The 55,766-nt window shown below is 65.1% G+C and carries 55 protein-coding genes and 3 tRNA genes (2 of these 58 running past the window's edge); 28 read left to right on the top strand and 30 right to left on the bottom strand.

Annotation, left to right across the window (positions count from 1 at the left end):
* The 5 genes in view from ribF to ispH are tightly spaced (at most 49 nt apart) and all read left to right on the top strand, a layout consistent with a single transcriptional unit that may run on beyond the window.
* Window positions 1-596 carry the 3' portion of a bifunctional riboflavin kinase/FAD synthetase gene (gene ribF, locus RTW82_RS13540; RefSeq protein ID WP_021219373.1) on the top strand. It extends 343 nt beyond the left edge of the window, so 596 of the gene's 939 nt are visible here — the last part of the coding sequence; the start codon falls outside the window, past its left edge; the stop codon is at window positions 594-596.
* A gap of 15 nt (window positions 597-611) precedes the next feature.
* A complete protein-coding gene (gene ileS / locus RTW82_RS13535; RefSeq protein ID WP_316925389.1) occupies window positions 612-3,443 on the top strand; it encodes an isoleucine--tRNA ligase in 2,832 nt (943 codons plus the stop codon).
* Window positions 3,436-3,942 (top strand): signal peptidase II, encoded by a 507-nt coding sequence (lspA, locus tag RTW82_RS13530; protein ID WP_316925388.1) that lies wholly within the window; start codon window positions 3,436-3,438, stop codon window positions 3,940-3,942. Before ileS ends, lspA begins: the two co-directional genes overlap by 8 nt.
* A complete protein-coding gene (locus RTW82_RS13525) occupies window positions 3,935-4,387 on the top strand; it encodes a peptidylprolyl isomerase (protein WP_316925387.1) in 453 nt (150 codons plus the stop codon). Before lspA ends, RTW82_RS13525 begins: the two co-directional genes overlap by 8 nt.
* Before the next feature lie 49 nt (window positions 4,388-4,436).
* Window positions 4,437-5,381 (top strand): 4-hydroxy-3-methylbut-2-enyl diphosphate reductase, encoded by a 945-nt coding sequence (gene ispH, locus RTW82_RS13520; RefSeq protein ID WP_184488598.1) that lies wholly within the window; start codon window positions 4,437-4,439, stop codon window positions 5,379-5,381.
* A 53-nt stretch (window positions 5,382-5,434) separates the two neighbouring features.
* Here the strand turns inward: ispH and RTW82_RS13515 are convergent, their stop codons facing one another.
* The 8 genes from RTW82_RS13515 to RTW82_RS13480 all read right to left on the bottom strand — a co-directional run bounded on the left by RTW82_RS13515 (window position 5,435) and on the right by RTW82_RS13480 (window position 13,613).
* Window positions 5,435-5,872, bottom strand: coding sequence for a type IV pilin protein (locus RTW82_RS13515; RefSeq protein WP_316925386.1), 438 nt, complete (start codon window positions 5,870-5,872; stop codon window positions 5,435-5,437).
* Window positions 5,872-10,176: a PilC/PilY family type IV pilus protein gene (locus RTW82_RS13510; RefSeq protein ID WP_316925385.1), complete on the bottom strand. Its 4,305-nt coding sequence runs from the start codon at window positions 10,174-10,176 to the stop codon at window positions 5,872-5,874. Before RTW82_RS13510 ends, RTW82_RS13515 begins: the two co-directional genes overlap by 1 nt.
* Before the next feature lie 15 nt (window positions 10,177-10,191).
* Complete coding sequence (locus RTW82_RS13505) at window positions 10,192-10,536, bottom strand: hypothetical protein (protein ID WP_265167686.1); 345 nt, start codon at window positions 10,534-10,536, stop codon at window positions 10,192-10,194.
* Between the two features lie 15 nt (window positions 10,537-10,551).
* Entirely contained in the window at window positions 10,552-11,094 is a 543-nt protein-coding gene (locus RTW82_RS13500) for a PilX N-terminal domain-containing pilus assembly protein (protein WP_184488602.1), read from the bottom strand.
* Between the two features lie 9 nt (window positions 11,095-11,103).
* A complete protein-coding gene (locus RTW82_RS13495) occupies window positions 11,104-11,913 on the bottom strand; it encodes a PilW family protein (RefSeq protein WP_316925384.1) in 810 nt (269 codons plus the stop codon).
* Window positions 11,910-12,485: a type IV pilus modification protein PilV gene (gene pilV / locus RTW82_RS13490; protein ID WP_316925383.1), complete on the bottom strand. Its 576-nt coding sequence runs from the start codon at window positions 12,483-12,485 to the stop codon at window positions 11,910-11,912. Before pilV ends, RTW82_RS13495 begins: the two co-directional genes overlap by 4 nt.
* Window positions 12,472-12,990 carry a GspH/FimT family pseudopilin gene (locus tag RTW82_RS13485; protein ID WP_043243741.1) on the bottom strand — a complete coding sequence of 173 codons (519 nt, stop codon included), beginning with the start codon at window positions 12,988-12,990 and terminating at the stop codon, window positions 12,472-12,474. Before RTW82_RS13485 ends, pilV begins: the two co-directional genes overlap by 14 nt.
* Before the next feature lie 113 nt (window positions 12,991-13,103).
* A complete protein-coding gene (locus RTW82_RS13480; protein ID WP_316925382.1) occupies window positions 13,104-13,613 on the bottom strand; it encodes a GspH/FimT family protein in 510 nt (169 codons plus the stop codon).
* A 39-nt stretch (window positions 13,614-13,652) separates the two neighbouring features.
* Between RTW82_RS13480 and thiO the strand changes: the two genes are divergently transcribed.
* On the top strand, window positions 13,653-14,753 hold the full coding sequence (gene thiO, locus RTW82_RS13475; RefSeq protein ID WP_316925381.1) for a glycine oxidase ThiO: 1,101 nt from the start codon (window positions 13,653-13,655) through the stop codon (window positions 14,751-14,753).
* Between the two features lie 12 nt (window positions 14,754-14,765).
* On the opposite strand, the gene RTW82_RS13470 is transcribed toward thiO, so the two are convergent.
* From RTW82_RS13470 to RTW82_RS13455, 4 genes are all read right to left on the bottom strand, one after another.
* Window positions 14,766-16,100, bottom strand: coding sequence for a sigma-54 dependent transcriptional regulator (locus RTW82_RS13470; RefSeq protein WP_316925380.1), 1,335 nt, complete (start codon window positions 16,098-16,100; stop codon window positions 14,766-14,768).
* A 2-nt stretch (window positions 16,101-16,102) separates the two neighbouring features.
* Window positions 16,103-17,695, bottom strand: coding sequence for a sensor histidine kinase (locus RTW82_RS13465; RefSeq protein ID WP_021219359.1), 1,593 nt, complete (start codon window positions 17,693-17,695; stop codon window positions 16,103-16,105).
* A complete protein-coding gene (locus RTW82_RS13460; RefSeq protein WP_021219358.1) occupies window positions 17,685-17,921 on the bottom strand; it encodes a PP0621 family protein in 237 nt (78 codons plus the stop codon). Before RTW82_RS13460 ends, RTW82_RS13465 begins: the two co-directional genes overlap by 11 nt.
* A 182-nt stretch (window positions 17,922-18,103) precedes the next feature.
* Complete coding sequence (locus RTW82_RS13455; RefSeq protein ID WP_316925379.1) at window positions 18,104-19,123, bottom strand: outer membrane protein assembly factor BamD; 1,020 nt, start codon at window positions 19,121-19,123, stop codon at window positions 18,104-18,106.
* 148 nt (window positions 19,124-19,271) lie between these two features.
* Between RTW82_RS13455 and rluD the strand changes: the two genes are divergently transcribed.
* The 3 genes from rluD to clpB all read left to right on the top strand — a co-directional run bounded on the left by rluD (window position 19,272) and on the right by clpB (window position 23,699).
* Window positions 19,272-20,243, top strand: a complete 972-nt coding sequence (gene rluD, locus RTW82_RS13450; protein WP_021219356.1) for a 23S rRNA pseudouridine(1911/1915/1917) synthase RluD — start codon at window positions 19,272-19,274, stop codon at window positions 20,241-20,243.
* Window positions 20,243-20,968 (top strand): peptidoglycan editing factor PgeF, encoded by a 726-nt coding sequence (gene pgeF, locus RTW82_RS13445; protein WP_316925378.1) that lies wholly within the window; start codon window positions 20,243-20,245, stop codon window positions 20,966-20,968. Before rluD ends, pgeF begins: the two co-directional genes overlap by 1 nt.
* Before the next feature lie 166 nt (window positions 20,969-21,134).
* Window positions 21,135-23,699 (top strand): ATP-dependent chaperone ClpB, encoded by a 2,565-nt coding sequence (gene clpB / locus RTW82_RS13440; protein ID WP_021219354.1) that lies wholly within the window; start codon window positions 21,135-21,137, stop codon window positions 23,697-23,699.
* 58 nt (window positions 23,700-23,757) lie between these two features.
* Here clpB and RTW82_RS13435 read toward each other — a convergent pair whose 3' ends face one another.
* Window positions 23,758-24,090, bottom strand: a complete 333-nt coding sequence (locus tag RTW82_RS13435; RefSeq protein ID WP_021219353.1) for a PilZ domain-containing protein — start codon at window positions 24,088-24,090, stop codon at window positions 23,758-23,760.
* A 9-nt stretch (window positions 24,091-24,099) separates the two neighbouring features.
* On the bottom strand, window positions 24,100-26,412 hold the full coding sequence (locus tag RTW82_RS13430) for a DUF1631 domain-containing protein (RefSeq protein ID WP_316925377.1): 2,313 nt from the start codon (window positions 26,410-26,412) through the stop codon (window positions 24,100-24,102).
* 204 nt (window positions 26,413-26,616) lie between these two features.
* Between RTW82_RS13430 and RTW82_RS13425 the strand changes: the two genes are divergently transcribed.
* From RTW82_RS13425 to RTW82_RS13360, 14 genes are all read left to right on the top strand, one after another.
* Window positions 26,617-26,692 (top strand) — tRNA-Asn (locus RTW82_RS13425).
* 9 nt (window positions 26,693-26,701) lie between these two features.
* A tRNA-Pro gene (locus RTW82_RS13420) sits at window positions 26,702-26,778 on the top strand.
* An 11-nt stretch (window positions 26,779-26,789) separates the two neighbouring features.
* A tRNA-Lys gene (locus RTW82_RS13415) sits at window positions 26,790-26,865 on the top strand.
* 585 nt (window positions 26,866-27,450) lie between these two features.
* On the top strand, window positions 27,451-28,776 hold the full coding sequence (locus RTW82_RS13410; RefSeq protein ID WP_316925376.1) for a 3-dehydroquinate synthase II: 1,326 nt from the start codon (window positions 27,451-27,453) through the stop codon (window positions 28,774-28,776).
* A 9-nt stretch (window positions 28,777-28,785) separates the two neighbouring features.
* Window positions 28,786-29,583, top strand: coding sequence for a class I fructose-bisphosphate aldolase (locus RTW82_RS13405; RefSeq protein ID WP_037022255.1), 798 nt, complete (start codon window positions 28,786-28,788; stop codon window positions 29,581-29,583).
* 55 nt (window positions 29,584-29,638) lie between these two features.
* On the top strand, window positions 29,639-32,086 hold the full coding sequence (locus RTW82_RS13400; protein ID WP_316925375.1) for an AMP-binding protein: 2,448 nt from the start codon (window positions 29,639-29,641) through the stop codon (window positions 32,084-32,086).
* A 35-nt stretch (window positions 32,087-32,121) separates the two neighbouring features.
* Window positions 32,122-32,835: a class I SAM-dependent methyltransferase gene (locus RTW82_RS13395; RefSeq protein ID WP_316925374.1), complete on the top strand. Its 714-nt coding sequence runs from the start codon at window positions 32,122-32,124 to the stop codon at window positions 32,833-32,835.
* Window positions 32,836-32,857: 22 nt separating this feature from the next.
* Window positions 32,858-34,588: an FAD-dependent monooxygenase gene (locus tag RTW82_RS13390; protein ID WP_316925373.1), complete on the top strand. Its 1,731-nt coding sequence runs from the start codon at window positions 32,858-32,860 to the stop codon at window positions 34,586-34,588.
* Between the two features lie 36 nt (window positions 34,589-34,624).
* Window positions 34,625-35,350 carry a cupin domain-containing protein gene (locus tag RTW82_RS13385; protein ID WP_021221812.1) on the top strand — a complete coding sequence of 242 codons (726 nt, stop codon included), beginning with the start codon at window positions 34,625-34,627 and terminating at the stop codon, window positions 35,348-35,350.
* A 35-nt stretch (window positions 35,351-35,385) separates the two neighbouring features.
* On the top strand, window positions 35,386-36,150 hold the full coding sequence (locus RTW82_RS13380; RefSeq protein ID WP_316925372.1) for an SDR family oxidoreductase: 765 nt from the start codon (window positions 35,386-35,388) through the stop codon (window positions 36,148-36,150).
* Between the two features lie 56 nt (window positions 36,151-36,206).
* Window positions 36,207-37,925 carry a GMC family oxidoreductase gene (locus tag RTW82_RS13375; protein ID WP_316925371.1) on the top strand — a complete coding sequence of 573 codons (1,719 nt, stop codon included), beginning with the start codon at window positions 36,207-36,209 and terminating at the stop codon, window positions 37,923-37,925.
* Between the two features lie 58 nt (window positions 37,926-37,983).
* Window positions 37,984-38,754 (top strand): aldolase, encoded by a 771-nt coding sequence (locus tag RTW82_RS13370; protein ID WP_316925370.1) that lies wholly within the window; start codon window positions 37,984-37,986, stop codon window positions 38,752-38,754.
* Window positions 38,755-38,783: 29 nt separating this feature from the next.
* A complete protein-coding gene (locus RTW82_RS13365) occupies window positions 38,784-39,530 on the top strand; it encodes an SDR family NAD(P)-dependent oxidoreductase (protein ID WP_021221816.1) in 747 nt (248 codons plus the stop codon).
* 25 nt (window positions 39,531-39,555) lie between these two features.
* Window positions 39,556-40,806, top strand: coding sequence for an acyltransferase (locus RTW82_RS13360; RefSeq protein WP_316925369.1), 1,251 nt, complete (start codon window positions 39,556-39,558; stop codon window positions 40,804-40,806).
* Window positions 40,807-41,012: 206 nt separating this feature from the next.
* Here the strand turns inward: RTW82_RS13360 and RTW82_RS13355 are convergent, their stop codons facing one another.
* From RTW82_RS13355 to RTW82_RS13310, 10 genes are all read right to left on the bottom strand, one after another.
* Window positions 41,013-41,294, bottom strand: a complete 282-nt coding sequence (locus RTW82_RS13355; RefSeq protein WP_021221818.1) for an Ada metal-binding domain-containing protein — start codon at window positions 41,292-41,294, stop codon at window positions 41,013-41,015.
* A 3-nt stretch (window positions 41,295-41,297) separates the two neighbouring features.
* On the bottom strand, window positions 41,298-41,912 hold the full coding sequence (locus tag RTW82_RS13350; RefSeq protein ID WP_316925368.1) for a 2OG-Fe(II) oxygenase: 615 nt from the start codon (window positions 41,910-41,912) through the stop codon (window positions 41,298-41,300).
* Window positions 41,909-43,042, bottom strand: a complete 1,134-nt coding sequence (ada, locus tag RTW82_RS13345; protein ID WP_021221820.1) for a bifunctional DNA-binding transcriptional regulator/O6-methylguanine-DNA methyltransferase Ada — start codon at window positions 43,040-43,042, stop codon at window positions 41,909-41,911. Before ada ends, RTW82_RS13350 begins: the two co-directional genes overlap by 4 nt.
* A 176-nt stretch (window positions 43,043-43,218) precedes the next feature.
* A complete protein-coding gene (locus tag RTW82_RS13340) occupies window positions 43,219-43,764 on the bottom strand; it encodes a methylated-DNA--[protein]-cysteine S-methyltransferase (RefSeq protein ID WP_184488617.1) in 546 nt (181 codons plus the stop codon).
* A gap of 10 nt (window positions 43,765-43,774) precedes the next feature.
* A complete protein-coding gene (locus tag RTW82_RS13335) occupies window positions 43,775-44,011 on the bottom strand; it encodes a hypothetical protein (RefSeq protein ID WP_271660073.1) in 237 nt (78 codons plus the stop codon).
* Between the two features lie 54 nt (window positions 44,012-44,065).
* Entirely contained in the window at window positions 44,066-44,779 is a 714-nt protein-coding gene (locus tag RTW82_RS13330; RefSeq protein WP_316925503.1) for a 2OG-Fe(II) oxygenase, read from the bottom strand.
* A 26-nt stretch (window positions 44,780-44,805) separates the two neighbouring features.
* A complete protein-coding gene (locus RTW82_RS13325) occupies window positions 44,806-45,816 on the bottom strand; it encodes a LysR family transcriptional regulator (RefSeq protein ID WP_271660074.1) in 1,011 nt (336 codons plus the stop codon).
* Window positions 45,817-46,127: 311 nt separating this feature from the next.
* Window positions 46,128-47,429, bottom strand: a complete 1,302-nt coding sequence (locus RTW82_RS13320; RefSeq protein ID WP_043244214.1) for an NAD(P)/FAD-dependent oxidoreductase — start codon at window positions 47,427-47,429, stop codon at window positions 46,128-46,130.
* A gap of 63 nt (window positions 47,430-47,492) precedes the next feature.
* A complete protein-coding gene (locus RTW82_RS13315) occupies window positions 47,493-47,666 on the bottom strand; it encodes a DUF3094 domain-containing protein (RefSeq protein WP_316925367.1) in 174 nt (57 codons plus the stop codon).
* An 86-nt stretch (window positions 47,667-47,752) separates the two neighbouring features.
* Entirely contained in the window at window positions 47,753-48,379 is a 627-nt protein-coding gene (locus RTW82_RS13310) for a DUF1780 domain-containing protein (protein WP_316925366.1), read from the bottom strand.
* A 112-nt stretch (window positions 48,380-48,491) separates the two neighbouring features.
* Here RTW82_RS13310 and RTW82_RS13305 point away from each other — a divergent pair, with 112 nt between their 5' ends.
* The 4 genes from RTW82_RS13305 (at window position 48,492) to RTW82_RS13290 (ending at window position 50,387) form a co-directional block, all read left to right on the top strand.
* On the top strand, window positions 48,492-48,917 hold the full coding sequence (locus RTW82_RS13305) for a GNAT family N-acetyltransferase (RefSeq protein WP_316925365.1): 426 nt from the start codon (window positions 48,492-48,494) through the stop codon (window positions 48,915-48,917).
* A complete protein-coding gene (locus RTW82_RS13300) occupies window positions 48,914-49,381 on the top strand; it encodes an FAD/FMN-containing dehydrogenase (RefSeq protein WP_316925364.1) in 468 nt (155 codons plus the stop codon). Before RTW82_RS13305 ends, RTW82_RS13300 begins: the two co-directional genes overlap by 4 nt.
* The gene (locus RTW82_RS13295; protein ID WP_316925363.1) at window positions 49,378-50,064 is read left to right on the top strand and encodes an energy-coupling factor ABC transporter permease; all 687 of its coding nucleotides are present in this window, start codon (window positions 49,378-49,380) and stop codon (window positions 50,062-50,064) included. Before RTW82_RS13300 ends, RTW82_RS13295 begins: the two co-directional genes overlap by 4 nt.
* A 107-nt stretch (window positions 50,065-50,171) precedes the next feature.
* Complete coding sequence (locus RTW82_RS13290; RefSeq protein ID WP_173173309.1) at window positions 50,172-50,387, top strand: hypothetical protein; 216 nt, start codon at window positions 50,172-50,174, stop codon at window positions 50,385-50,387.
* Window positions 50,388-50,390: 3 nt separating this feature from the next.
* On the opposite strand, the gene yacG is transcribed toward RTW82_RS13290, so the two are convergent.
* From yacG to RTW82_RS13260, 6 genes are all read right to left on the bottom strand, one after another.
* Complete coding sequence (gene yacG, locus RTW82_RS13285; protein ID WP_111263622.1) at window positions 50,391-50,591, bottom strand: DNA gyrase inhibitor YacG; 201 nt, start codon at window positions 50,589-50,591, stop codon at window positions 50,391-50,393.
* Window positions 50,588-51,199 (bottom strand): dephospho-CoA kinase, encoded by a 612-nt coding sequence (gene coaE, locus RTW82_RS13280; protein ID WP_173173307.1) that lies wholly within the window; start codon window positions 51,197-51,199, stop codon window positions 50,588-50,590. The genes yacG and coaE overlap by 4 nt, the downstream gene beginning before the upstream one ends.
* Entirely contained in the window at window positions 51,199-52,068 is an 870-nt protein-coding gene (locus tag RTW82_RS13275; RefSeq protein ID WP_316925362.1) for an A24 family peptidase, read from the bottom strand. The genes coaE and RTW82_RS13275 overlap by 1 nt, the downstream gene beginning before the upstream one ends.
* Entirely contained in the window at window positions 52,069-53,289 is a 1,221-nt protein-coding gene (locus tag RTW82_RS13270; protein ID WP_316925361.1) for a type II secretion system F family protein, read from the bottom strand.
* 3 nt (window positions 53,290-53,292) lie between these two features.
* Window positions 53,293-54,996 (bottom strand): type IV-A pilus assembly ATPase PilB, encoded by a 1,704-nt coding sequence (pilB, locus tag RTW82_RS13265; protein ID WP_316925360.1) that lies wholly within the window; start codon window positions 54,994-54,996, stop codon window positions 53,293-53,295.
* Between the two features lie 116 nt (window positions 54,997-55,112).
* Complete coding sequence (locus tag RTW82_RS13260; protein ID WP_316925359.1) at window positions 55,113-55,559, bottom strand: pilin; 447 nt, start codon at window positions 55,557-55,559, stop codon at window positions 55,113-55,115.
* Window positions 55,560-55,714: 155 nt separating this feature from the next.
* Between RTW82_RS13260 and RTW82_RS13255 the strand changes: the two genes are divergently transcribed.
* On the top strand, window positions 55,715-55,766 hold the beginning of the coding sequence (locus RTW82_RS13255; RefSeq protein ID WP_316925358.1) for a PglL family O-oligosaccharyltransferase. 1,676 nt of this gene lie beyond the right edge of the window; only the first 52 of its 1,728 coding nucleotides appear in the window; the start codon lies at window positions 55,715-55,717; the stop codon falls past the right edge of the window.

Here is a 55,766-nt window from a genome sequence, read left to right as displayed (position 1 = left end):
TTGGGGTCAAGCATCTGGAAGTGGGCGATGACTTCCGCTTCGGCTGTGATCGCGCCGGCGACTTCGCATTCCTGCAGATGGCCGGTGCGGCCGAAGGCTTCAGCGTGGAAGCTGCCGCCACCGTCGAGCTGGATGATGTACGGGTGAGCAGTACGCGCGTGCGCCAGGCCCTGGCCGCTGCCGACTTCGCCCTGGCCGAGCGCCTGCTGGGCCGGCCTTTTTCCATCACCGGGCGGGTGCTGCACGGGCAGAAGCTGGCGCGCCAGCTGGGTACGCCCACGGCCAACGTGCAGCTCAAGCGCCGGCGCGTTCCCCTTTCCGGGGTTTTTCTGGTCAGCGTCGAACTGGACGGTCAGCGCCGCCCCGGCGTTGCCAACATCGGCGTGCGTCCCACCGTGAAGGGGGATGGCAAGGCCCACCTGGAAGTGCATCTGCTGGATTACTCCGCCGATCTGTATGACCGGCGCATCAGCGTGACCTTCCACCACAAGCTGCGTGAAGAGCAGCGTTTCGCCTCCCTCGAGGCGTTGAAGTCGGCGATCGACGCGGACGTCGCCGCAGCCCGTGCCTACTGGCAAGGCATCCCAATTCAATGATGAGCCTGGACTGACATGACCGATTACAAAGCGACCCTCAACCTGCCGGAAACGGCATTTCCGATGAAGGCCGGTCTTCCCCAGCGTGAGCCGGAGACCCTGCAGCGCTGGGACTCCATTGGGCTCTATCAGAAGCTGCGCCAGATCGGTGAGGGCCGCCCGAAGTTCGTCCTGCACGATGGCCCGCCCTATGCCAACGGCAGCATCCACATCGGTCACGCGGTCAACAAGATCCTCAAGGACATCATCGTCCGCTCCAAGACCCTGGCGGGCTTCGATGCCCCGTACGTGCCGGGTTGGGACTGCCACGGCCTGCCGATCGAGCACAAGGTCGAGACCACCCACGGCAAGAACCTGCCCGCCGACAAGACCCGCGAACTCTGCCGCGCCTACGCCGCCGAGCAGATCGAGGGGCAGAAGGCCGACTTCATCCGCCTGGGCGTGCTGGGCGAATGGGACAACCCCTACAAGACCATGGCCTTCGCCAACGAGGCCGGTGAGATTCGCGCCCTGGCCGAGATGGTCAAGCAAGGCTTCGTGTTCAAGGGCCTGAAGCCGGTCAACTGGTGCTTCGATTGCGGTTCCGCCCTGGCCGAGGCTGAGGTGGAGTACCAGGACAAGAAGTCCGACGCCATCGATGTCGCCTTCCTGGTCGAAGACGCCGACAAGCTGGCCGCGGCATTCGGCCTGTCGAGCCTGGCCAAGCCGGCCGCCATCGTCATCTGGACCACCACCCCCTGGACCATCCCGGCCAACCAGGCGCTGAACGTCCACCCCGAATTCAACTACGCCCTGGTCGATACCGGCGCGCGCCTGCTGCTGCTGGCCGAAGAACTGGTGGAATCCTGCCTGGCACGCTTCGGCCTCGAAGGCCAGGTGATCGCCACCGCCAAGGGCGAAGCACTGGAAAACATCCGTTTCCGCCATCCGTTCTACGAGCGCCTGTCGCCGGTCTACCTGGCCGAGTACGTCGAGCTGGGTGCCGGCACCGGTGTGGTCCACTCCGCTCCGGCCTATGGCGAGGACGACTTCCGCTCCTGCAAGCACTACGGCATGAGCAACGACGACATCCTCAGCCCGGTGCAGAGCAATGGCGTCTACGTCCAGGACCTGCCCTTCTTCGGCGGCCAGTTCATCTGGAAGGCCAACCCGGCCATCGTCGCCAAGCTGGAAGAGGTTGGTGCGCTGCTCAAACACGAGAGCATCAACCACAGCTACATGCACTGCTGGCGCCACAAGACCCCGCTGATCTACCGCGCCACCGCGCAGTGGTTCGTCGGCATGGACAAGCAGCCCAACGAAGGCGCCACCCTGCGCGAGCGCGCGCTGGCCGGCATCGAGCAGACCGAGTTCGTACCCGCCTGGGGCCAGGCGCGCCTGCACAACATGATCGCCGGCCGCCCGGACTGGTGCATCTCGCGCCAGCGCAACTGGGGCGTGCCGATCCCGTTCTTCCTGCACAAGGCCACCGGTGAGCTGCACCCGCGCACCGTCGAGCTGATGGAAGAGGTGGCCAAGCGCGTCGAGCAGGAGGGCATCGAAGCCTGGTTCAAGCTGGACGCCGCCGAGCTGCTGGGCGACGAAGCCCCGCAATACGACAAGATCAGCGACACCCTGGACGTGTGGTTCGACTCCGGCACCACCCACTGGCACGTGCTGCGCGGCTCGCACCCGCTGGGCCACGCCAGCGGCCCGCGCGCCGACCTGTACCTGGAAGGCTCGGACCAGCACCGCGGCTGGTTCCATTCCTCCCTGCTGACCGGTTGCGCCATCGACAACCACCCGCCGTACCGTGCGCTGCTGACCCACGGCTTCACCGTCGACGAGTCCGGCCGCAAGATGTCCAAGTCCCTGGGCAACACCGTGGTGCCGCAGACCGTGATCGACACCCTGGGTGCCGACATCCTGCGCCTGTGGGTTGCGTCCACCGACTATTCCGGCGAGATCGCCGTTTCCCAGCAGATCCTGCAGCGCAGCGCCGATGCCTATCGCCGCATCCGCAACACCACGCGCTTCATGCTCTCCAACCTCTCGGGCTTCGACCCGGCGCAGCACCTGGTGCCGGTGGAGGACATGCTGGCGCTGGACCGCTGGGCCGTCGACCGTACCCTGCAGCTGCAACGCGAGCTGGAAGAAGCCTACGGCGAGTACCGCTTCTGGAACGTCTACTCCCGCGTGCACAACTTCTGCGTGCAGGAGCTGGGCGGCTTCTACCTCGACATCATCAAGGACCGCCAGTACACCACCCAGGCCGACAGCCTGGCGCGTCGCTCCTGCCAGTCCGCGCTGTTCCACATCGTCGAGGCGCTGGTGCGCTGGGTTGCGCCGATCCTGGCCTTCACCGCCGAGGAAGTCTGGCAGTTCATGCCGGGCGAGCGTGGTGAGTCGGTGATGCTCAATACCTGGTACCGGGGCCTGAGCGAGTTGCCGGAAGGCTTCGAGATGAGCAACGCCTTCTGGGAAGACGTGGTTGCGGTCAAGGCCTCGGTGAACAAGGAGCTGGAGAACCTGCGTACCGCCAAGGCCATCGGCGGCAGCCTGCAGGCCGAGGTCACGGTCTTCGCCGAGGAATCCCTGGCCACCAAGCTGGCCAAGCTGGGCAACGAACTGCGCTTCGTGCTGATCACCTCAACCGCCGACGTGCAGCCCCTGGCCGCCGCACCGGCCGATGCAGTGGAAACCGAGGTGCCGGGCCTGAAACTGAAGATCCTCAAGTCCGTCCACGCCAAGTGCGGTCGTTGCTGGCACCACCGCGCGGATGTCGGCGTGAACGCCGCGCACCCCGAGCTGTGTGGTCGTTGCGTCGAGAACATCGAAGGCGCTGGTGAGGTTCGCCACTATGCCTGAGGCCCGTTTTGGCCGTCTCGGCTGGCTGCTGCTGAGCGTGCTGGTGTTCCTGCTGGACCAGGGCTCCAAGTGGGTGGTGCTGGATGTGATTCCGTTCCGCGAACGGATCACCGTCATTCCTGGTTGGTTCGACTGGATTCATGTCTACAACACCGGTGCCGCCTTCAGCTTCCTCGCCGACAGCTCCGGCTGGCAGCGTTGGTTCTTCGCCCTGATCGCCCTGGTGGTCAGCGGCGTGCTCGTGGTCTGGCTCAAGCGCCTGAAGGCCGACGAAACCTGGCTGGCTATTGCGCTGGCCATGGTCCTTGGTGGCGCACTGGGCAACCTCTATGACCGCGTGGTGCTTGGCCACGTGGTCGACTTCATCCTGGTGCATTGGCAGGATCGCTGGTACTTCCCGGCATTCAACCTCGCCGACAGCGCCATCACCCTGGGCGCCATCATGCTGGCGCTGGATATGTTCAAGTCGAAGAAGTCCGGAGAACCCGCTCATGACTGAGTCTCTCGCCACTGAGTCGCGCATCGGTCCGGATGCCCGGGTCACCCTGCATTTCGCCATCAAGCTGGAGAACGGTGATGTCGTCGACAGCACCTTCGACCGCCAGCCGGCCACCTTCAAGGTTGGCGATGGCAACCTGCTGCCGGGTTTCGAGGGCGCGCTGTTCGGTCTCAAGGCCGGTGACAAGCGCGTGCTGCCGATCGAGCCGGAGCAGGGTTTCGGCCAGCCGAACTCGCAGAACGTGCAGGTGATGCCGCGCAGCCAGTTCCAGAACATGGAACTCTCCGAAGGCCTGCTGATCATCTTCAATGACGCTGCCAACACCGAGTTGCCTGGCGTGGTGAAGAGCTTCGACGACAGCCATGTGACCATCGACTTCAACCACCCGCTGTCCGGCAAGTCGCTGCGCTTCGAGGTGGAGATTCTGGCAGTCGAGCCGGCGTGATTTCAGCTCCCGCAGGGGAGGGCGGCCGCAAGGCCAAGAGGTAGACAGCATGCAAATCAAACTCGCCAACCCCCGCGGCTTCTGCGCCGGCGTCGATCGCGCCATCGAGATCGTCAACCGCGCGCTGGAAGTGTTCGGCCCGCCGATCTACGTGCGCCATGAAGTGGTGCACAACAAGTTCGTGGTCGAAGACCTGCGCGCCCGCGGCGCGGTATTCGTCGAGGAGCTGGACCAGGTCCCGGACAACGTCATCGTCATCTTCAGCGCCCACGGCGTCTCCCAGGCCGTGCGCCAGGAAGCCGACCGCCGTGGCCTGAAGGTCTTCGACGCCACCTGCCCGCTGGTGACCAAGGTGCACATGGAAGTCGCCCGCTACAGCCGTGACGGCCGCGAATGCGTGCTTATCGGCCATGCCGGGCACCCGGAAGTCGAAGGCACCATGGGCCAGTACGACGGCAGCAACGGCGGCGCCATCTACCTGGTGGAAAACGAAGCCGACGTCGAAAGCCTGGTGGTGCGCAACCCCGAGGCGCTGTCCTTCGTCACCCAGACCACCCTGTCCATGGACGACACCAGCCGCGTCATCGACGCCCTGCGCAGCAAGTTCCCCAGCATCGGCGGCCCGCGCAAGGACGACATCTGCTACGCCACCCAGAACCGCCAGGACGCGGTCAAGCAACTCGCCGACGAGAGTGAAGTGGTCCTGGTGGTCGGCAGCCCCAACAGCTCCAACTCCAACCGCCTGCGCGAACTTGCCGAACGCATCGGCACCCCGGCCTACCTGATCGACGGGGCCGAGGACATGAAGCAGGAGTGGTTCGAAGGCATCACCCGCGTCGGTATCACTGCCGGTGCCTCTGCGCCGGAAGTGCTGGTGCAGGGTGTGATCGAACAGCTGCGCGCCTGGGGCGCCGAGGTTGCGGTCGAGCTGGATGGGCGGCCGGAGAATGTCACCTTCTCGATGCCGAAGGAGTTGCGGCTGAAGGCGGTGTGATTCCTGCTGGAATGAAAAAGGGCCCTGATGGGCCCTTTTTTGTTTCTGTTGTCTTACCAGCAGCCTGTTGTCGCAGCGCCTTTGGTGCCGCGGCTATCCAGGGTCAGGTTGCCGCAGGAGTCTGCGGTTTGTGGTCCCTGGCGGGTAGCGGTGAGAATTACGCACTTGTCGATGGTAGTACCTGTGCAGGCGTTTGCGTTGATGCTGTAGCGGGCATTTTCCGAGATGACTGCACCGTTCGCTGCAATGGCGGTGCCTGCGGCATTGCGATAGGCAAGCCCGCCCGTGCCCAGGTTGGTCGTATAAGTCTGATTCTGCGAATAGTAGCGTTCCTGGGCTTGCATGATCTGCATCAGCCAGGTCTGTCCATCGCTGCGCCCGGTGCGCATCACGTAGTTCTGATAGCTGGGGTAGGCGATCCCGGCAAGAATGCCGATGATCGCTACGACTATAAGCAGCTCTACCAGGGTAAACCCCTTCTGTTTGACCATCAGTTTTCTCTCCAGTAGAGGTCGCGTATCGCTTTATTGGTTTCGCAGATCTGCGCGCCGTCCACGCACGTTGTATCAGGCGGTGTGCAGCCTTCTGCACCGCAGAGCAAGCCTACACGATTGTCGTCGCGCAGGATGGTCGCCGGTTTGGGCGGAATGCCGCCGTGGGCCAGGTCGAAGCTGCGCACCGGGGTTTTGGTGCCACTGACCGTCTGTGTGAACACTGCGCTGGCATCGATCAGGTTCAGTGCGTAGAAGCGGCCGCGCCCTACGTCCGGACCACAGGTGGTCGTTTGCTGGCCGCTGGGGCGGAACGTGGTGAAGAGTACGGACCCTGCGAAGCTGGTCGAGCTGGACAGGACTTTCTCGCCCGTGGGGAATCGGATGAACCAGCCGCTGCTGTTCGCCAACAGGGTCGGGTTGGGCGTGTAGCTATCACCCGGTGTCAGTTGCGCATACAGCGTGTTGATTTCCTGACGCTTGGTCGGAATACCGGCAACGGCTGCAGCCTGGGCCTTGCTGATCAGATAGTTGTAGGCATCGAACTGGGTGAGCGGTGGCGTTGGATCCTGCGCCGTGGCCTCTGCGAGTTGGGTTGCGTTCAGCAGGTTGCTGCTGGCGCTGTAAGCCTGGTTGGCCAGTGCCTGCAGCTCGGATTGCAGGGTCGATGCCTGGCCCGCCAAGGTCAGGCGTTCGCCCTCGAGGCTGGTCAGGAGATTGGCCTGGGTTACGAGCGGGGAGCTGATCGCCTCGAGGTTGGTCTGGTTCTGGGTTTCGGTACGAGCGATCAGATCACTGTTGGTGGTGCCGGCAGGAACCGCCGGGAGCCCACCGGGTAGGAGGCTCGTAAGCGATGTTTTGGCTGCGTCGAGCTGTGTCAGCTTGCTTGCGGCATCGCTATCTCCTGCAGGAGTACCCAGGTTGTAGGCGGCGATGATCTGCGCCTGCAGTGCTGCGATCTGAGTGATCTTGTCGTTGATGCCGTTCAGGTTGGTTAGTAGGGTCTGGCGAGTCTGATAGGCCGCTGAAGATTCGTAGGCCTCCGTCAGGGTGCTCAGGTCGCTTTCCTGGGCACTGGCGTCGCCCCCTGCTGCCTTGGTTGCCGTGATCTGGTTCTGCTTGGCGATGATGGCTGCATATTGGCTGGAAAGGTTGCTGTCGTTCAGTGCGGCGGTGATCCTGGCCTGAAGCGCGCCGACATCCGTTCCCTGGGCGTTGTCCAGTTCCGCAGCCTGGAAGCTGCTGGCGGCAGCGGTCGTCGGAGTCTGTGCATTGAGCTGGGCCAGAGCGCTCTGAGCGGATACCACCAGGCTGTGGGACTGCGTACGGCTGTCGGTTTCAGACGCATGATCTTTTACATAGGGATCGTTCCGCAGAATGGTATCGATCGCGCTTTGCTTCTGGTTGATCGTCGTATTGGTTTCCACCAGAGTGTTGAGCTTAGCGGTATAGCCAATACTGGTCTGGTAAGCGGTCAATGCATTGCGCGCGTTGGTTTCCGCTGCTGTGAGTGTGTCGATCTCCGCACGCTTGGTATTTATCTGGTTCTGGATGTCTTGGGCTTGCGCGCTGGTCAGGTTGACGCTGCTCACATCGACCAGATTGCTTTCGGTGATCGACGCGGTGCAGTTGGTGGTGACCGTTGTGGAGCAATAGGTGGGGGCCGAATAGACGTTCTTGTCTCGGATTACATAGAAACGATCCAGTGCAGCCTCGCTCAGCGGGTGACCGCGGTAACCGGAGCCGATGCTGATGGTGTAGTACGACTGGCCGCCGCGCTCCTTGATCAGCGCAACGTCGGGTTGGTTGTAGAAGCGGCGGTTGTTTGTCGCGTCGGTGCCGCCGATGTTGGCGATGCGGTTGCCGGTCGCGAAGTTGCTGGCGCTGGTGTTGCTCTGATTGATATCGAAACGGAAGATCTGCCCGCGGGTATCCGAGGTGAAAATGGTGTCGACCAGCCCGTCGCCGCCCAGGTCGACCAGTGCCGGGTCTGCCGGCATGCTGTTGGTCATGCTGGAAAGCGTGAGGTTGGCATCAGTATCGCCACTAGGGCCCGCCATCCACAGTTTTTGGCCCGTGTTTGCGTTCACCACATAGAGGGCGTTGCCATAGGAGTCGTTTTTCGGGTTGTCCGGCGTCGCATCGTTATCCTGGTTGGTATCGTAGCCGCCGGTGAATATCAGTACGTCGGTTACGTCGCCGTTCCACTTGACTTTGGCCACCTTGGGGGTCGACCAGGTCTGCCCGAGGCGCGAGAAACCGGTGCTGCCGCCCGAGCCGCCGCGAATGACCCAATTCAGCTTGGGTTGGATGGTTGCCGGATCGCCCGCAGTGGTCGGTGTCATATCCAGCGAATAGTAGTTGCGACCGCCACGCCCCATGCCTGCATATAGGGTGACGCCGCTGACGGCGCGAAGGTTGGTGGTGGGGTTGCGAGTGCCGTAGGCCACCTTGAGGTCGAACTGGCCATCGATCCCGTACTTCTTGTTGATGCTCCCCTGGGGATCGTCGTAATAGGACTTCAGGTTGCCTAGCAGTTCTTTAGGGATGAACGAAAAGAGTTCGTTGCCATTGGCGGGATTGATCGCGCCGATGAAGCCTTCGTTGGTGCCATAGAACAGGGCGAGCTTGTCCTGTGTCGTGCCAGCGGAGATACGCGCGATGTCTTCATCGCTGGTGTATGCAACGACCTTGGGAGCGTTGTGCAATACGTCCGCGATCTGCGCGCGAATGCTGCTATCTGCCGGGTTGGTGCCGCGTGCCCAGGTGAGGAGGTTGCCTTTGTAGGCGTCGGTCATGCTCGCATCACCCAGCATTGACTTGGTCAAGGCTGTATTGCTGTTGAGGAGCAGGTGTGCGGACCCGGTCAGGTTGACCGAAGTGGTACCGGCATTGGTGCGTGGCTCGAGGTTGCTGCCGGTATAGGTGTAGAGCTTGCGGTTGGCCGGGTCCGTCAAACGGCTGGCAGCGCCACCCAGGCCGGCATTCTTGCCGTCAGGCGAGGCGCTCCAGTAGCTCTGTGCGCTGTCCGCGAAGAAGCCGGTAGCGGAGTCGACCGCGTTGTTGCTGTTGGCATCCGTCACCACCAGGTTGCCACTGCTGTCCGACGTCGCCTTGTATTTCTTGATATTGCCCAACCACCGGGCGCCCTTTGCAGGGCGGAATAATGCGTAGTAGAGATCGTTGCGGTAGCCGAAGTTGCTATAGGCGCTCACCGAAACCGTTGGGGTCGTGAAGGTGGTGTTTTCGGCAAGAATGTCGACGATGATCGACTTCAGCGAGGTCACCAGGCCCGATGTGTCATTGGTGGTGAAGAACTTGCCTTGGCCCAAGGCCGCAGTATCGCTCAGCAGGCGGGTGTCACTGATGTTGCCGAAGCCGATGGTGTAGGTCGAAATGGTCTGCTTGCCATTGACCGAGGCGGGGCCGTTGTCGTTATTGGCCAGCCACTCGGCCAGGCCAGGCATCCAGCAGCCTGCATTGGCCTCCCCGTCAGTGGGGTAACCGCGGTTGCACGAGGTGTAATTGGTGTTGGCTGTGCCAGTGCGAGTCAGGCTCTGGATCGCTGAGTTGCTGCTGCTATCACCGTTTGGCAGGCCGTCAGTGAGCACGATGATGTTGGACTTCTGGCAGGAGTTCTGAATAGGCGAAAGGTAGCTGGAGCCCGAGTAAGAGGTAGATGCGCTGTTCCAGGGGTTCCGAGTACTTGCGTTCTTGCCGTCCTCGATTACGCCTCGAGAGCTGTTGCCATACACCAGGGCTGCACCGCGCATGTACTGCGCGGCTTCGTGATAGGTCTCCAGCAGCGGCGTGGAACCGCTGGCGTAGTAACTGTTCAGCTGGGTTTTGAAGGTGCTGGCGACGGTGCCGGCCTGCTGGACCGGTACGTTGACGAACCCCCCTTCGTTATCCGAGCTGAAGCGTACCAGTCCGATATTGGAGTCGTTGGAGAGAGCCAACTCATCAACCAGTTGGTTGACCACTTCCTTGACTACCTGGATACGGGTCAATTGGCCGTTGTTGGTGCGGTTGGTCCTGGCTTCGGTGCTGGTACACCAGTCTCGAGGAATACCGTCCGATGTTCTATCGATAGGGGTCAGGGAGTTGCAGTTGGTGCCAGGGACACCGCTCTGCATGGAGCCGGATGTATCGATCACGAACAGGATGTTGGGGCGTACACGCTGATCCGCAGGCAGTTCACGTGTCGTGTAGATTTCCGTGTCATCAGCCAGTGCAGTGCTTAGCGAAAGGCTCAGGTACGCGAAGGCCGAGGCGCCTATGGCGAGTTGTCTCTTGATGCTCATGATGGTCCCTCGGATTTAATTCAGGAAAAGTTCGGTGACGGTTGGCGGTGTGCCAGGTTCGTAGAACACCGAGCCTTGCCAGTCGATTTTCATGCCCAGCTCGGAAAAGCTGCTGGGTTTGCCTTGAAGATAAAGGGTGGTCTGCTTTGTCACTTGCATCTTCAGTGGTTCGCACCCGGTGCAAGGGGTGGCGAGGAGATAGCCCGAGGCTCCTTCATCAGCCTTGTTGGTCAGGTTGAGAATGATGATGGCGCTTTCGACATACTTGGGAGGCGCTTCTTGGGTTTCATCCGCCGAAGTCGATGCAGCGAAAGTGGCTGCCAATAAGGCAACGGCGCTCAGCTTTGTGTACAGGTTCATATCTGGCTCCGAAGCTTATTTGAGGTTGAAGAAGACCAGGCCCTGGGTCTGGTCGGAATAGGCGCCGCTGGTACCGATGGTCGCGACGTTTCTCACTTCATACTGGCGGCAGGTGTAGTTACCGAAGGAATAGCCCTGGCCGAAACTGGCGCAATCCAGATCACCCATGCTGCGTAGCTTGGGCGTTTGAGGTATCGCGCTCGTAGCGGTCCGCGTCGTCAGGGTCTGCAGCTCACGAAGATTGGGGAAGCGCGCGATGATGGTCGCGTTAGACTCGCCATTGGGCGCGCTGGAGGCACTGGTGACAGCGGTTGCCTCCATCGCGGACATCAAGGGTTGACGATTGGCTACGACGTTGAAGCGCAAAAGTTGGGCGCGGATTTCCGTCTGGCTTGCCTGGAAGGCCGTATTGCGGAACTGATTGCTGCTGGCCATGCGTTCATCGTTCGTGGCAAAGCGAACGGCCGTGATGCCGGCAGCGGTCAGTACTACCAGAAACACCAGCGCGACAATCAGGGTGGCGCCGGCCTGAGAGGCGAGCGGGGGGACTGCTTTCATCGTCAGGCCTCAGTAGTTGTTCTTGAACTGGATGGTGGTGGTGAACACTTGCCGCGCCCGCCCATCGTTGAATGAGAGCGGAGCCCCATCCAGCAGGTAGAAGTTGCGCTGCGGCGGTGCCGGATTCAGGACATCGACCGAGTTGGCTAGCAAGGCGATGCGAACGGCAATGACCTTGGTCCAGTTGGTTACGCGGTCCGAGGACACGAATTGATTGACGCTTTTGGAGTCCCCGGCGGTATCCACGCCGTACTGCACCTGCAGGGCATCGATGCCGTCGATGAGCCGTTGTTGCGGGCTGAGCACGGCATTGGTCGTTCTGTTGAACGACTTGCATGCCAGCGATGGCAGCGGGTTATTGGCGTCCGCTGCGAGAATGAAATAGGTGTTGGTAACCAAGTTGTTATCGGGGACGGTAGCGCCGGTGCAGTCGCGTTTTACCCCTTCGATGATCGGAGGTTCGAACGTGAAACTGACGACGTCGGAGTCGCTGGCGCTACCGTTCAGAGCGCAAGGGTTATTGCTGGAGTTACCGACGCCACAGCCCTCTTTCTCGATGGGCAGGGGGCGATCCAGCGACGCACCTGGAGACAGGTAGCCGCCCAGCCTGGCGCTCTGGCTGATGAACTCCAGCCCGAAGCGTCCATTCTCCTGAAGCTTGGACATGGCGTCGTTGGTGGCGAACGTCTGTTTACTGGCGATGAATACCTGGATCACACCAAGTAGCAGGATCAACCCAAGGGTCAGGCCGATCATCAGTTCGACCAGGCTCAGGCCAGCCTGGCGCTTGGACAGGTGGTAGGGGTACTTGTGATTCATCGTTGCACCTGCACGCTTCCGGACAGGTTCTGTCCGTTGGAGTTCTTCTCTGCCTTGCTCTGCCAGTTCGCCGTGATCGTGAGCTGAGTGCCAGAGGCGACGACGGCCAGGGGAGGAGTGCCGCTCGCGGCTAGAGCCATGAAGTCCCGGCTGTTGTAGCGGCCTTCACGAGCGGTGGCGTCAGCCAAGTAGGTGTTGTTGCCGCTGTAGGGACACTGGGCTTCCCAGCGGTCGAACGCCGCCATCTGTGCAGCTGTGCAGTTGGTCGCGTTGACCTTGGCACCACTGATGGGGTCGTAATAGTCAGCACAGCGCTGGGCCGGGAGGTTGCTGCAGTTGGGCGCGCTGGCGTAACTGGCCAGCGCTGCCTCTGGATTGGCACGAACGCGCTCCGCGAGCTCCTGTACTACCCAGGTCGCCTGGGTGCGCTGACTGCTATCGCCTGAGCTTTGCAGTGCATTGAGTTGCAAGGCCGCGAAGCCGAGCAGTCCGACCGCGAAGATCACCAGGGCGATCAATACCTCGATCAGTGAAGCGCCCAGTTGCTGGCGGGTGAAATTAGCAATCTGCATCGCGATTGACCTTCTTGATGGAGGCTTTGCCCATGGCGTTCACGTAGACGCAGCGTGCAGTGGCGTCGTCTGCCTTGAGTTTGCTGGAGGTGACCTTGAAGGCCTGGGCGCTGATGCCGGACAACAAGGTGCCGTCGCGGCGGAATGTCAGCCGGTTGGTGGCTTGCAGGTAGGGGGAGTTGATCTGGACGTCACTCGGTGACCCCTGGAAGTTACGGATCACGGCCGCGTCGCTGCAATCGTTGATGGCGGTGGTGCCGACACACCAGCCATTGGTCCACCCGTCTTCATTGTTAGCCGCTGGGAGGACGACCACATTGGCATTCAGTTTGGTGGCCTCCACGCGAGCGAATACTAGTGCGTTCATCAGCTCGCTGGCCTGCCCCCCGACGCGCTGGCGGATGACGAAGCCCGCAAGGTTAGGGAGTGCGATAGCGGCCACTATCCCCAGGATGATGACGGTCACCATCAATTCAATCAAACTGAACCCACGTGTACGTTCCATGAAAGCTCCTCTGCTCAGCCTGTAAGCTAGCGAGCCGGAGAGGCAACCTCAAACACCCGAGGATGGTCGGCATTGAGTTGGGCACGAGCGGTATTCCTGGCCGTTCATTCAGACTATTCTTCTGCTTCCTTGAGAAACGACCTGCCTTGACGATTGACAACGATTCGCCGGCTTGCGCCAGAAATCTTTGATTTCACGAGAAATGTGCCGTTGCTCACGAACGTATGTCCCTGAGCGTTGAAGTGAAGGGCGTGGCCGCCTCCCATTCCTCGCCAGGCGAGCTCCAGTCCATCGGGCAATTCAAGAACCCTTATGAGGTTGTGCTCGCTGCGGAGCAATCGCTCGCCTTCCCAGTCTTCGAAAATGCTCAAGATGCCGCTCCAGTCTCTGGAGCAGCGATTGTCGTCGTCCAGCGGGCACAGCGTGGTCCGCGCGTTGTGTGCCAATGCCTGATGCCGAGCAAGTTGGATGGAGTGGGAGAGTTCGCTGCTGAAAGATGAAAGCTTGTGCTGATCATGCATGTGCGTGATGGCGGGTGTTCCCAGGCCTAGCAGTATTGCTAGGCAGGCCAGGCCTATCAGCAGTTCGAGCAGGGTCAGGCCCTGATGCTTGTGTACGTCCATGTGTTGTTCTCCATTTCCCTGGAGTTCTAAGAGGAGGTTGTGGTGTCTGTCCTGATTGTTGGTGGGGGGGCGATAGGGTTACTGACTGCCCTTGAGCTTGCTGAAACAGAGCATGTCGTGCTTGTGGAGCGCCAGCGCGCTGGTCGAGAGTCCTCGTGGGCGGGCGGTGGAATTGTATCGCCGCTCTATCCATGGCGTTACAGCGATGCCGTGACGGCCCTGGCTCATTGGTCGCAGGACTTTTACCCGCCTCTCGGTCAGGAGTTGCTGCAGAAAACCGGAACCGATCCCGAGGTTCACGTAACGGGTCTGTATTGGCTCGATCTGGACGATGAGGCGCAGGCTTTGGCGTGGGCCGCAGAGCGCAATCGCCCGGTTTCTCGCGTGGCGATCAGCTCGGTCAAGGCTGCTGTTCCTACATTGGCCGAGGGCTACTCCACCGCCATCCACATGGCCGACGTCGCCAACGTCCGCAACCCGCGCCTGACTCGCGCCCTGCGCGAAGCCCTGCTTCAACTGCCTAATGTCACGCTTCGGGAAGATTGCGCCGTCGATGGCTTCATTCGCGAGGAAGGGCAGGTCGTTGGTGTTCGCACGGCGCAGGGCGATATCCGTGCCGATCGCGTTGTGCTCTGTGCGGGGGCCTGGAGCGGGGAGTTGCTGGCGACGCTGGGGCTTGATCTGCCGGTGGAGCCGGTGAAAGGGCAGATGATTCTCTTCAAGTGCGCCGAAGACTTCCTGCCAAGCATGGTGCTGGCCAAGGGGCGTTATGCGATTCCGCGGCGTGATGGCCACATCCTGGTGGGCAGCACCCTGGAGCACGAGGGATTCGACAAGACGCCGACCGAGTCGGCGCTGGAGAGCCTGAGGGCATCGGCGATCGAGATGCTGCCAGCCCTGGCGGATGCCGAGGTGGTGGGGCATTGGGCGGGGCTACGTCCGGGCTCGCCGGATGGCATTCCTTTTATCGGGCCGGTCCCGGGATTCGATGGGCTCTGGTTGAACTGCGGCCATTACCGCAACGGCCTGGTGTTGGCGCCTGCGTCATGTCGGCTGCTGACCGATCTGATGCTGGGGCGTGAGCCCATCGTCGACCCGGCGCCCTACGCGCCATCGGCGCGCTTGAGGCCGCTGGCCTGATCGGCCTGGGGATCAGTCGATCCCCAGTTTCTTCAGGCGGTAGCGCATCGAGCGGAAGGTCAGGCCCAGGCGCTGGGCGGCGGCGGTGCGGTTCCAGCGGGTTTCCTCGAGCGCCTGCATGATCAGCTTGCGCTCCACCTCTTCCAGGTAGTCCTCGAGATTGTCGATTTGCGCGAGGTCGGCTTCGCCGTTTTCGGAAGCCGCCGGTGCATCCGTCAGGCGCAGGTCCTCGGGCTGGATCTGGTCGTTCTCACACAGCGTGTAGGCCCGTTCCAGCATGTTCTCCAGTTCGCGGACGTTGCCGGGGAAGCGGTAGCTCTTGAGCTTCTCCATCGCATCGCGGGTGATGCTGGCCGCGGCGCTGCTGTCCGCCGCCAGGCGCTTGAGCATGACGTCGGCCAGTTGCGGGATGTCCTCGCGGCGCTCGCGCAGCGGAGGGACGCTGAGTTCGATGACGTTCAGGCGGTAATAAAGGTCCTGGCGGAAGCGTCCTGCAGCCACTTCTGCGGCCAGGTCCTTGTGGGTGGCGCTGAGGATGCGCACGTCCACCACCACTTCCTGCTGGCCGCCGATGGTGCGGACGGCTTTTTCCTGGATGGCGCGCAGCAGTTTCACCTGCATGGGCAGGGGCAGGTCGGCCACTTCATCGAGGAACAGGGTGCCACCGTGGGCAGCCTGGAACAGGCCGATCTTGTCTTCGATGGCGCCGGTGAAGCTGCCTTTCTTGTGGCCGAAGAACTCGCTTTCCATCAGCTCCGACGGGATGGCGCCGCAGTTGACCGGTACGAAGGGGTCTTCATGGCGCGGGCCCTGCTCGTGGATCATGCGGGCCACCAGCTCCTTGCCGCTGCCGGATTCGCCGCTGATGTACACGGGGGCCTGGCTGCGGGCGAGTTTCTGGATCTGGTTACGCAGCGACTTCATCGGCGGGGAATCGCCGAGCAGGCGGTTGTCCATCGGCGTTTCGCCGTTGCTGCTGGTGCGCAGGCGCAAGGCGGCGGCTACCAGTTCGCGGAGCCGGCCGAGGTCCACCGGCTTGGTAAGGAAGTCAAAGGCGCCGGCCTTCAGGGCGTTGACGGCCGTATCCAGGCTGCCGTACGCGGTGATCATGGCAACGGGCACCTGAGGGTGGCGTTGCTGGATGTGCTGAACGAGGTCGAGGCCGGTGCCGTCGGGCAGGCGCATGTCGGTGAGGCACAGGTCGAAGGGTTCGGAGGCCAGGAGCTCGCGGGCCTCTTTCACGTTGCGGGCGCTGCGGGTATCCAGCTTCATCCGGCCGAGGGTGATCTCCAGCAGCTCGCGGATATCGGGCTCGTCATCGACGATGAGTGCTTTCTGTCTGGTCATGGTCAGCTCAATTTGCGCGGGTGGGCAAAGGTTATGCGAAAGCAGCTGCCTCCGGTTTCGCGGGGCCTGTAGTCGAGACGGGCCTGGTTGCTCTCGCACAGCTCCCGTGAGATGTACAGGCCAAGCCCGGTGCCCTTGTTTTCGGTGGTGTAGAAGGGCTCAAAGATGTGCTGCACCTGCTCGGCGGGTACGCCGGCGCCGTCATCCATCACTTCCAGAACGGGCAGGTCGCTTTCCGGGTCGCGGAACAGCTTCAGCCAGACCTGTCCTACCTTGTTCTTCTGTGAACTGTAGCGCAGGCCGTTCTGTACCAGGTTGGTCAGTACCTGGGTGAGTTGGTGCGGGTCCATGCGGGTCTGGATGGTGCCGCTGTTGGTCTCGATGTGCAGCGTCTGGCCCGGGCCGGATGCGTTGCGGAATTCGCTGGCGAAGCGGTGCAGCCAGTACTTCAGGTCGAGCAATTGCGGCTCCGCTTGGCGGCGGCGGGAGAGCTGCAGGACGTTCTCGATCACCAGGTTCATACGCCGCGACTGGTCCTGGATGATCTGCGCCAGGCGCTGGTCGGGACCGGACAGCTCCTCGGACTCCTGCAGCAACTGCGCCGCGTGGCTGATGGCGCCCAGTGGGTTGCGTATCTCGTGGGCGATGCCGGCGGTCAGACGACCCAGGGAGGCGAGCTTGAGTTGCTGGGCCTGTTGGGCGATCTGCGAGATGTCGTCGAGGAAGATCAGGGTGTCCCGCTGCTCGCCCCGCTGCAGGGAGACGAAGCTCGGTTGCAGCACCGGGCCTTCGGCCACCGCCTGCAGGCTCTGGGGACGCAGCGTGGGGTTGTCCAGCCACTGCTGCAGGCGTTTCACCAGCTCCGGGCTTTGCGGGTCGAGGACCTTGCCGGCCAGGTCCTCGCGGCCCAGCAGCGTCAGCGCACCCTGGTTGGCCAGGATTACGCGGTGCTGGGGGTCGAGCACCAGGATGCCGGTGCGCATGCGCTGCAGGATCAGGGCGTTGAGCGCTTCCAGGTTGGCGACGTCGGCGGCACGTTTTTCGGCCAGGGTCTCGCTCAGTTGCAGGCGCTTGCTGATGCCCTGGACGAAGAGGGCGGCGGCGAAGCACAAGGCACCCAGGGCGCCGGCCTGCACGTACTGGCTGGCGGCTTCCGGGCGGCTGAGGCTGAGGTAGAAGGTCAGGTAGATCATGCCGATGGCGGCAACGGCGGCGATCAGCAAGCCGACCCGGCCGCGCAGCAGGATGTTGGCGATCGCCACCGCGACTATCACCAGGTTGCCGATACCGCTAGGCGTACCACCCGCCGCATAGAACAGGCACGACAACAGGATCACGTCCACCAGCGCCAGGCTGAAGACCTGCAGCATGTGTTTCGGATGGCGGACCATCAGCGCGATAAGGATGTTCAGCAGCAGGTAGAACCAGCAGGCATTGCGGAACAGCTGGGCGCGGGCCAAGTCGAGCAGTTCGCTGTCCAGCTCGCTGGAGATCAGGCCCACCAGTGCCAGGCCGATGAGCAGGCGGTAGATGTTGTAGAGGCGGAAGATGCGGCGTGCCGGCTGGCTGCCCAGCGCGGGGGCTTCAGCGCTCACCGCTGGAGGTGTCCTGTTCCAGGTGCGCGCGGCTGCAGTACCAGCGCTCGCCGTTGGCCAACGCGTTGGCCTGGGGCACGTGCACGCCGCACTGGGTGCAGCGCACCATCGGGCTGGCGGTTTCGTCCACAGGCTTCTGCGGACGCGGTGCCGGTGGCGTCTTCATGCGGCGCCAGACCCAGACGGCGGCGAAGATCACAACAATCCAGAACAGCAGGCGGACCATCCCAGTCGAGCTCACTTGTCGTTGAAAGGAGCGCAGTTTAGCCAAGCCGATGGTCGGCGCCCAGCGGGGAGGGCGCGAGCTGTGCATCAGGTCCCCTGGCCAGGCGCAAAAACAGGGATGAGCACGTTTCGTGCGGACAAAAAAAGAGGCCCGCAGGCCTCTTCTTTACATCGCGGTCGTTCTCAGTCGAACACGCCGAAGGTCATGTAGCTGAACCAGGAGCGGTCGCCGCTGTTGGTGGCTTCTGCTTCGTGCTGTTCTTCCTGCACTTCCTGCTGGTTCTCGGGCTTGAGCTCGTCCGGGATTTCTTCCTGGGCGTCTTCGTACTGCTTGATCACGTCCTGGTTGGCGCGGGTTTCGCCCGGCGGCAGCGGCGGCTCGCTCTCGATCAGGCCGAGGGTGGCCTTGGCCAGCCAGGAGCGGTTGTCGGCTTCTTCTTCGCGAGGTACGAACTGGCCGTCGACCAGGTTCGGGTGGTCCGGGTAGTTGAGCTTCAGGGTTTCCAGGCTGGTGGCTGCCAGGTCGTTCAGGCTCAGGCGCTGGTAAGCCTCGACCATCACGGCCAGGCCATCGCCGACGGCAGGGGTTTCCTGGAAGTTTTCCACCACGTAGCGGCCACGGTTGGCGGCGGCGACATAGGCCTGGCGGGTCAGGTAGTAGTGGGCGACGTGGATCTCGTACGCGGCCAGCAGGTTGCGCAGGTAGATCATGCGCTGCTTGGCGTCCGGTGCGTAGCGGCTGTGCGGGTAGCGGGTGGTCAGCTGGGCGAACTCGTTATAGGAGTCGCGGGCAGCACCCGGGTCGCGCTTGGTCATGTCCAGCGGCAGGAAGCGGGCGAGCAGGCCACGGTCCTGATCGAAGGAGGCCAGGCCTTTCAGGTAATAGGCGTAGTCGACGTTGGCGTGCTGTGGGTGCAGGCGGATGAAGCGCTCGGCGGCGGACTTGGAGGCTTCGGGCTCGACGTTCTTGTAGTAGGCGTAGATCAGTTCCAGCTGGGCTTGCTCGGCATAACGACCGAACGGATAGCGGGACTCGAGGGCCTTGAGCTTGGATACGGCGCTGGTATAGCTCTTGTTGTCCAGATCGGCCTGAGCCTGCTGGTACAGCTCGGACTCGCTCAGGTTCTCGTCTACCACCTCTTTGGAGGAGCAGGCGGCGGTTAGGGCGAGAATAGCGATCAGCAGCAGGTGTTTCACTTGCATAGCGGCTTGCGTCCCTGTGACGGCTGGCTGTCTTGGGCGGAGCCGTCCTGTTATGATGGGCGCCCTGGGCTCCCCCAGGACAAAGACGCCGTATTTAACCACAAGCGCGTGGCCGAAACCAAAGGCTGCGCCCCCGCCGTTTCCGAGCATGTCCCCAATTATCAAGCAGGTCATCCAACTCAGCGCCGAGGTGCCGTCCGAACTGGGCGGGCAACGCCTCGATCAGGTCGCTGCACAGCTCTTCGACGAGCATTCGCGTTCGCGCCTGGCCGCCTGGATCAAGGACGGCCTGCTCACGGTCGACGGCCAGGTGCTGCGCCCGCGTGACACTGTTTACAGCGGTGCCGTGCTGGAGCTCAACGCCGAGCAGGAATCCCAGGGCGAGTGGGTCGCCCAGGACATCGCGCTGAACATCGTCTACGAGGACGACCAGTTGCTGGTGCTGGACAAGCCCGCCGGGCTGGTGGTCCACCCCGCTGCCGGGCATGCCGATGGCACCCTGCTCAATGCCCTGCTGCACCATGTGCCGGACCTGGCCAACGTGCCCCGTGCCGGCATCGTGCATCGCCTGGACAAGGACACCACCGGCCTGATGGTGGTAGCCAAGACCCTGGAAGCCCACACCAAGCTGGTGGCACAGCTCCAGGCCCGCACCGTCAGTCGCATCTACGAGGCCGTGGTGGTCGGCGTGATCACCGCCGGCGGCAAGGTCGATGCCCCCATCGGTCGTAGCTCCCAGCAGCGCCAGCGCATGGGCGTGGTGGCTGGCGGCAAACCGGCGGTCAGTCATTACCGTGTGCTGGAGCGCTTCCGCTCGCACACCCATGCCCGGGTCAAGCTGGAAACCGGGCGCACGCACCAGATCCGCGTGCACATGTCCTATGTGAATTTCCCGCTGGTGGGTGACCCCGTCTACGGCGGCCGCTTCCGTATTCCTCCGGCAGCCAGCCAGACGCTGGTCCAGACCCTCAAGGACTTCCCCCGGCAGGCCTTGCATGCCCGCTTCCTCGAACTGGATCACCCGGTGACCGGCGCGCGGATGAAGTGGGAGTCGCCGCTGCCCGACGATATGGTCTGGCTGCTCACCCTGTTGCGCCAGGACCACGAGTCCTTCAACTGATGAATGACTGGCTGACGCCCGACTGGCCTGCACCCGAGCGGGTCCGTGCCTGCGTCACCACCCGTGCCGGGGGCTTCAGCGAGGCCCCCTTCGACAGCTTCAATCTGGGCGATCACGTCGATGACGCTCCCGCTGCCGTTGCCCGCAATCGCCAGCGCCTGGTCGAGACGCTCGGCTGCCAGCCCGCGTGGCTCAGCCAGGTGCACGGCGTGCGCGTGGTCGAGGCCGATCCGACCTGTGTCGAGACGGCCGATGCCAGCTGGAGCTCGACGCCCGGCATCGCCAGCCTGGTGATGACCGCCGATTGCCTGCCCGCCCTGTTCTGCGATCGCGCCGGCACCCGTGTCGCGGCGGCCCACGCCGGTTGGCGCGGGCTGGCCAATGGCGTGCTCGAAGCGACCTTGGATGCCCTGGACCGCCCGGCGGACCAGGTGCTGGTCTGGCTCGGCCCGGCCATTGGCGTCGATGCCTTCGAGGTCGGCCCGGAAGTGCGCGACGTCTTCGTCGCCCAGCACCCGCAAGCCGAGTCGGCCTTCCGCCCGAGCCACAACGAAGGCCGGTTGATCGCCGATATCTACGCCCTGGCGCGCATCCGTCTCGCTGCACGGGGCGTCACCGCTGTCTTTGGCGGCGGCTTCTGTACCGTCACCGATCCGCGTTTCTTCTCCTACCGCCGCGCCTCGCGCACCGGGCGATTCGCCAGCCTCGTCTGGCTCGTCGACTGACTTTTCCTCCTGCGGATCGCCGCGCCGACCGTCGTCGACTGACCTCCGTCAAGTCGCGATGGCTTGAATCGCCCAGAATCGTCCTTATCTAGACTTCATCTCGGCGGGCTTCTCGTCTCCGGAGCCTTCATCGCTCCAGCCCGCTCTTTAAAGGAAGGACTGCCCTATGCGAATCGACCGTTTGACCAGCAAGCTGCAACTGGCGCTCTCCGATGCCCAGTCCCAGGCCGTGGGCCACGATCACCCGGCCATCGAACCCTTTCACCTGATCCTCGCCCTGCTCGACCAGCAGGGCGGCTCCATCAAGCCCCTGCTCATGCAGGTGGGCTTCGACATCGCCGCCCTGCGCAGCGCCCTGACCAAGGAGCTGGACGGGCTGCCGAAGATCCAGAACCCCACCGGCGACGTGAACCTGTCCCAGGACCTGGCACGCCTGCTCAACCAGGCCGACCGCCTGTCCCAGCAGAAGGGTGACCAATTCATCTCCAGCGAACTGGTGCTGCTCGCCGCCATGGACGAGAACACCAAGCTCGGCAAATTGCTGCTCGGCCAGGGCGTCACCCGCAAGGCGCTGGAGAACGCCATCGCCAACCTGCGTGGCGGCCAGGCGGTCAACGACCCCAACGTCGAGGAATCCCGCCAGGCGCTGGACAAGTACACCGTCGACCTGACCAAGCGCGCCGAAGACGGCAAGCTCGACCCGGTGATCGGCCGTGACGACGAAATCCGTCGCACCATCCAGGTCCTGCAGCGCCGCACCAAGAACAACCCGGTGCTGATCGGCGAGCCCGGCGTCGGCAAGACCGCCATCGCCGAAGGCCTGGCCCAGCGCATCGTCAACGGTGAAGTACCGGACGGCCTCAAGGACAAGCGCCTGCTGTCCCTGGACATGGGCGCGCTGATCGCCGGCGCCAAGTTCCGCGGTGAGTTCGAGGAACGCCTAAAGGCGGTGCTCAACGAGCTGTCCAAGCAGGAAGGCCGGATCATCCTGTTCATCGACGAGCTGCACACCATGGTCGGCGCCGGCAAGGCCGAAGGCGCCATGGACGCCGGCAACATGCTCAAGCCCGCGCTGTCACGTGGCGAGCTGCATTGCGTCGGCGCCACCACCCTGGACGAATACCGCCAGTACATCGAGAAGGACGCCGCCCTCGAGCGCCGCTTCCAGAAGGTGCTGGTGGACGAGCCCAGCGAGGAAGACACCATCGCCATCCTCCGTGGCCTCAAGGAGCGCTACGAGGTGCACCACGGTGTGACCATCACCGACGGCGCCATTGTCGCCGCGGCCAAGCTGTCGCACCGTTACATCACCGACCGCCAGCTGCCGGACAAGGCCATCGACCTGATCGACGAAGCCGCCAGCCGCATCCGCATGGAGATCGACTCCAAGCCGGAAGCGCTGGACCGTCTCGAGCGCCGCCTGATCCAGCTGAAGATCGAGCAGGAGGCCCTGAAGAAGGAGGACGACGACGCCGCCCTCAAGCGCCTCGAAAAGCTCAAGGACGACATCGCCCGCCTGGAGCGCGAGTACGCCGACCTGGAAGAGATCTGGAAGTCCGAGAAAGCCGAAGTGCAGGGCTCGGCGCAGATCCAGCAGCGCATCGAACAAGCCCGCCTGGACATGGAGGCCGCGCGCCGCAAGGGCGACCTGCAGCGCATGGCCGAATTGCAGTACGGCATCATCCCCGACCTCGAACGCAGCCTGCAGATGGTCGACCAGCACGGCAAGACCGAGAACCAGCTGCTGCGCAACAAGGTCACCGATGAGGAAATCGCCGAGGTCGTCTCCAAGTGGACCGGCATCCCCGTCTCGAAGATGCTCGAAGGCGAGCGCGAGAAGCTGCTGAACATGGAGGCCATGCTGCACAAGCGCCTGATCGGCCAGGACGAAGCGGTGGTCGCCGTGGCCAACGCCGTGCGCCGCTCCCGTGCGGGGCTCTCCGATCCGAACCGGCCCAGTGGCTCCTTCCTGTTCCTCGGCCCGACCGGTGTCGGCAAGACCGAGCTGTGCAAGTCCCTGGCCGAGTTCCTCTTCGACACCGAGGAGGCGCTGGTGCGCATCGACATGTCCGAGTTCATGGAGAAGCACTCCGTGGCACGGCTGATCGGCGCGCCGCCGGGCTACGTCGGCTATGAAGAAGGCGGCTACCTGACCGAGGCCGTGCGTCGCAAGCCGTACTCGGTGGTGTTGCTGGACGAGGTCGAGAAGGCCCACCCGGACGTGTTCAACGTCCTCCTGCAGGTGCTGGAGGACGGTCGCCTCACCGACAGCCACGGCCGTACCGTGGACTTCCGCAACACGGTGGTGGTGATGACCTCCAACCTCGGTTCCGCACAGATCCAGGAACTGGTAGGGGATCGCGAAGCCCAGCGCGCGGCGGTGATGGATGCGGTGAGCAACCACTTCCGCCCCGAGTTCATCAACCGTATCGACGAGGTGGTGGTGTTCGAACCGCTGGCCCGCGAGCAGATCGCCGGCATCGCCGAGATCCAGCTGCAGCGCCTGCGCAAGCGCCTGGCCGAGCGGGAGCTGAACCTGGAGCTGTCCAGCGAGGCGATGGACAAGCTGATCGCCGTTGGCTACGACCCGGTCTATGGCGCGCGCCCGCTCAAGCGCGCCATCCAGCGCTGGATCGAGAACCCCCTGGCGCAACTGATCCTGGCTGGCAAGTTCGCCCCGGGCATCGCCATCAGCGGCAAGGTGGAAGGCGAGGACATCGTCTTCGTCTGATGCCGCCCACCCGGAAAGAAAAAGCCCCGCATTGCGGGGCTTTTTAGTGTGCGCGGCCTCAGATGTGCCGGAGCAGCACGTCCAGGGACGCGGCCTGGTCTTCGGCAAGGTCGATGATGTGGAAGCCGGCCCAGCTGTGCTGGCCGTCCGCACCCGGGCGGCTCCACAGGCAATCGGCGCCCAGGCGCACTTCGCTGACGCCCTCCACCGGCGTGGCCGAGACGATGCGGCATTCCCACACCGAATCGGTGGCCAGCGGCGACTCGCTGAACAGCATGAAGCCATCGGCGGAGAGGTCCACCACCCGGCCCAGGCGCTGGGCGGAGTGCAGGTCGTAAACCTCCAACTGGAGTTCCGTGGCGTGGCGGCTGCTATGTCGACGGTCTTCCATGGGGGCTCCTTAGCTCGGCTCGGCATTGCGGCCGGTGAAACGTTGCAGGACGCGGTAGATGGCGCCCAGGGCGCGGTCCACCAGCGGTGCGTTGTGTTCCGGGGCGATGATGCGTGCCAGCCCCTGTTCCATTTCGCTGGCCAGCAGCGTGATGGGCTTGATGGCGACGCGCTGGCCGCTGTGGTCGACGAACATGTAGTTGCGCGTGGTCGGGCTGTACCAGGACAGCTTGAGCTTGCGCCCCTGGCCCTCCTCGACGAACTCGAACCAAGTGTTGAACTCCAGGCTCTCCAGCTCCTTGACCAGCAACTGGGCGCGCGGCGACAGGCCCGACGGGCGTGCCGGTGCCAAGAGCCCGGCGTCTTCGCCGAGCATTTCGCTGAGCGGGCTCTTGGGCAGGTCGGGGTTGATCTGTGCGGCCAGCTGCGGCTGCTTGCCCTGCACGGCGTGCTGGCAGGCCACCAGGTCCTGCAGCAGGCGGCGGATGCCGTCCTCGTGGTAGCCACCGAGCAGCTCCAGGCCCTTGCGCAGGTCTTCCAGCAGCGCCACGCGCAGGCCTTGCAGGCGCTCGCGGCCGTTGGCATCCAGCGGTGTGCCGCTCCAGGCCAGCTGCTCGGCCACTTCCCGCGAGCGTCGCCATTCCTCGCCACGGTCGCCATGGCGCAGCAGCACGAAGACCAGCACGTCGCTCCAGGTCTGTTCGAGGAAGTTGCGGATGATGCTCGGCGGCTCGCGCCCTGCCAGCACCCTGGCGATGGCGTCCACCGCCTGCTGGCGCGCGCTGAGCAGCTTGTCGCGGCCCTTGGCCGCCTCGACCGCGCGGCGTTCGCGCAGTTCGACCTTGTGCCGCAGGGTGGCGACGTATTCGTTGAACTCGTCCAGCAGGCTGTCGAACAGCTGCAGGTCGCCGATGAAGCCGTGGATGATCCGCTCCACTACCCATTGCATCTTCGACAGCAGCCCGCGCTCCTCGCCTTCGCCGCCATAGAGCACGCCGGCCTGGGCCATGGTGTTGAGCAGGCGCCGGGCGGGGTGGTGATGCTGGGTGAACAGCGCCTTGTCCTGCAGCGCCACCTTCAGATAGGGCGTGTGCAGGTGGGAGAGGGCGGTCTTGCAGCTGTCCGGCAGGTTGTCGTCGTCGAGGATGAAGTCGAAGAGCATGCCCACCAGGTCGATGACGTCGGCTTCCTGGTCGGAAAGCTTCTGCTGCCCCGGCAGGCTGCTGTGGGTTTCCAGTTGCTGTTGCAGGTCGGCCTTGAGCCCGTCCACCCGCTGCGGCTGTTGCAGGCGCGCGGCGAGTTCGTGGGCCGATTGCTGCTGCAGGCGGTTGAGCGCTTCCAGCAGTTCCGCTGCGCTGTAGGTGCGCGTGGCACCCCGCGGGGCGTAGCTGGCGATGCTCGGGGTGCCGCCGAGCAGCGGTGTATCGAGGTTGCGCTGGCGGTGTTCCTCCAGCAGCGCGGCCAGGCCGCTGAACAGGGCGCCCGGGTCCAGGGGCGGCGGCGCGCCCAGGTCGGCGGGGGGCGGTGGCAGCGTGGTGGCCGGCGTGGATTGCTCGTTGCGGGCGGCAGGTGCGGGCTGGCCGTTCACCGCTGCGCTGCGCGCCGGGCTGGGGGCCCGTTGCGCGGTGTATTTGAGGTTGGGCAGCACGCCGGCCTCTATAAGGCGCTTGTTGAGCGCGTCGTAGAGCGTCTCCAGGCCCTGCATCACATGCTGGTCGAAGAGCATGTAGAGGATGGTCTTGATGCGCAGCGGGAAGGGCGTCGGCTCCAGGGCTTCGCGGAAGGCCTGGGCGATGGCCTGGGGACCGAAGGGGTTGCTGTCCTCGCCTATCTTCTTGCCGTTGTTGAGCAGCGCCAGGCGCTGGTCGAGGGCGAACAGCGACTGCGCGCAGCGTGCCTTGACCCGGCTGACCATGTTGGTGACCAGCAGGCTCTCTTCATATTCCTCGTTCTGCACCAGCTCCAGGCGGTCGGCATCCATCTCGGCCGCCGTCTGTTCCGGTTTGAGGGTGCCATCGAGGAAATCGGCGAACTGCTGGGCGATGCGCTGGTGATAGGCGCGCTCGATCTGCGGTCGCTGCTTGCGCACGTCGCGCATGCTGTCGAAGAACAGCGTCTGCACCTGGTTGTTCTCGGCCTTTTCGGCGCATTCGAACAAGGTGTCGTCGACCTGGGCGAAAACGCCGGTCAGGTGTTCCGCCAGCCGGTTCATCACCAGCTTGCGGCAGCTCTGCACCAATTCGCCGAAGCGTGGCTGGATACCACGGCTGGCAAGGATGGTTTGCGGGCGGGAGGGAGGAGGGGGGGTGTCCTGGGTGCTCATGGACTGTCCTGCCGGGGCCGTTTGGCCGGCGCGTCCTATAGGTGATCTTGGATAGGCACAGATATAGCAGCCGGCCAGACAACTGCAAAGCATTGTATAAATTCGCTTTTCAGGGGTTGACAGCTCGTTCTGGAAACGTAAAATGGCGCGCCTCAGATGCAGCGAACCACGGTTCAAAGCGGATGAGATTGGAAAGTTAGAAGTTCCGCGATAGCTCAGTCGGTAGAGCAAATGACTGTTAATCATTGGGTCCCTGGTTCGAGTCCAGGTCGCGGAGCCAACTTCCAAACGGGGTATAGCGCAGTCCGGTAGCGCGCCTGCTTTGGGAGCAGGATGTCGGGAGTTCGAATCTCTCTACCCCGACCACTCCTTTTTATGGGTCGTTAGCTCAGTCGGTAGAGCAGTTGGCTTTTAACCAATTGGTCGTAGGTTCGAATCCTACACGACCCACCATATTCAGGAATGCCCGGTAGCCATCAGGTTGCCAGGCTTCCTCAAGAAGCCCACCTCTAGAGGTGGGCTTTTTCGTTTCCGGCCTTTCATTCCTGCACCTGCGCACTGGCGCCAGACCTCCAGAGTCCCGTGTTCGAGCGGTCTATTCGCTGCTGCGGCGAGTTGTCGCAGGTCTGTACATTCTTTTTGGGTCTGACACCCGACCTCACGGGACTGGTTCTCTCCCGGCTGTCCGTGCCGCTTCGTTGTTTTTCGCCTGTCTACGGCCGGTCTGCCTGCGGACCTGTCGCGTCTGCCTGCGCCCCATCCCCCTCAGTGAATACCCCATCGCCCACATGGTCTTTCCTCGCCCCTGCCCCTGGGAAAGACTCCGCTCCACGCAAAAGCAGGCGGAGACGAACCGTTCGTCCCCTTCGGCTTTTTGCACGCTTGCCCAGACGCACTACCGCGCCGGGTGCACGAGAACGGTTCCAGCGGGAGAGGAACTCCCGATTGTGGTTGCGCGATGCAGATGCTGTACGCAGCTGATTCTGGATGCCTCTACATGACCAAGTTGAATGGAATGGCTCGCAGCCTGGAGGGAACATGAGCAACGCAAGCGCAGGGGTGAAAGGCAAGGAGGTCCCGGTGATCCGTGAAGACGCCGCCGACCAGGCCTTCGAGACCCCCGAAACGGTATCCAAGCGAACGTCGGTGCGGCTCACCAACATCCGCAGCAACGGCGAAAGCAAACGCACCGCCAATGACAGCCAGCTGGTCTGGTTCGACAGCGCCCAGCTGGCGACCCGCCGCCCCGACGATGGCATCTTCGTCCGCGTCATCAACTCGCTCTACACCGGCATCGTCCTTTATATGGACAACCTCGCCGAACTGCTCCCCGCCGTCCCCTCGCGGATGCACGTGGTGCTGCGCCTGCGCAACGCGGCCGAGCTCAAGGCCTTCCGCGAAGGCCCGCAGTTCGAGGACTTCAAGAAGGGCGTCGCCGCCCGCAACCGCTCCGTCGCCTACAACGACGCCGACGTCCTGGCCGAACTGAGCCGCGACGGCCTGCTCACCTGCTACACCAGCTACGTCGACGATCGCGAAAGCCTGCTGGCCGCCATCGACCTGGGGCTGCGCAGCAACTACCTGTGGATCCTCTTCCGCGACCCCACCAACATCCCGCTGGAGCTGGTGATCGCCTCGTTGCAGTCCACCTCCACCGTGCTGATGAAGGAAATCAAGGCGCCCACCGACGTGGATGACGCCATCGTCTCCTACGGGGTGATGGAATACGGCGCCGAAGGGGTGATCTTCTCGCCCCGCGACCACGGCGTGATGAGCGAATTCCTTGCTCGCATGTCCCAGGCGCAGAGCGCCGCCAACCTCAATATCCAGGTCGGCACCGTGATCGAAAGCCGCCCGGTGGGCATGGGCTACCGCGCCTGCATCGACGCCTCCACCCTGTTCGAACCCGACGAGGGCATGCTGGTCGGCAGCACCTCCCAGGGCGGGCTGCTGTGCTGCCCCGAGGTCTACTTCCTGCCCTACATGGAGCTGCGGCCGTTCCGCGTCAACGCTGGCGCCGTGCACTGCTACGTGTTCAACACCGAGAACCGCACCGACTACATGAGTGAGCTGAAGGCCGGCTCGCCGATCATGATCGTCAACTCCAAGGGCCGTGTGCGCCGCGCCGCCGTGGGCCGCATGAAGATCGAGCAGCGCCCGCTGCGCCTGATCGAGGTCGAGTTCCCCGGTAAGGAGCGGGTCAACATCCTCATGCAGGACGACTGGCACGTGCGCATCTTCTCCGACGCCGCCAAGCCGCTGAACATCTCCGAGCTCAAGCCCGGCGACAAGGTCCTCGGCTACCTCACCGAGCCCGGCCGCCACGTGGGCATCAAGATCAACGAATCGATCATCGAGAAATAGGGGCGCGCCATGAGCTACGTCAGCAGAGTACTGAGGGAGCGGCGCTTGCTGTTCCCGGCCTCGCGGCGCGGATTGATCGTGCCCATCGACCACGGCCTGACCCTCGGGCCCATCGCCGGCATGACCCACACCGCCGACTTCGAGAAATGGATCGCCAGCGACCACATCAGCGCGGTCATCGGCCACAAGGGCCTGATCGAGCGGCTGATCCTGCGGGACATGCTGCACCCCTCCACCGGGGTCATCCTCCACCTCAATGGCATGGCCAGCATCGCCCCCGAGCCCGACACCAAGATCATGGTGTCGAGCATCGACACGGCGCTGGAGCTGGGCGCCGATGCGGTGTCTATCCAGATCAACTTCACCGAGGACAACTTCCAGCACAACGTCGCCCTGCTCGGCGCCATGACCGACGCCGCCCACAGCGCCGGTTTCCCCATCCTCACCATGCTCTACGACAAGGTCCGCGGGCTCTCCGCCAGTGATCGGCAGAAGCGCCTCAGCCACCTGGTACGGGTGGTGGCCGAACTCGGCTCCGACGCGGTGAAGCTGGCGATGCCCGAGTCCGCCAGTGATTGCACCGAACTGGTGGAAACCCACTGCCGCGATATCCGCATCTTCTTCGCCGGCGGCGAACGCACGGAAGACGAACGCCTGCTCGGCCTCACCCGCTCCATCCTCGCCAGTGGCGCGGCGGGCCTCTGCGTCGGGCGCAACGTCTTCCAGCACCCACGCCCCCTCGAACTGCTGCGGCGCCTCGCCGACTGCATCAAGGGCGAGACGGAATACCTCAGTCGCGCCGTTTGAACGGAACTCAACCCCACGCGATCGCCACAAGCGATCAACCCCGGGAGACAGGTCAATGGAATACCTCGACGACAACGCGGCGCCCATCGGTGCCCGCAACGAATACGTGCTCTCGCCGCTCTGGAAGGACCTCTTCCCCGAGGGGCTGCTGGGCCGGCTCAACGCCAACCCCTTCCTCGTGGCCTGCCGCAACGGCGCGGTCAGCCTCGACCAGCTGCGCCACTTCCTCATCCAGCACCACTACTACTCGCAGTACTTCACCCGCTACCTCTGCGCGCTGATGGGCGGCATCGCCGACCAGGGCGAGTTCAAGTCGCTGTCCTGCAACCTCACCGAAGAACTCTCCGGCGGCGACAGCGTGGACATCTCCCACGCCGAGCTGTACCGCCGCTCCATGGACCTGATGTCGGCACCGCCGCGCAGCCGCCCCTTGCTGCCCGGCACCCGCCAGCTCATCGACGGCATGTTCCGCCACTGCCGCAGCAGCGACCCCATCGACGGCCTGGCCGCCCTGTGCCTCGGTGCCGAGGCCATAGTCCCGCTGATCTACGGCCCGGTGCTCGACGCTCTGCGCAGCCACAACGCGCCCCGCGAGGCCGAACACTTCTTCGTGCTGCACATCGAGGAGGACGAGGACCACGCCATCGTCATGCGCGAGATCATCGACCGCATGCTCGTCGAGCGGCCCTACCTGCGTGCCCGTGTCATCGCCATCGGCGAGGAGATGGTGCACTTGCGCATGGCCATGCTCACCGAACTGGCCCAGGGCCCCAGCAGCCAACCCCTCGGTGCCGCCAGCACCCTGATGGGCGCCGACGCATTGCAAACGCTGCGCGCCGACGCCTCCCTCGGCAGCGGCAACTTCCTCGACCGTTGCCTGGCGCTGAGCACCACCCCCGACGAGCCGTTCCTGTTCCTCGACAAGCCCCTGACCCTGCTGCGCGGCACGCCGGTCGGCGCCCTGTCGCTCAATGACCTGCAGCACCACCGCATGGCCCTGGCCGCCTGGTACCTGGAGCAGGGCGTGAAGCCCGGCGACGTGGTCGCGGTCACGGTCGAAGACGGCCTCGCGCCGCTGCTGCACTACCTGGCGCTGACTAGCCTGGGCGCAGCCATCTCGCTGATGAACCCGGCCATGCCGGCCGAGTTCGGCATCGCCTACATGGACGAGAACGGCTTCGAGCGCCTGGTGACCGACGCCGTCACCCTGATCACCAGCGACTTCGCCCGGCAATGGCGCGAAGCCGGCCGCCCGGTGCTGGACGCCACCCGCACCGCCCTCGACCCGGCGCCGCGCATGCCCGCCTGGTGGCCGCTGGAGCCGCAGGACTCCACCCTGGTGATGCTCAGCCACACCTCCGGCACCACCGGCCTGCCCAAGGCGGTGCGCTTTGAGCACCGGCAGTTCTTCATGGGCAAGCGTGCCCGCATCGGGCGCTTCGCCGAAGGCCCGGACGAGCGCTTCCTCAGCGCCCTGCCACAGTCCCACTCGGCGGCCATCAGCCACCTGGAAACCGCCATCCTCCACGGCATCCCCACCTTCGTCCTCGGCACCCAGCAGGGTGAGGCGCTGCGTGAAGCCATCCAGCGCTTTGCGCCGACCACGGTGGCAGCCTTCCCGCGCAGCTACGTGCTGCTGGTCGAAGGCGGCATCGGCCATGACGAGTTCCCCACCGTGCGCCGCTGGTTCGCCATGGGCGACGCCTCGCACCAGAGCCATATCCGCCAGGTACTCGAAGGCGCGCCGCAATCGCGCTTCATCGACGCCTTCGGCAGCTCCGAACTGGGCATGGCGCTGTTCCGCAGCGAATCGACCCTCGATGCCGTCGCCGCCCAGCGCTGCATCGGCCGCCCGGTGGACATCGCCGTGGCCAAGGTGCTCGACCCGCACAGCGGCGACGAAGTGAAGCCCGGCGATGTCGGCCTGCTCGCCGTGCGCTCGCCCACCGTCACCTCCGGCTACTGGAAGCAGCCGCAGAAGACCGTCGACGCCTGGCGCGGCGGCTACTTCCTCACCGGTGACATCGCCTTCTGCAAGGACGGCGAGTTCTTCCAGATCGACCGCGCCGTGGATGTCATCGAATCGCCCGCCGGTGCCCTGCACACCCTCCAGTTGGAGGAAGCGGCGCAGCAGGTGGAAAGCGTCTGCGACGTCACCGTGGTCGGCGTCGACCCGGCCCGCAGCGGCAGTGTCGGCCTGGTCGCCCTGGTGCTGCCCGACCGCTATGCGGGCGACCCGGCAACCATCGCCTCCCGCGTGCTGCGCACCCTGCACGAGGCCTGTGCCCAGCGTGGCGTGATTGTCGCCGAGGGCTTCATCGCCGTCGCCGTGGTCAGTGACCTGGCGTTCCTGCCGGTCGGCGCCACCGGCAAGGTGCTCAAGCGTCACCTGCGTGGCGTGGCCCAGGCGCTGCTGGCCGGGGAGGGCGGGCACCAGGTGCTGCACCTGCTGCGCCCGGCCCTCGCCGATCGCCAACTCGCCGCTGCCGGGCACGGGCTCTGAGCCCCGCGCCGGTTATCCACAGAAGGAATCTCAGCATGACTCAAGCAATCCAGGAGGCCGGCGCACTGGCGTCGGTCCGCCAGCGCCTCGCGGCTGCCGAGGCCGATGGGCAGACCGAATACGAATGCATGGGCCGCGATTTCGTGGTGCATGAGGGGGTGTTCCCGCCGACCCACTTCCAGTCCACCGGCATCTTCACCCGCCACCTGCCCTACCCACGGGGCGGGCGCTTCCTCGAGATCGGCTGCGGCGCCGGCGTCACTGCCGTCACCGCCGCCCTGGAGGGCTGCCGCGAGGTGGTGGCCAGCGACATCAGCGAGGCCGCCGTGCGCAACACCCGCGCCAATGCGGCGCGGCATGGCGTCACCGGGGTGATGTCGGTCCGCCAGGGCGACCTGTTCAAGGTGCTGGAGGCGGGCGAGCGTTTCGACGTCATCTTCTGGAATTCCAACTTCGTCTTCGTCGAGGCGGAACACGTGTTCGACAAGGCCATCATGCTGGCCTTCTGCGACCCGGGTTACGCCGCCCACAAGCGCTTCCTCGACGAGGCGCCGGACTACCTCGCCGAAGGCGGCCTGCTGCTGATGGGCTTCAGCAGCCAGGGCGATGGCAGCGCGCTGGAGGCGATGCTCGCCGAGCACGGCTACGGCTCGCGGCTGCTGTCCTCGGTGACCGGCCAGGGCGCGGGTGCGCCGCGCTACGACATCCTCCAGCTCCTGCCGGGTGCGCATGCATCCGCAGGCGCCTGACCGGCAGCGACGGAGGCTCATCGTGAGCACAGGCCAGAAGACCCAGCACGCCGCCGTGGCCATCGTCGGCGGCGGCCCCGTGGGGATGATGCTCGCGCTGTTCCTGGACCACCACGGCGTGCCCGTGGTGCTGTTCAACAGCGAGCGCAACACCCGCTGGCACCCCAAGGGCAACACCCACAACTCGCGCACCATGGAGCACTACCGGCGCCTGGGCCTGGCGGAGGCCATCCGCCGCCTCGGCCTGCCCCTGGACCACCCGCGCGACGTCGCCTACTTCACCCGCCTCAACGCCTGGGAACTGGCGCGCCTGGACATGCCGTCCGAGCGCGAACGCATGGCGGCGGCGCGCAGCGCCGAGGACACCGACCAGGTGCCCGAGCCGCTGCTGCGGGCCAACCAGATGTACGTCGAGCGCTTCCTGCTCGAACACATCCGCACCCGGCCCAACATCCAGCTGCGCTTCGGCTGGCGGGTCAGCGGCTTCGAACAGGACGCCGACGGCGTGCGCCTGATCGCCGTGGAAAGCGCCAGCGGCGAAGCCATCGAGCACTGGACCGCCGACTACCTGGTGGGCTGCGACGGTGGCCAGAGCTTCGTCCGTCGCACCCTCGGCATCGGCTACCTGGGGCCGGACGGCTCCAGCGGCGGCTTCCTCAGCGGGCGCATGTTCTCCAGCCATGTGTGCATCCCTGCGCTGCACCGCGACATCCTCGCCGGGCGCAAGGCCTGGATGTACAACGTGGTGGCGCCCGATGCGCGCATGCTGCTGATCAGCCTGGACGGCGAGGACGAGTTCCTGCTCATGACCCAGGCGCGCTCCCATGACGAGATGCCCCAGGACGACCGGGTCATCGCCGCCATCCGCCAGGGCATCGGCGCCGAGGTTGGCGTCGAGGTACTGGCCCACGCCGTCTGGCACGGCGGCTTGGCCCTGGTGGCCGAGCGCTTTTCCGATCGCCGGGTGTTCCTCGCCGGCGACGCCACCCACCTGTTCTCGCCCACCGGCGGCTTCGGCATGAACACCGGCATCGACGGCGCCGCCAACCTCGCCTGGAAGCTGGCCGCCGCGGTGCAGGGCTGGGCCGGTGAAGGATTGCTGGCTTCCTACGAGGCGGAGCGGCGCCCGGTCACCCTGCGCAACACCGAGGCCGCGCGCCAGCTCACCCAACGGGTGGGCAAGGTGGAAGTGCCTGCCGCCGTCGAGGCGCGGGGCACCGAGGGCGAGCGCGCCCGTGCCCGACTCGGTGTTTCGTTGCGTGGCTTCCGTGGCCAGTTCACTTCCATAGGTGTGGAGCTGGGCGCGCGCTACGACGGCTCGCCCATCGTCTGGCAGCAAGGCCAGCCGCCCGAGGACGACCCCCTGCATTACCGGCCCAGCACCGTGCCCGGCGGGCGCTTGCCGCACCTGTGGCTGCCGGCGGGTGAGGGCTCGCGACGCTCGGTATTCGACCTGCTCGGCAGTGGCTTCACCCTGCTGCGCAACGGCCCCGATGCGCCGTCGGTGGAGCGCCTGCGCGATGCCGCCGCCGCCCGTGGCATTCCGCTGACGGTGGTGGAACTGCCGGCCAGCGCCCGTGACTGCTACCGCTGCGGATTGCTGCTGGTGCGCCCCGACCAGCACATCGGCTGGCGCGGCGATGCGGTGCCGGAGGATGCCGGCGCGGTACTGGAAAAACTCGTGGGCCACGGCTGTGCCGTGAGCCCGAAGGATGGCCAGGCGCTGGGTAGCGTCCTGGGTGCGGTTGGCTAGATCAACGACCGGGTCACTGACCCGCAAGGAGGATGTATGAGCTCACTGGAAGCCGGCTTCGACACCGGCGAGATGCTGGAACAGGACCTGCAGTCGGACTACGCCGAGGATGCCGAGGAGAACGCGGCGGCCTTCGCCCTGATCGAGGACGACCCCAACCCGCAAGTGGTCAACGGCGAGCCGGAAGGCGCCTCGATCCGCTTCGTGAAGACCGGCGAGACCACCCGTGGCCGCTACCTGATGGCCAAGGTGGAAATCCCCCCGGGCTCGGGCCCGCCGCTGCACGTGCACACCCGCACGGACGAGTGGTTCTACGCCCCCGACGGCGGCGTGGTGATGCTCATGGGCACCCGCACCTACACCGACATGGACAACCCGCCGGACGTCTCCGGGCGCGACACCATCCGCATGATCCCCATGAAGAAGGGCGCCATGGTCTTCGGCCGGCGCAACCACATCCACGGCTTCCTCAACATCTCCGACAAGACCGTGATGATGTGGCTGGTGTGGACCCCCGACACCCCCGAAGTGACCCTCAAGGATTACTTCGAATCCATCGCCCGGCCGATCCTCCCGGGCGTCCGTGGCGCACGCAACAACCCCATCGTGCAGCTCAAGGCGGTCAGCGAGGCGCGCGACTACGGAATGATGTTCAGCACCGACTTCTGGCAGTACGCCGAGAAGGTGGAGGAGGGCGAGGCGCCCTTCGGCAAGAACCTGGACGGCCTGATCAGGCTGTTCGAATCCGCCAAGCAGGCGTGAAACACGGGACAACCCAACAAGGAACGAGGTGACACATGAGTATTCTGGCGAACAAGACCGCGATCGTGACCGGGGCCAGCTCCGGCATCGGCTTCGAGGCTGCGAAGCTCTTCGCGAAAGAGGGCGCCAAGGTGGTGGCCGTGGCCCGTCGGGGCGAGGCCCTGGAGCGGCTGGTGGACGAGATCACCGCTGCCGGTGGCGTGGCCGTCGCCCTGGTCGGCGACATCAAGGACGAGCAGTGCGTGCGTGAGTCGGTGGCCCTGGCGGTGAGCCGCTTCGGCGGCCTCGACATCGCCTTCAACAACGCCGGTTCCATGGGCGCCCTGGGCGCGGTGACCGATATCTCCCTCGAAGGCTGGCACGACACGATCGACACCAACCTGACCAGCGCCTTCCTCTGCGCGCGCCACCAGATCCCCGAGCTGCTCAAGCGCCCCGGCGCCTCGCTGATCTTCACCTCGTCCTTCGTCGGCCACAGCGTCGGCTTCCCGGGCATGGCCGCCTACGCGGCGAGCAAGGCCGGGCTGGTGGGCCTGACCCGCACCCTGGCGGCCGAGTACGGCGGCCAGGGCCTGCGCGTCAACGTGCTGCTGCCCGGTGGCACCGACACCGAGATGGGCCGCGCCGCCGCCTCCACCCCGGAGCAGAAGGCCTTCGTCGAGAGCATCCACGCGCTCAAGCGCATGGCGCGCCCGGAAGAGATCGCCCAGTCGGCGCTGTACCTGGCCTCCGATGCCTCCAGCTTCGTCACCGGCACGACCCTGTTCGTGGAAGGCGGCGTGACCATCACCCGCACGTGAACCGGCGGGGGCCTCGCGCCCCCGCTCCAGGAAGCCGACCCCGTTCAGGAGCGAACATGAAGAAGCACAACGACTCCCCGTCGCTCGACGCCATCCGGGAGGGCGCAGCCGGCTTCGGCGCCTCCGGCCGTCGCGATTTCCTCACCCGCCTGCTGGCCCTCGGCGCGGGCGCCGGTGCCGCCGGCATGGGCCTGCTGCCCGCCGCCGCCCTGGCCGGTGAGCGCGATGGCCGCCCGGCCCATCGCCTGGACTACGACTACGTGATAGTCGGCGCCGGTTCTTCCGGCTGCCTGCTGGCCGATCGCCTGTCCGCCACCGGCGCCTCGGTGCTGCTGATCGAGGCCGGCAGCCACCGCATCGACCAGCCGAAGGTCCGCGAGGTGGCCCTGTGGCTGCAGAACATCGGCAGCGACACCGACTGGGCCCGCCAGAGCACCGCCCAGGCGCAGCTGGACAACCGCCAGCAGGCCCTGGCCGCCGGCAAGGTGGTGGGCGGCTCCGGCAGCATCAACGCGATGATCTGGCTGCGCGGCGACCCCCGCGACCTGGCCCAGTGGCAACGCCATGTCGGCGGCCCCTGGACTGCCGAGGCGCTGCACCGCGCCTATGACGACATGGCACGCCCGGCCGGCAGCCCCGGTAACGGCCCGTCACGCATCCGCGTCGGCCGCTACGCCGACCCGCACCCGCTCACCGCTGCCTACCTGGCCGCCAGCGGCGACACCGGGCTGCGCACCATCGAACTGAATGCCGGCCGCCCGCTCAATGGCGCCGGGGTCACCGAGGTCAACGCCACCACCGACGGCTACCGGGTCGGCCCGGCCCAGGCCTTCCTGGTGCCGGCCCTGGCCCGCGCCAACCTCAGCGTGCTGGCCGATGCGCTGATCACCAACCTGATCATCCAGGGCAACCGCTGCCGGGGCGTGCGTGCGCTGGTGGACAACGCCCTGGTGCAGATCCGCGCCAACCGCGAAACCATCCTCTGCGCCGGCACCTGCGAGTCGCCCAAGCTGCTGATGCTCTCCGGCATCGGCCCGCTGGACGAGCTGCGCGCCCAGGGCATCCCGGTGCGCCAGCACCTGCCGGCGGTGGGCCGCAACCTGCAGGACCACCTGCTGCTGAGCCTGCAGTACCGCTCCCGGGTGTTCGTGCCGCCGCAGCTCTCCAACGGCGTGTCGACCATGTCGTACTACAGCAACGGCCCGGCGCACCTCGCCCCGGACGTGCAGGTGGCCGGCATGCAGTACCCCTTCGGCCCGCTGCAGGCGCCGGCCGGTGGCTCCTACACGCTGATCCCCTTCCTCGCCAAGCCGCGCAGCCGCGGCCGTGCGCGCCTGGCCGGCACGGACCCGCGCCAGAGCATGCTGCTGGACCCGGGCTACCTCGCCGAGCGCGTCGACCGCGACAACATGGTCTTCGCCCTCGAGCGCGGCCTGGCCCTGGGCGCGAGCCGCGCGCTGGCCGGCTTCAACGGCGGCCTCTACCCGGCCGACCCGCTGCGCACCTACGCCGAGAAGCTCGCCTTCATCGCCCGCAACGCCGGCCCCGGCCTGCACTACACCGGCACCTGCTCCGCCGGCCGCGACCCGGCCAGCAGCGTGGTGGACTCGCGCTTCCGGGTCTGGGGCGTGGACGGGCTGCGGGTGGTGGACGCCTCGGTGATCCCCGAGATGCCGGCGGTGAACATCCACGCCTCGGTGCTCTCGGTCGCCCAGCTCGCCGCGAAGGTACTGGTGGAGGAGCGCCGCTCGCACCCCCACCACGCCACGGCCTGAACCGACGCCCGCGCCCCTGGTGGCGCGGGCCTTCCCAACCCGAACCCGAGGCAACGCCATGAAGACCCTGTTGGCCGAGAAGGCCGAGCTGATCGACAAGAGCGTCGACGCCATGAACACCCACCTGGTGGCCACGGAGCGTTCGCTGCGCGAGAAGGTCGCACTGACCTGCCGCGTGCTCTTCACCCACGGCCATGACTCTGGCCTCGCCGGGCAGATCACCGCGCGCACCGGGGCTCCGGGGCGCTACCTGACCCAGCGCCTGGGGCTGGGCTTCGACGAGATCACCCCGGCCAACCTGCTGGAGGTGGACGAGGACCTGGTGGTGATGGCCGGCGACGGCATGGCCAACCCAGCCAACCGTTTCCATTCCTGGATCTACCGTGCGCGCCCGGATGTGAACTGCATCGTCCACACCCACCCCATGCACGCCAGCGCGCTGTCGTTGCTGGAGCGCCCGCTGAAGGTGGCGCACATGGACAGCTGCATGCTCTACGACGAGGTGTCCTTCCTCGCGCGCTGGCCGGGCGTGCCGGTGGGCAACGAGGAGGGCGAGCTGATCGCCTCGGTGTTGCAGCATCGCCGCGCCGCCCTGCTGGCCCACCACGGCCTGGTGATCGCCGCCCGCAGTGTCGAGGAAGCCTGCGTACTCGCCGTGCAGGTGGAGCGCACCGCGCGCATGCAACTGCTGGCCGAGGCCGCGGGGGAAATCTGTGACATCGACCCGGCCCTGGCCCGCGAGGCCCACGACTGGATCCTCCAGCCCACGCGCAGCCGCGCCACCTTCGACTACTTCGCCCGCCGCGCCCTGCGCGAGCTGCCCTTCTGACCCTTCACTTTCTTCACGAGGTTTCCGTCATGCAGCCATCCCTGCTTTCCAAGAACGCCCTGGTCACCGGGGCCTCCCGTGGCATCGGCAAGGCCACCGCCCTGGCCCTCGGCGCCGCCGGCGCCTATGTGCTGGTGCACTGCAACCGTGGGGTCAACGAGGCCCACGGCGTGGTCACCGAGATCCGTGATCGGGGCGGCCGCGCCGATGTGCTGGTGGCCGATCTCGCCAGCGCTGAAGGGCCGCGCATCCTCGCCGCCGAGGTGGGTGAGCGCGTGCGCCGCCTGGACGTGCTGGTGGCCAGCGCCGGCATCGCCCAGACCGCGACGCTGGAGGAGACCCGCATCGAGGACTTCGATCGGCTGTTTGCGGTCAACGTGCGCGCGCCGTTCTTCCTGGTCCAGCAACTGCTGCCGCTGCTGGGCGAGGGCAGCAGCCTGGTGCTGATCTCCTCCCTGGGCGCGCGCTCGGCGGTGGGGGACATCCCCGCCTACGCCGCCACCAAGGGCGCGCTGGACACCCTGGTGCTGCACTTCGCCCAGGCGCTCGGTGGGCGCGGCATCCGCGTCAACGGCCTGGCCCCGGGGGTGGTGGACACCGAGATGTCCAGCTTCGTGCGCAGCGACGAGGGGCGCGACTTCGTGCTCGGCATCCAGGCCCTGCAGCGCATCGCGCAGCCGGAGGATATCGCCGACGCGGCATTGTTCCTGGCCTCCGACGCCTCGCGCTGGATCACCGGGGACATCCTAAGCGTCGACGGCGGCACCAAGCTGTAACCACGGGCCGCCAGGGGTAGACACCATGAACATGAAGACCGAACTGCCCGCCACCGGGCTCGCCGGCCACGGCGGCTCGTCGAGGAACCTCGAACTCGACCGGCTGCGCGCCATCGCCGTGCTGCTGACCTTCTACGTCCACCTGTACCAGGTGTTCTACCCCTGGACCTTCACCATGCACTACCCCAAGCCCGAGTCGGTGCTCGACCTGTTCGGCAACGCCTGGGCCGGGGTCGACCTGTTCTTCGTGATCTCCGGCTACATCATTTCGCGCACCCTGCTGGAACAGCTGGACGGGTTGCGCAGTGGCGTGCAGCGGGCGGCCTGCATCCGCGCCTTCTACGTGCGCCGGGTGTTCCGCATCCTGCCGGTGGCCTGGCTGGTGGTGGCGCTGGTGATGCTGTTCAGCCTGTTCCTCAACCAGGGCCAGTACTTCGCCCCGCCGGTGTACAACGCCCAGGCGGCGCTGGGCATCTTCACCTACACCTTCAACTTCTGGCTGCCGGACAACAAGATCGCCGGCGGCGTGCCGCTGGCGCCCTACTGGAGCCTGTCGGTGGAGGAGCAGTTCTACCTGTTCTACCCGCTGTTCCTGCTGCTGCTGAAAAGCACCCGCGCGCGGGTGATGGCTCTGGTGGGCGGCTTGCTGCTGGTCAGCCTGGTGCTGCGGCCCTTCAGCCTCTCCGACCCGATGAAGGTGTTCTTCTTCACCCAGACCCGCTGCGACGGGCTGATCTATGGCTGCCTGCTGTACCTGGCCACCACCCAGAGCTGGTTCGAGGCCATCCGTGTGCGTGCCGGCCGCCATCGTTACGCCGGGGCGCTGGTGGTGACGCTGCTGGCGCTGGTGCTGGGCAGCGTCACCGCCATCGGCTTCGGCAACACCCTGGCGGTGCCGGTGGTCTGCGCGCTGTCCCTGGCGCTGGTGTTCATGGCCGCCTGCGAGGGCAACCTGATCGTCTTCCCGCAGCCGCTGCAGTGGCTGCTGGACTACCTCGGCAAGCGCTCCTACACCTTCTACCTGGTGCACATCCCGATGTTCTACCTGACCCTGGAGCTGATGTTCCGCTACACCCGCAGCGAGGGCATCGCCATCACCGACGCGCTCTGGCCGCAGTACACGGCGCTGATGCTGGTGCTGGTGTTCGGCGCCACCGAACTGATCCACCGCACCGTGGAGAAACCCATGATCGCCCTCGGCAAGCGCATCACCGAACGCTCCCGCCTGCCCGCCGAACCGGCCGCGCAAGCCCTGGCGCCCACGCCGGCCCCTTAGGTGCTGGCATGCTGCTGAGGTTGGGTAGGGTGGATGACGCTTCACCCATCCACCGTGCGGGGGCGGGTTTCAATGCAACGCTTCGGGCATAACGGCGTGCCCTGTTCGACCCCGCCTGGTGGAGGTAAAGAGCGACCTCCACCCTACGCAGCGGTCACCTCCACGCGGGGCTCGGAGGACCTTTGTAGGCGCGAATTCATTCGCGATCAGGCGTCATCCTGGGCACCCAGCTCCCCCGCCTTCCACATCCTGTACCGCTCCGGCATGCACACCGCGCAGGGCCGGTAGCCCGCGCTGAGCGCCGTGGCTTCGTCAAGAAAGAACACCCGCTGTGCCCGGTAGCCACCCCGGGCCAGGGCCTGCAGGGCGCTGCGGCAGTCGAGGCGGCCGTAGAGCTTGTTGCGGCGGTGGCCGCCGAGGGTGCCGGGGCGGTTGCTGGCGAAGGGGCGGCCGTCGGCGCCGATCAGGGTCCAGGTTCTGTCCGGCATGGCTCAGTGCCTGGCGGGGAAGTCCAGCTCCAGGCTCAGGCGCTGGCCGCTGCGCACCCGGCTGGTGCCGTGCTTGAGGCCGGCACCGTAGAGCTGGCCGAGGCTGTTGCGCACCGGGCGGCGGCCGGTGCTGAAGAGCACCGCGTCGCCCTGGCGCAGGGGCAGTACCGTGGCGCGCGACTGCATACGTGGGCGCTGTTCGGTGACGACGAATTCGCCACCGCTGAAGTCCTGCCGCGGGCAGGACAGCAGGATGGCGATGCGCAGTGGCAGGGCCGTGCCGTCGCCCTGGCGCAGGTTCAGGTAGTCGCCGGCTTCCAGCCGGCACAGCTGTGCGTCGACTGTGATGCCCTGCAGGGGGTAGCGATGCGCCTCGCCCAGTTCATCGTTCCAGCGATTGGCCAGGCTGGCGAGCTCGGGAGGGTACGCGTCCGCGAACGACGTGCCGGCCGTGGCGATCCACTCGCCACGGCCGGGCTCCGGGGGCGCTAGGCCGGCGCCTGGGGTTTCCGCCAGCCTGCGCCAGTGCTGCACCGCGCCTGCATCCAGCAGGCCGGGCAGCAGGGCGTAGCCGTCGTCTTCCAGGCTGCGGGTGAGTGCCGGCCAGTCCAGCGTCATGGCTGGGCCACGGCCTGCTTGCTGCGAGGGGCCGCGCTGGCATTGGCGGCCTTGGCCGGCTTGGCTTCGCGCAACAGCAGCTCGCGTTTGCGGTCGATGCCCCAGCGGTAGCCGGAGAGATCACCATTGCGCCGTACCACGCGGTGGCAGGGGATGGCCACCGCGATGTGGTTGGCACCGCAGGCCTGGGCCACCGCACGCACCGCCTTGGGCGCGCCGATGCGTTCGGCGATGTCGGTGTAGCTGACGGTGGTGCCTGGCGGGATGTCCCGCAGGGCTTTCCACACCCGCTCCTGGAAGGCCGTACCGCGCACGTCCAGGGGCAGGTTGAGGCCCAGGGAGGGCGCCTCGATGAAGCCGACCACCTGGGCCACCAGGCGCTCGAAATCGGCATCGCCACCCACCAGCTGGGCCTTGGGGAACTGGTCCTGCAGGTCACGCACCAGTTCGTCCGGGTCGTCGCCCAGAAGGATGGCGCAGACCCCGCGCTGGCTTTGGGCGACGAGGATGGCCCCCAGCGAGCACTGGGCCACGGCGAAGTGGATGGAGGCGCCGGCACCGCCATCGCGGTATTCGCTGGCGCGCATGCCGAGCAGCTGGTCCGAGGTTTCGTAGAAGCGGCTGTTGGAGTTGAAGCCGGCGCCGTAGATGGCGTCGGTCACCGAGGTGCCGACATCGCTGAGCTCCTGGCGCAGGCGGCGCGCGCGGTAGGCCGAGACATAGGCCTTGGGGGTCAGCCCGGTTTCGGTCTTGAACACCCGGTGGAAGTGCGAGGGGCTCATGCCCGAGCGCTGCGCCAACTGGTTGAGGTTCAGCGGCGTGTCGGCGGCCTCGATGGCACGGCAGGCCTCGGCGATCAATGAGGTGCGCCGGGCAGCGGTGCTGGTGCGGTCGCCGGCCAGGCTGCGGCTGGCGCGATAGCCGGCGGCTTCGGCGGCGGCCGGGTTATCGAAGAACTCGACGTTCTTGCGGTTGGGCAGACGGGTCGAGGAGCTGGGGCGGCAGTAGACGCCGGTGGTCTTCACCGCGTAGACGAACTGGTCGTCGGCGGCGCTGTCGCGGGCGATGACGGCTGCCCAGCGTTGATCGTCCGTGAGGTAGAGAGCGGTTTCGTGCGGGTTCCTGCTCATGGTGGCTATCCAGAAGTACCGTTGACTATTGCAGGTTAAAACCGAATTCAAACGCAAGAACTCCGGTTCTTGCGTTCGAATCCACCGTGGCTCCGCCGAGGCGTTCCGATGCGGGCGGAGGGGCGCTGGAGGGTATAGATGATGAGCCTCTCCAGCGTCCAGCGCTGCGCGTTCGGTCAGAACAGCGCGGCGGTCTGCGGCTCGGCGGCGAGGGGGCGCAGGGCCTTCTCGTGCTCCAGCAGCCAGCGCTTGCGCTCCAGGCCCCAGGCGTAGCCGCGCAGTTCGCCATTGGCGGCGATCACCCGGTGGCAGGGGATGACCAGGGCGATGGGGTTGGCGGCATTGGCGGCGCCGACGTCGATGGCGGCGCGCGGGTCTTCCAGGCCCAGCTCGCGGGCCAGCTGGCCATAGCTGCGGGTGGTGCCGGCCGGAATGCGCCGCAAGGCCGCCCACACCTGAAGCTGGAAGGGCGTGCCGGTGGGCTCGATGACGAGGTCGTCGAGGGCATCACCGTCGCCTTCGAAGTAGCGGCGCAGGGCTGTGGCTATCTCCTTGGGGGCGGGGATTTCCGGGAGGTCCCGGGGGCTGGGGCGGTCCTTCAGCGAGCGGGTGAGCTGGCGCTTGTAGTCGGCGAAGCCGAGGGCGCAGATGCGGCGTTGTTCATCGGTCACCAGCAGCAGCTCGCGCAGGGGCGAGCTCAGGCGGCTCATCATCAATGTCATGGCAATCTCCTTATCGCAGTCGAGTGACGCTGTGGGGGCGCAGCAGGAAGACTTCCCCGCTGTCCAGGTGCAGCTCGGTCCGGCCCGAATCGTCCGTGTGCCAGCGGGCCTGCCTGGCATCCACCAGTGCCTGGAAGGCACTGATCACCCGCAGGCGCGCGGCCGGGTCACCGGTCGTCGTTCCAACCGCCAGCGTGCCGGCTTCGAACGACGGCAGCGTGCCGCTCTCCCAGGGGTGAAGTGGCATGGTCAGCCCACCCTGTGGGGGCTGTGCGTGAAGGGTGTGTTCATCGTCGTGGCCTCAGCTGGCGTCGTGGAAGATCAGCCCCAGGGTGCGGCGCTGGCCGCTCCTGACCAGGCTGACGCCGTGGCGCATGGCGGCGCGGCGGAAGCCACCGCGCTTGCCGGGTACGGGGCGCAGGTCCACCGGGAACAGCACCGCGTCGCCCTTGCCCAGGGGCACGACCTCTGCCCGTTGCTGGCCGGCGATGTTCTCGGTGAGCACGAATTCGCCGCCGCTGAAGTCCGCATCCGGCGCCGACAGCAGGATCGCCAGCTGCAGCGGGAACACGTGCTCGCCGTACAGGTCCTGGTGCAGACGGTTGTAGCAGCCCGGCCCGTACTGCAGCAGCAGGGGCGTGGGGCGGCGCTGCCCGGCGCGGTGGCAACGGGCGAGAAAGGTGTCGAGCCGCGCGGGGTAGCGGGTGTCGATGCCCAGGCGCTGGTTCCAGCGGTTGGCGATGGCCGCCAGCGGCGGATAGAGGCGATGGCGCAGGCGCCCGAGCAGGGTGGGCAGCGGGTAGGCGAAGTATTTGTACTCACCCCGGCCAAAGCCCTGGCGCTCCATGACGATGCGCGAGCGGAAGCCTTCGTCGCGGCTGTAAAGCGAAGCGAGCTGGGCGCAGGCGGCGTCGTCCAGCAGGCGCGGGATCAGGGCACAGCCATGGGCCTCCAGCTCGGCTTCGAGGGCTTGCCAGTCGAGGCGCTCGAGGCGTTCCAGCGCAGCATCGGGCATGGGGTGTTCGAGGGTGGCGAGCGCGGTCATGGCGTGGAGAAATCCCCGGCGCTGAAGGACAGGCCCACCCGCGCCAGCCGCGAGACGGGGGCGAGGGGGTGGAGTTCGGAGAACAGGCAGGTTTCCGGTTCTTCCTGCTGGTTGCACACCTGCTCGATGCGTTCGAGGAAGCGCGCCAGGTGCGGCGAGGGCTCGCTGTCCGGGCGCAGCAGGTAGGTGGTGAGCACCGAGTCGGGCACCGACAGGGCGCGGGTGACGATCTCGCTGCCGGGCAGGTAGCTCTGCTCGGTGCCACAGATCAGGGCGACCCCGTAGCCGGCCGACACCAGGGCCTGCATGGTTTCGCGGGAGATGTATTGCTCGACGATGTTCAGCGAGGCCTCCTCGGCTTCGCTGAGGTTGGCCTTGAGCATGCGGCTGATCTGCTGGTGCTGGCCTTCGTGGACTTCGGGGTGGCTGAGGATTAGCGGGTGGCGCGCCAACTCCTTGAGCGGGATCTTGCGGTGCGACAGCAGCGGGTGGCGGGCGGGCAGGGCGGCGACCAGGGGGTCGCTCCAGATCGGCCGTACGCACAGGCCATCGATGGCGTTGTCGGTGCGCGCGAAGCCGACGTCGTAGCTGTGGTCGAGCATGCCCTTCACCTGTTGGGCGTGGCTCACCTCGAACAGGCGTATCTCCATTTCCGGCTCTTCCTGGCGGCAGCGCGCCAGCAGGTCGGCGAGTTTTTGCGGGGCGATGCCGTCGGAAACCGCGACCCGCAGCGTGCCGCGAAAGCCCATGGCGACGCCGCGCATGTCCATCCGTGCCTGCTCCAGGGCGGCGAAGATGCGTTTGGTGTTTTCTAGAAAGACGGTGCCGGCCCAGGTCAGTTGAACGCCCCGCGGGTTGCGTTCGAAGAGCAGGGTGTTGAGGTCCGACTCCAGCTCCTTGATGGCCCGCGACAGGGGCGATTGCTCGATGTGCAGGCGCGCCGCGGCGCGGGTGAAGTTCAACTCCTCGGCCACGGCGAGGAAATAGCGAAGATGACGTAGTTCCATGTATGAGTCTCTCCTGTCTGTCATCGACCCTGGTTCCGGGCCGTGCCCGGGTTGCTGCGTTCCTCCAGCCCTTACTGCGTAGTGGTCCTGGTGCGCGAGTGGCCCCGGTGGCGCCTATCCGATGGCGCAAACGCCCTGGCCAGACGCGTTGCGGGGCTCAATATCGGCGTGAAGAGACCGTCCCGCACTCCGTTTCTTGCGGTCGAATCTGCAGGGCGGGAAAGGGCGACGGACGGTGGGGCGGAAAGGGGCTTGGAGCGGCGGGGAGAGGCGAGGGAAGGCCGGCATCGCGAGGATGCCGGCCGGGTGGATCAGTGGAGCTTCAGGCGTGGGTCGGTGCTGCGGCCGATGCGGTCGCTGAGCATCAGCAGCAGGGTGCGGAAGCCACCGTAGAGCGCCATCTGGTGCATGCGGTAGAGCGAGATGTAGAACATTCGCGCCAGCCAGCCTTCGAGCTTGACGCTGCCCATCAGGTTGCCCATGAGGTTGCCGACGGCGCTGAAGCTGGACAGGGAGATCAGCGAACCGTAGTCCTTGTAGCGGTACTCGGGCAGCTCCTGCTGGCCGGCGATGCGCAGCTTCAGCGACTTCACCAGCAGCGAGGCCTGCTGGTGGGCGGCCTGGGCGCGCGGAGGCACGCTGCGGTCGCTGCCGTCGCCCAGGGGGCAGGCGGCACAGTCGCCGAAGGCGAAGATGGCGTCGTCACGGGTGGTTTGCAGGGTGGGTTTGACCACCAGCTGGTTGATGCGGTTGCTTTCCAGGCCGTCCAGGTCCTTGAGGAAGGCGGGCGCGCGGATGCCGGCGGCCCAGACCTTGAGGCTGGCGGGGATCACCTCGCCCTGGGCGGTGCGCAGGCCTTCGGCAGTGACCTCGCTGACCGCGGCACCGGTCATCACGGTGACGCCGAGCTGTTCCAGGGTCTTGTGCACCGGCGCGCTGATGCGCTCGGGCAGCGCCGGCAGGACGCGCGGGCCGGCTTCGATCAGGGTGATGCGCATGTTCTCCGGCTGGATGCTGTCCAGGCCGTAGGCGGCCAGTTCGTGGGCGGCGTGGTGCAGCTCGGCCGCCAGTTCCACACCGGTGGCACCGGCGCCGACGATGGCGACGCTGATCTGGTCGCTATTGCCTTCCCGGGCGTGGGCGCGCAGGTAGTGGCTGAGCAGCTGGCGGTGGAAGCGCTCGGCCTGCTCGCGGGTGTCGAGGAAGATGCAGTGGCGGGACGCGCCTTCGGTGCCGAAGTCGTTGGTGGTGCTGCCGACGGCGATCACCAGGCTGTCGTAGGGCACTTCACGGGCGGGCACCAGTTCGCGGCCGTCCTCGTCGAGGGTGGCGGCAAGCTGGATGGCCTTGCGCGTGCGGTCCAGCCCGCTCATGCGGCCGAGCTGGAACTCGAAGTGGTTCCATTTGCCCTGGGCGACGTAGTTCAGCTCGTTCTCCGTGGAGTTCAAGGAGCCGGCGGCCACTTCGTGCAGCAGGGGTTTCCAGATGTGCGTCAGGTTGGCGTCGGCCAGGATGACCTTGGCCTGGCCTTTCTTGCCCAGGGTTCTACCCAGACGGGTGGCGAGCTCCAGCCCGCCGGCGCCGCCGCCGACGATAACGATACGATGGGTCATGGGAACATCTCACAAGGCTATAAGAATTCTTATGGTCGGCGCCGGGCGAGCGGGGGAGGCTGCTCATAGCACGAGGCGCGCGAGGAGGCGGCTGAGGATGCCGAGCCCGATCACCATCACCAGCAGAATCATCAGCAGGCGCCAGGGTTTGAACGGCTCGCGTTCCACCTGGTGCTGAGGGAGATTCAGGTACTGGTCGACCTTCTGCTGGTCTTCGGGTGTCAGGCGGCTGCTCATGGTAAGCCTCGACGGGGGAATGGGCTCATTCTAGCTGCGTGTTTCGAGAAGGCTCAATCGACGGCGCGAATAATTCGACTGCCGCGTCACAGTCCGATGCCGGCGTCGAAGATCACTGTTCGACCCAGGTTGGCGCGTAAAAATTCCGGGGCATCCGGGTGGGCGAAGAGCACGCGGGCGTAAGTGGAGCCGACGATGGACAGCGAGCGCCAGCCCTGGCGGAGGAATTCGGTGGGCGGCGGGAAGGGGCTGTTGAAATCGGGCACCGAGCGCTTGAGGTTGACGAAGGCGACCAGGTCCAGCTCGTTCAGCTCGAGGCCACGCTCGGTGTAGTTGTGGGCCTTCTTGCGCAGCGTTGGCGCGAGGCGGGCCTGCAGCTCGGCAGTGGCGATGCGCTTGGGCCGGGCTTCGCGGCGTACCAGTTGAGCGAGGGAGAAGGCGCTGCGGCGGCGCTCCAGCTCGGCGCGCCATTCATCATTGAGCCGCCGGCCCTCGTCGAGGACGAAGAACACCTCGAAGGCGGCGTCGCGGAACAACACGTCCGGTGGCTCGCCACCGGTGCTGAAGTCTTCCAGCCGATGGGGCACGTTGAGGGCCTGCAGCAGGCGCTGGCAGACCCAGCGCTCGCGCTCCCATTTGCGTGCGTTGGAGAGGAAGTCGTTGGCCTGTTCCGCCTGGCGGGTGAGCAGGCGCAGGTAGTCGGATTCGTCCATGAGCGGAGCTTAGCCTCGCCGCGCCCGGCTGGGGTAGCCCTACGCGGCATCCGGGCGCGGCGCCCTGTGGCGGGCCTTGGTATAAACTCCGGGCTTGCCCTGGAACCTGCCCATGCCATTGCGCCCCGCGACGCCTGCCGACCACCCCCGATTGCTGGCCCTCTGGAGCCGGACGCCAGGCATCCGCCTGCGCCCGGAGGACGAGTACGCGCCGTTCTGCGCCTATCTCGCACGAAACCCCGGGCTGAGCCTGCTGGTCGAAGCCGGGGGCGAGGTAGTCGCCTGCCTGATGGCCGGGCACGACGGCCGACGCGGCTACCTGCAGCACCTGGTGGTCGACGAGGCCTTTCGCGGGCGCGGGCTGGCCCGGCGGATGCTCGATGAGGTGCTGGCGCGGCTGGCGGAGCAGGGCATCGGCAAATCCCATGTCTTCGTCCTGCGTGATGCACCACAGGCGCTGGCTTTCTGGCAGGCGCAGGAAGGCTGGGGCGAGCGTGGGGACATCCAGGTTTTTTCCACAAGGGGAGCGAGTGAATGAAAGCGGTTTTCGTGGTGGTGCTGATGGCGTGGATGGGGTTTGCCCAGGCGCAGGAGGAGGGTTCACGGCTCGCGCCCTGGACGCTGCTGGACCAGTACGACCAGCCTTACACCCTCGATGACGGGCTGCGGCTGTTGCTGGTGGCCCGCGACATGGACGGCGCGAAGCTGGTCAAGGCGGCGTTGGAGGGGCAACCCAAGGGCTACCTGGAGGCGCGCAAGGCCGTGTTCCTCGCCGATGTGAGCCGCATGCCGGCGGTGATCGCCAAGCTCTTCGCGGTGCCGGCGATGCGGGATTACAACTACCGGGTGATGCTGGACCGTGAGTCCCGCGTGGCGCCTCGTTATCCGGCCGAGGCGGGCAGCGTGCTGCTGTTGCGCCTGGAAGGTGGCGTAGTGCGTGAAACCCTGACCTTCACCGATGCCGCGGCACTGCGCGCCGTTCTCGAGTCCACCGCAGAGTGATCGCGTCCCAGTTGCTCTCCACCACCAGCCTGGGCCTGGGCTGGGCGATCTACCTGCCGGTCATCGCCTGGGCGATCTGGCGTGCGCCCTGGGTCGAGCTGTTCAGCGATACGCGACGCCAGCACCTGCTGTTCGGCACCGTGCTGGCGCTGTTTCTGCTGTGGCTGGTGCGGCGAGATTTCGATTCGGGCGTCTCCTACCACTTCATCGGCATGACAGCGGTGACGCTGCTGCTGGATTGGCCGCTGGCGGTGCTCGGCGGCCTGGTGGCGCAGCTTGGCCTGCTGGCGCTGGGGCGCCAGGACTTCGCCGCGCTGGGCCTAAACGGCGCGCTGCTGGTGCTGCTGCCGGTGCTGGTGACCGAGTGCTGCGCCCTCTGGGTGGAGCGCTATCAACCGCGCAACCTGTTCGTCTACATCTTCTGCTGCGGCTTCTTCCCCGCCGCACTGGCGGCGCTGCTGTGCACGCTGGTGGGGCTGGGCGTGCTCTGGCTGGACGGCATCTTCCCGATGCCGCCCTGGCTGGAGGATTTCGTCGGCTACCTCTGGCTGGTGATGTTCCCCGAAGCCTTTATCAACGGCACCGCGGTGACGGCGCTGGTGGTGTTCTACCCGGACTGGCTGGAGACCTTCAACCGCTCGCGCTACCTGCAGGCGCCCTGGAAGGACGACGAGCCGAAGTGATGGTCGGGAATTCACCGCGGGCATGACGCCTGGCGGCTTGATCCCGGTCAATTATCCACAGCCTCCCGCGCACCGATCATGGCGCCTTCACAGACGAGGAGCGGGAGATGACCATGCACAAATGGGCGCGCGAGATGCTGGATCGGGAGCTGGCGGTGGCCGGCGCGGCGGGGATGGACGAGGCGTTGGCGCTGCGAGCGCTGCTCAGCGAGGTGGTGGAGCGCAGCAAGGCGGTGCGGCCGATCGAGGACCTGGCCCAGGAACTGTGCTTCCTGGCCGACAACCTCGATGACGACCGCGACTACGCCTTCATGCGCCCGTGAGGCTCAGTGACCGCGCTCGGGCAGGTCACTGGAGAAGAGATCGTCTTCCTGGATGTCGCCGGGGATCGCATGTTCCTCGGCGGCCCAGGCGCCCAGGTCGATCAGCTTGCAGCGCTCGGAGCAAAAGGGACGGCTGGGGCTCTGTGGGCCCCACTCGACGGGGGCGCCACAGGTGGGGCATTCGACGGTCATGGGTTGGCTCATGCTTGGCCTCCGCGCAGGGTCAGGTAGAAGGCGTGCAGGCGTTCGACTTCGCGCTGCAGCCATTTCAGGTCACGGTCGTTGACCAGGACGTCATCCGCCGCTTCCAGGCGTTTTTCGCGGCTGGCCTGGGCCTTGAGGATGGCGCCGACCTGTTCTTCGGACACCTGGTCCCGGGCCATGGTGCGCTGGATCTGCACCGCTTCCGGTGCGTCGACCACCAGCACGCGCTGGGTCATGCGGTGCTGGCCGGACTCGATCAGCAGCGGCGAGACGAGGATGGCGTAGGGCGACTGGGCGCTGGCTAGGTCGCGGACGATCTCCTCGCCTATCAGTGGGTGCAACAGGTTTTCCAGCCAGCGGCGTTCTTCCGGGTGTTCGAAGATACGCTGGCGCAGTGCTGCGCGATCGAGCTGGCCATCGGCCTGGAGAACGTCGCTACCGAAGTGCTCGGCGATCTGCGTGAGGGCGGGGCGGCCAGGCTCGACCACCCAACGCGCCGCATGGTCGGCGTCCACCAGGTGCACGCCGAGGTTGCCGAAATGGGAGGCGACGGCGCTCTTGCCGCTGCCGATGCCGCCCGTAAGGCCAAGGATCCAGGGTTTGTTCATCAGAAACCGGCGAAGTGGAGATAGGTCCCGGTTATTTGATCACCCCAGAGCAATGCAATCCAGCCGGCAATGGCCAGGTAGGGGCCGAAGGGGATGGGCGTGCTGCTGTCCGCGTCGCGCAGCTTGAGGATGATGATCCCCAGTATCGCGCCCACCAGGGACGACAGCAGGATGGTCAGCGGCAGCACCTGCCAGCCACCCCAGGCGCCGATCATCGCCAGCAGCTTGAAGTCGCCGTAGCCCATGCCTTCCTTGCCGGTCACCAGCTTGAACACCCAGTACACCGACCACAGGCTGAGATAGCCGCCCACCGCGCCCCAGAGCGCATCGCTTGGTGTGGCGAACATGCCCTGGTTGTTGAGGATCAGCCCGAGCCACAGCAGCGGCAGCACGAGGGAATCCGGCAGCAGCTGGTGGTCGACATCGATCATGCTCATCGCCAGCAGGCCCCAGGTCAGTATCAGGAACGCCCCAGCCTGCCAGGTGAAGCCGAAATGCCAGGCCACATAGGCCGACAACAGGCCGCATGCCAGTTCCACCAGCGGGTAGCGCTTCTTGATCGGCGCCTTGCACGACGAACACTTGCCACCCAAGGCCAGCCAGCTGACCACGGGAATGTTCTCCCAGGCCTGGATCTCGTGGCTGCAATGGGGGCAGCGCGAGTTCGGCAGGATCAGGTTGAAGGTATCGCCTTTGGGCTCCGCCGGAAGCTCCAACGCCTCTCGCGCCTGCGCCTTCCAGTCACGGAACATCATCACCGGCAAGCGGTAGATGACGACGTTGAGGAAGCTGCCGACGAGAAGGCCGAGGAGGAAAATGCAGAAAACAAAGGCCGGCAAATTGCCGGCCAGGAAGTCGATGACTGTCACTTATCCCACTACCGAACCGAGCGTGAAGATAGGCAGGTACATCGCGATGATCAGGCCACCGACCAGTACACCGAGGACGGCCATGATCATGGGCTCCATCAGGGTGGTCAGGTTGTCTACGGCGTTGTCTACCTCTTCCTCATAGAACGAGGCGACCTTGTCCAGCATGCTATCGAGAGCGCCAGATTCCTCGCCAATGGCTGTCATCTGGATAGCCATGGACGGGAATACACCGGTGGTGCGCATGGAGAAGTTCAATTGCATACCGGTGGATACGTCTTGCTTGATCTTCCCAACCGCATTCTTGAACACGACGTTACCTGTGGCGCCGGATACGGAGTCCAGCGCATCTACCAGCGGAACGCCTGCTGCGAATGTGGTAGAGAGCGTACGGGCATAGCGTGCGACTGATGACTTGTAGACGATGTCGCCGACAATCGGCATTTTTAGAACGCCCCTATCTACAGCGTCGCGGAATTTTTGCGAGCGCTTATAGAACTGACCGATGCCAAATATAGTGCCGAAGGTGGCTATCAGTATGACAAACCACCAAGTCTGAAGGGCTTCAGAGAGGTTCACCACCATTTGGGTAAAGGCCGGCAGTTCTGCGCCAAAGCCTTTGAAAACGTCCTTGAACTGTGGCACGACCTTGATCAGCAAGATGGCTGAAACGATGACCGCAACGACCAAGACCGCGATCGGGTAGGTCATGGCCTTCTTGATCTTGGCTTTTAGCTGTTCGGTCTTCTCTTTATAAGTCGCGACTCGATCCAGAAGTGTTTCCAGCGCACCAGACTGCTCACCGGAATCGACCAGGTTGCAATACAGCTCATCGAAATGCATCGGCTTCTTGCGTAGGGAGTTGGCGAAGCTGTTACCCGCCGCCACCTCTTGCTTCACCTCGTCCACCAGCTTGCGCATGTTGGGGTTTTCGAAGCCTTCACCGATGATGTCGAAGCTTTGCAGGAGCGGAACGCCGGCCTTCATCATCGTGGCCATTTGCCGGGTGAACAGGGCGATATCCAACGGCTTGATCTTCTTGCCAGCGCTGAAAAGGGATGCCGCCTTTTTGCGTACCTTGAGCGGGTTGATACCCTGCTTGCGGAGCTGTGCTTTAACCAGCGCTGGGTTCATGCCGCTGATTTCACCAGTGACCTTGGTACCTTTCTTGTCGGTGCCTTCCCATTTGAAGACACTCGATTTTTGTGCTTTTTCCGCCATGGATTAGTCCTTGGTCACGCGGTTGACTTCCTCGAGGCTGGTTACGCCTTGCATGGCTTTCAGCAGGCCCGAGTTGCGCAGATCGTTGAAGCCATCTTTACGCATCTGCGCGGCGATATCGATGGAGTTACCTTCCTCCATAATAATGCGCTGCAAGGCCGGCGTGTTTTTAACCACTTCATAAATACCGACCCTACCTTTGTAGCCGCCTTTGCAATTTTCGCAGCCGGCCGGGCCGAAGATCTTAAATGTGCCGATTTTTTCCTCGGGGAAGCCTTCTTTGAGCAAGGTTTCGTGTGGGACTTCAACCTCTTTTTTGCAACTGCTGCATAGTTTTCGGGCGAGACGCTGGGCGATGATCAGGTTGACCGATGTGGCAATGTTAAAGGCCGGTACGCCCATATTACGTAAGCGTGTAAGGGTTTCCGCAGCGCTGTTGGTGTGCAGCGTTGACATCACCATGTGACCCGTCTGCGCCGCCTTGATGGCGATTTCGGCAGTCTCGAGGTCACGAATTTCGCCGACCATGATCACGTCCGGGTCCTGGCGCAGGAAAGCCCGAAGAGCTTGGGCGAAATCCATACCCTGACGCGGGTTGACGTTGACCTGGTTGATACCTTCCAGGTTGATCTCCACCGGGTCTTCAGCTGTTGAAATGTTGATGTCGACGGTATTGAGAATATTGATGCCGGTGTAAAGCGAAACCGTCTTGCCTGACCCCGTAGGGCCCGTCACAAGGATCATGCCCTGAGGTTGTTTCAGTGCACTCAAATAGAGTTCTTTCTGTGTTTCTTCATAACCCAGCGCATCGATACCCATCTGCGCGCTGGATGGGTCAAGAATCCGCATCACGATCTTTTCACCCCAGAGAGTGGGGAGCGTGTTGACGCGGAAGTCGATGGCTTTGGTTTTGGAAATTTTCATCTTGATCCGGCCGTCCTGGGGCTTACGACGTTCGGAAATATCCAGGGCTGCCATGACCTTCAGGCGCGCGGAAATACGGCTGGCCAGTTGGATCGGTGGGCGCGCCACTTCGTGAAGGATGCCATCGGTCCGCAGCCTTACGCGGTACGAGCGCTCGTAGGGCTCGAAGTGCAAGTCGGAGGAGCCGCCCTTAATGGCGTCCAGCAGCATTTTATTGACGAAGCGTACGACGGGAGCATCATCGGCGCTCTCACCTGCACCGCTGTCTTGTCTGTCGTCGTCGACCGCCTCTATATCAACGCCGTCCAGATCGACGTCACCGAGGTCCTCCATGCCAGAGCTGGCGCTATCGAAGAATTTGTCGATGGCATCGCCCAGCTTGTCATCCTCGACCAGAATCGCCTCTGTAGTGAGGCCTGTGCTGAACTGGATATCAGTCACAGCCTGGTGATTGGTGGGGTCTGAAACTCCAACGAATAGCTTGTTACCTCTACGCCAGAGGGGTATCACTCGATGCTGGCGGAGCAGCTTTTCACTAACCAGGTCTTTTGGCTGTCCTTCCTTGTCTATGGCGCTGAGGTCGAAGAAAGCGACGCCAAACTGCTCTGCTGATAGCTCTGCAATGGCTCTGCTTTTAACCAGCTTGTTCTGGACTACATAGGTAACCAGCGAAAGCCTGTTCCGCTGTGCTTGTTGCTGAGCGTTCTGCGCACTTTTCTCATCCAGTAGTTCAGCGAGGACCAACTGGCGTGCAAGACCTGAGAGGGTGGGCGAGTCATTCATGGCAGTTCGCTTTGTAATCGTGTTGGGAGCCCCATAGCGTAGGCAACACTAGTGGGGAATAGCTAGTAGATAAAAAAGAAGGCGCCGAGGCGCCTTCTTTCCAAGTGTACTTTAGATTACGGGGTGTCGCCCGAGCAGTTGCGCGGACGCAGTTCGGTTGCAAGGCCAGCGCTGCTGGTGCAGCTCCAAACGCCACTCGCAGTGCGGGTCAGGCGGAGCGCCTGGTTGGTGGTGCGGGGGCCGGAAACGCCGAGAACGCCAAAGTTGAACTGCAGAGAACCAGCGCCGTTAGCGGCGAAGCTGGCGGGGAAGCTGATGGAGCCCAGGGGGCTTGCAGTAGCGGAGCTGCCCAGCATGGCGAGGGTGAAGTCAGTGGTAGAGGCACCACGGGCATAGGCATCTTCAACTGCAGTCTTGAGCGGAGCAAGAGCGGCCAGGCCACTGGCTGCTTCAGAACGTGCAATGTAGTTCTGGTAGGCCGGAATGGCGATGGCAGCGAGGATGCCGATGATCGCAACAACGATCATCAGTTCGATCAGGGTGAAGCCTTTCTGTGCTTTCATTCGTGGATCTCCAAATGTGGTGTTTACGGCTGCACTCGCAGCTGACATTCTTCTAAGCAATTCCCTTGCCAGATTGCCAGGACCGCATTTTTTGTGGGTGCTGGCATGCTGGCTCAACTGCTGTACTGACAAAAAATGTCAATGAGTCCCTAAGAATGCACCTGAACTCAAGCGCTCGCCCAATCTTTGCATTAGCGGTGGTTGCCG

Source organism: Pseudomonas sp. zfem005, assembly GCF_032621735.1.
Classification (GTDB): domain Bacteria; phylum Pseudomonadota; class Gammaproteobacteria; order Pseudomonadales; family Pseudomonadaceae; genus Metapseudomonas; species Metapseudomonas solani.
The sequence above is the reverse complement of the archived record's forward strand: the minus strand, read 5'-3'. Positions and strand labels throughout refer to the sequence as shown.

Coding starts and splice junctions, on each gene's coding strand:
- RTW82_RS13385 (WP_021221812.1), top strand. CDS start 34,625: ATGAGCTCACTGGAAGCCGGCTTCGACACCGGCGAGATGCTGGAACAG.
- RTW82_RS13495 (WP_316925384.1), bottom strand. CDS start 11,913: ATGAATCACAAGTACCCCTACCACCTGTCCAAGCGCCAGGCTGGCCTG.
- RTW82_RS13400 (WP_316925375.1), top strand. CDS start 29,639: ATGGAATACCTCGACGACAACGCGGCGCCCATCGGTGCCCGCAACGAA.
- RTW82_RS13500 (WP_184488602.1), bottom strand. CDS start 11,094: ATGAAAGCAGTCCCCCCGCTCGCCTCTCAGGCCGGCGCCACCCTGATT.
- RTW82_RS13435 (WP_021219353.1), bottom strand. CDS start 24,090: ATGGAAGACCGTCGACATAGCAGCCGCCACGCCACGGAACTCCAGTTG.
- RTW82_RS13355 (WP_021221818.1), bottom strand. CDS start 41,294: ATGCCGGACAGAACCTGGACCCTGATCGGCGCCGACGGCCGCCCCTTC.
- RTW82_RS13375 (WP_316925371.1), top strand. CDS start 36,207: ATGAAGAAGCACAACGACTCCCCGTCGCTCGACGCCATCCGGGAGGGC.
- RTW82_RS13525 (WP_316925387.1), top strand. CDS start 3,935: ATGACTGAGTCTCTCGCCACTGAGTCGCGCATCGGTCCGGATGCCCGG.
- RTW82_RS13405 (WP_037022255.1), top strand. CDS start 28,786: ATGAGCTACGTCAGCAGAGTACTGAGGGAGCGGCGCTTGCTGTTCCCG.
- RTW82_RS13515 (WP_316925386.1), bottom strand. CDS start 5,872: ATGGTCAAACAGAAGGGGTTTACCCTGGTAGAGCTGCTTATAGTCGTA.
- RTW82_RS13360 (WP_316925369.1), top strand. CDS start 39,556: ATGAACATGAAGACCGAACTGCCCGCCACCGGGCTCGCCGGCCACGGC.
- RTW82_RS13315 (WP_316925367.1), bottom strand. CDS start 47,666: ATGAGCAGCCGCCTGACACCCGAAGACCAGCAGAAGGTCGACCAGTAC.
- RTW82_RS13455 (WP_316925379.1), bottom strand. CDS start 19,123: ATGCAAGTGAAACACCTGCTGCTGATCGCTATTCTCGCCCTAACCGCC.
- RTW82_RS13320 (WP_043244214.1), bottom strand. CDS start 47,429: ATGACCCATCGTATCGTTATCGTCGGCGGCGGCGCCGGCGGGCTGGAG.
- RTW82_RS13460 (WP_021219358.1), bottom strand. CDS start 17,921: ATGGTCCGCCTGCTGTTCTGGATTGTTGTGATCTTCGCCGCCGTCTGG.
- coaE (WP_173173307.1), bottom strand. CDS start 51,199: ATGAACAAACCCTGGATCCTTGGCCTTACGGGCGGCATCGGCAGCGGC.
- RTW82_RS13335 (WP_271660073.1), bottom strand. CDS start 44,011: ATGCCACTTCACCCCTGGGAGAGCGGCACGCTGCCGTCGTTCGAAGCC.
- pilV (WP_316925383.1), bottom strand. CDS start 12,485: ATGCAGATTGCTAATTTCACCCGCCAGCAACTGGGCGCTTCACTGATC.
- RTW82_RS13305 (WP_316925365.1), top strand. CDS start 48,492: ATGCCATTGCGCCCCGCGACGCCTGCCGACCACCCCCGATTGCTGGCC.
- RTW82_RS13480 (WP_316925382.1), bottom strand. CDS start 13,613: ATGGACGTACACAAGCATCAGGGCCTGACCCTGCTCGAACTGCTGATA.
- RTW82_RS13395 (WP_316925374.1), top strand. CDS start 32,122: ATGACTCAAGCAATCCAGGAGGCCGGCGCACTGGCGTCGGTCCGCCAG.
- lspA (WP_316925388.1), top strand. CDS start 3,436: ATGCCTGAGGCCCGTTTTGGCCGTCTCGGCTGGCTGCTGCTGAGCGTG.
- ispH (WP_184488598.1), top strand. CDS start 4,437: ATGCAAATCAAACTCGCCAACCCCCGCGGCTTCTGCGCCGGCGTCGAT.
- yacG (WP_111263622.1), bottom strand. CDS start 50,591: ATGAGCCAACCCATGACCGTCGAATGCCCCACCTGTGGCGCCCCCGTC.
- RTW82_RS13485 (WP_043243741.1), bottom strand. CDS start 12,990: ATGGAACGTACACGTGGGTTCAGTTTGATTGAATTGATGGTGACCGTC.
- ileS (WP_316925389.1), top strand. CDS start 612: ATGACCGATTACAAAGCGACCCTCAACCTGCCGGAAACGGCATTTCCG.
- ada (WP_021221820.1), bottom strand. CDS start 43,042: ATGAGCAGGAACCCGCACGAAACCGCTCTCTACCTCACGGACGATCAA.
- RTW82_RS13325 (WP_271660074.1), bottom strand. CDS start 45,816: ATGGAACTACGTCATCTTCGCTATTTCCTCGCCGTGGCCGAGGAGTTG.
- RTW82_RS13300 (WP_316925364.1), top strand. CDS start 48,914: ATGAAAGCGGTTTTCGTGGTGGTGCTGATGGCGTGGATGGGGTTTGCC.
- RTW82_RS13470 (WP_316925380.1), bottom strand. CDS start 16,100: ATGACCAGACAGAAAGCACTCATCGTCGATGACGAGCCCGATATCCGC.
- RTW82_RS13510 (WP_316925385.1), bottom strand. CDS start 10,176: ATGAGCATCAAGAGACAACTCGCCATAGGCGCCTCGGCCTTCGCGTAC.
- RTW82_RS13410 (WP_316925376.1), top strand. CDS start 27,451: ATGAGCAACGCAAGCGCAGGGGTGAAAGGCAAGGAGGTCCCGGTGATC.
- RTW82_RS13330 (WP_316925503.1), bottom strand. CDS start 44,779: ATGCCCGATGCTGCGCTGGAACGCCTCGAGCGCCTCGACTGGCAAGCC.
- RTW82_RS13505 (WP_265167686.1), bottom strand. CDS start 10,536: ATGAACCTGTACACAAAGCTGAGCGCCGTTGCCTTATTGGCAGCCACT.
- rluD (WP_021219356.1), top strand. CDS start 19,272: ATGTCCCCAATTATCAAGCAGGTCATCCAACTCAGCGCCGAGGTGCCG.
- RTW82_RS13365 (WP_021221816.1), top strand. CDS start 38,784: ATGCAGCCATCCCTGCTTTCCAAGAACGCCCTGGTCACCGGGGCCTCC.
- RTW82_RS13370 (WP_316925370.1), top strand. CDS start 37,984: ATGAAGACCCTGTTGGCCGAGAAGGCCGAGCTGATCGACAAGAGCGTC.
- RTW82_RS13270 (WP_316925361.1), bottom strand. CDS start 53,289: ATGGCGGAAAAAGCACAAAAATCGAGTGTCTTCAAATGGGAAGGCACC.
- RTW82_RS13260 (WP_316925359.1), bottom strand. CDS start 55,559: ATGAAAGCACAGAAAGGCTTCACCCTGATCGAACTGATGATCGTTGTT.
- clpB (WP_021219354.1), top strand. CDS start 21,135: ATGCGAATCGACCGTTTGACCAGCAAGCTGCAACTGGCGCTCTCCGAT.
- RTW82_RS13430 (WP_316925377.1), bottom strand. CDS start 26,412: ATGAGCACCCAGGACACCCCCCCTCCTCCCTCCCGCCCGCAAACCATC.
- RTW82_RS13310 (WP_316925366.1), bottom strand. CDS start 48,379: ATGGACGAATCCGACTACCTGCGCCTGCTCACCCGCCAGGCGGAACAG.
- RTW82_RS13290 (WP_173173309.1), top strand. CDS start 50,172: ATGACCATGCACAAATGGGCGCGCGAGATGCTGGATCGGGAGCTGGCG.
- RTW82_RS13350 (WP_316925368.1), bottom strand. CDS start 41,912: ATGACGCTGGACTGGCCGGCACTCACCCGCAGCCTGGAAGACGACGGC.
- RTW82_RS13380 (WP_316925372.1), top strand. CDS start 35,386: ATGAGTATTCTGGCGAACAAGACCGCGATCGTGACCGGGGCCAGCTCC.
- pgeF (WP_316925378.1), top strand. CDS start 20,243: ATGAATGACTGGCTGACGCCCGACTGGCCTGCACCCGAGCGGGTCCGT.
- pilB (WP_316925360.1), bottom strand. CDS start 54,996: ATGAATGACTCGCCCACCCTCTCAGGTCTTGCACGCCAGTTGGTCCTC.
- RTW82_RS13340 (WP_184488617.1), bottom strand. CDS start 43,764: ATGACATTGATGATGAGCCGCCTGAGCTCGCCCCTGCGCGAGCTGCTG.